The following is a 48,675-nucleotide window of genomic DNA, read 5'->3' on the forward strand; positions in this document are numbered from 1 at the left end:
CGACATCCCGCTCCTCCATCCCGCCAACGACCATAGCCATCAACAAGACAAACGACACTGTCACGCCCGAATCACGACTTTCCCAACGGAGTCCTTTAGGGCGGAGAGGATGTCAACGGATCAACAGGCGAGCCATCCCCTACACGGCGATGTGAACCGTTCCGGGTTCGATAGAGATCTCAGACGTTGTGTGTGACCTGGGGTTTCGTGGTTGTGAGGTAGTGGCGGGCTTCGTATTCGGCGGGTGGGATGTGGCCTATCTCTCCGTGGAGCCGGGTGTGGTTGTACCAGTCGGTCCACTCGGCGGTGGCCAGTTCGACCTGTGCCAGAGACCGCCAGGGTCGCTGCGGCTTGATCACCTCGGTCTTGAAGAGCCCGATGGCGGATTCCATCAGGGCATTGTCGTAGGCGTCGCCGACCGAGCCGATCGAGGCGGCGATGCCGGCCTGCTCCAGATGCTCGGCCAGCGCGAAGGACGTATATTGCGACCCGGCATCGGAGTGATGCACCAACTCGCCCGGAATGGGCGGGTATTGGTCGCGGTCGCGCTGCCACAGTCCCATGTCCAGGGCGTCCAGGACGAGCCGGGTCTGCTTGGTGGTCGAGGCGGACCAGCCGACGATCCGGCGGGAGAAGGTATCCACGACGAAGGCGACATAGACAACCCCGGAGAACGTCGCGACGTGCGTGAAGTCGGCGACCCAGCAGCGGTTCGGCGCGCCGGCGACGAAGTCACGGTCGACCAGGTCCGGCGCCCTGGGCGCGGACGGATCGCAGATGGTGGTGATCACCTTTTTTCCGCGGACGGCGCCGGTGATGCCGAGGTCGCGCATGAGTCGTTCGACGGTGCAGCGGGCCACATCATGGCCTTGGCGGTTCAGGTGCCGCCAGATCTTTCTGGCCCCGTAGACACGGTAGTTGGCGTCGTACGCCTCCTGGATAAGGATCTTCAGTTCGGTGTCCCGCAGGGTGCGGGCTGCAGGCGTGGCCTGGCGTTTGTGGTGGGCGTAGTAGGTGGACGGGGCGATCTTGCAGTCGTGGTCGGTCAGAACACGGCAGATCGGCTCGACGCCGCCGAAGCGGTCCCGGTGCTCGTCGATGAACGCTACGAGCGCGTGTGTGGCCGGTCGAGCTCGGCCGCGAAGAAACTCGCCGCGGCCTTGAGGATCTCATTTGCCCGCTTCAGCTCGGCGATCTCCTTCTTCATCGCCTTGACCTGCGCGGACTCCTCCGTTGTCGTCCCTGGCCGGGTGCCGGCATCGATCTCGTCCTGGCGGACCCACTTGCGCAGCGTCTCGGTCGTGCCGATGCCCAGCTTCTGGGCGACCGCTTTCATCGCGGCCCACTCGGTGTCGTAGTCGGGCCGCACCTCGGCGACCATCCGCACCGCACGACGGCGCAGCTCAAGCGGGTACTGGGAAGGACGTGCCATAACTCGATCCTCTCAAATGATCGAGTCCCTACCGAACCCGGAACGGTTCAATGAGCGACGCCCCGACCAGCCCGCTGATCGTCCCCGCCAAATCGCTGACGGACCTCGCCAAGTCCCTGCCCAGCACCGGACAGGTCACCCTCGCCCTGCCCTCGACGGGAGCGATCGGCATCACCAGCGACGGTGTGCACGCCACCAGTCGCTGTCTCGACGGCAAGCTGCCCCGTACGACGGGCTCATCCCCACCGACTTCGTCAGCAAGGTCGCCATCGACTCTGCGTCGTTCGGCGACGCCGTGCGCAGCGTGGCCCTTGTTGCGGAGGGCAAGTCCTCGCAGTTCAAGCTGGACGTCACCTCCGGGTCCATCACTGTCCGCGGTGGCACGCGCGACACCGGCCGGGGATCGGCCCGTATCGACGCCGAACTGACCGGCGACCCCATGACCATCGCCTTCAACTCGGACTACCTGCTCAGCGGACTCGACTGCATTGACGCCAACCAGGTCGAACTCCGGCTGACCACGCCGACCAAGCCCGCACTCATGGTCGCTGCCAAGGACTCCGAGCCGAGCACTTGGGCCCTGATCATGCCGATCCGGGTCACCGGCTAGCCCCCACAGGACACCCCGTGACGCCCGCCGGCAACAGCAGTACCGACCCGGGCACGCTCGCCCTGCGGCGCCATCTCGAGACCACCCGCTTCATCGGTCTGGTCGTCCTCATCGGCGCCTCCGGCTCCGGCAAGTCCCACCGGGCTGCCAAAGCCTTCGCCCCCACCCAGATCTCCAGCCTCGACCACTACCGGGCTCTCGCCTCCGACGACGCCGGCAACCAAGACGCCACCGCTGACGCGGTCACCATCCAGACCCTCATCCTGTCCACCCGGCTCCGCCGCGGGCTCTACACCGTCGTCGACAACACCTCCGTCGAAGCCGGCCACCGCGAGGACCTGATCGCCCTCGCCCGCGATCACGGCCGACCCGCGATCGCCGTCCCGATCGTGACCGACCTGGACACCTGCCTCGCCAGGAATGCCCTCCGGCCCCCCGCCCGGCGCGTGCCCGACGACACCGTCCGCTGGCAGCACCACCTGGCCACCGAATCCCTGCCCCACCTGATGAGCGAAGGCTTCACCGCCGTCTACCCCATCCACTCCCCCACCCCGGCCGACCCCGACCAGGAGAACGCATGACGCCCACCGCCCCGACCTCCGCCCTGACCGACACGCGCGCCGCGCTGCTCCGCGTCGCGTACACCACCCCCCACCCGGAATACGCCCGGATCTGCACCGCAGGCGACACCGCATTTGCCGCACTCGCCGCGAGCGACCCCGAAGCCGCCGAACAGGCCGCCGTAGCCGTCCGCCGCCACTCCCCCGGACTGGACCAGAGCCAGCGGGCCCTGGTCGAGGCCCAGACCTTGGGCGTCGACACCGGCAGCTGGGAGCAGCGCCGGACCCGCCTGCACGACCTCTACCTCGCCTCCTACCGTCCCGGCGACGGCCCCGTCGACCAGGCCCGCGGTCTGCTCGCCCACCTCACCCGGCACCAGCCCGCCGTCGCCGCCGCGCTCATCGAGGTGACGCGAGGCCTGGACGACACCTGGGTCCAGGACTTCTTCCAGGCCCGGACCAGCGACGAGGTTCTGACCCGGGCCGGCAGCGGCAGGCTCCCGAAAGTCGCTCCCTACGACCGCGACGCCGAGGAGTGCTGGGCCTGCGGCGAGGCTGAAGGCCTGTGCCGCTACCACTCCGGCCAGCTCGCAACCTGGGACTGGTTCCACCAGATCAAGAACCTCCTGGACACCGACCCGACGGCCCGCAGCATCGTCGAGAACGGCCTGCGGGAACTCGAGCTGGACCCGACCGACGGCTTCACCTGGTTCCGGGCCCTGACCGACGAGGACATCTACACGAGCCTCGAAGCACGCCTCGCCGAGCTCAGCGACGCCAACACCGACCAGCCCACGTGACACCGAGGCGCCGGCCGGGCCCGCGAGCAACACCGCAGCCTCGGCCGGCGCCACCCGCAACCCCTCCCCCACCCGGAGGCCCCGTGCACGCCGCCATCACCAAGTGGGCCACCACCCACCGGCTCACCGTCCACGAAGACGGGACCCTCGATCCGACCACCGCCGACCTCGCCGTTCAGGACTCCGCCGGCACCTACCGCTACGCCCTCACACGGAGCTGGGGGTCGGGCCCGACAGCCCTGTACGTGATGCTCAACCCGTCGACCGGGACCGCCACCGACGACGACGCGACCCTGCGCAACTGCCGTGCCATCGCACGACGCCACGGATTCGGCAGGATGGTCATCCTCAACCTCTTCGCGCTCCGCAGCCGCGACCCGCGCGCCTTGCACTCCCACCCCGATCCGATCGGGCCAGCCGCCGACAACGCCCTCACCGAACTGGTCCCGCTGGGCAACACCGTCATCGCCGCCTGGGGCCAACGCCACAGCGAGCTCCACGACCGGGCCGCGACCGTTACCCGGATGCTGCGCAAGCAGGGAGCCGCGATCCAGTGCCTCGGTACGAACCGCGATGGCACTCCCCGCCATCCGCTGTACCTTGCCGCAGGGACGCCCCTGACCTCGTACGAGCCCCAATGCGCAGCCGGCGCCGACGCTCACGAAACTCACCGATGACCCACGACTGCGCGGAACGCGGTCGTCGCCCGCAAGGAGTACACGACGATGACCGCAGTCCAATGGGCAGGCGAATGGGAGCACGCCGCCTGCGGCGCGAGCGGTGAAGACACCTGGGACGACGAATCCGCCCCGTACTCCCATCACGAATGCGCAGAAGAGGCGAGCCCCGTCACCTGGTCCGCCGAGTGGACGTGCGGAGACTGCAGCGACTCAGGCGGCGTCGACATCGTCGACGACGGCTCCGTCACTTACTCCGACCAGGAATGCGCAGAAGAGTGAGGACCATGCGGGCTGCGCAATCAGCGGGCGGCGGCCGCGGGGAAGGACCCTGGTGCATTGCGCATCGCAGGTCAGAGACGTTTCAGGCCGTTGGCAGCCTCCTGGCCTAGCCAACCCCGAGCGCTGTCGCGAGCCCTCACCCCAACGGGCGCGAGGTCGACAAAGCGGCTCATCGGTTTCTGGCAGAAACCCGTGCGCCAGAACCAGGCTTCCCGGCCGCGCCGGTGCCAGCGCCCCGCATAGGTGACCGGACACTTAGTGTGCAGCCGGTGCGCAGACTCTTCGCTTCAGCTGGCGCAGATTGCGCAAACGCGATTCCCCGCTCCCACAAGCATCTGAGACGTCATGATGGTCCTCCACGAGCCAGGGGGATCTCCCGTGACCGCACCTGCCGACGTCATCGCCAGAGCACTCGACTCCAATCACGGCCTTGCTCTCTTCACCATGGGGCAACTCCGCGACATCCATGCCCCGTCACGGTCCCGCGGAAGCGAGCCTCTTAGCGCCCAAATAAGCAGCGCGCTCAGCAGCCAAGGCATCCACCACCTGCCAGCTGACTTGCCCACGCACGAGGACAACAGCGTGGTGCTCTATCGCAGCGCCGGACTGATCGGCCACCTCATCGCGGCCGCGCACTTGTCCGGCCCCTACGAAGATCCGGCGAGCGCCTTCATGCCACTACTTGCCGCGGCGAGCATGCTGAACCATGGATGACGGGAGATTCGGATGGCGTGGCTGGGTTGGAGTTGCGGTGGGCATCCTGGTGGTGTCGACCGCTGTCGGAGGCATCCGTCTGCTCGGTGAGCTCATCCCGTCCTCATGGCGGACATCAACGCCCACCCCTTCGCCTACTGGCGCATGGTGGGAGTGCGCAGAGGATCCAGAGACTGGCGAAGTCGCCGATTGCTGGAAACGACGTCCGTGATGCGACGGGTTCCCTGGCGGTTGTCCTTGGCATCGAGGCCCGTGAACGAGGTCAAGTTCGTTGAGACGAACACGCATCTCTGCACGGTTTGGTGAGATCGATCGAACTCCGATGAGACGGGACACCGACTGGCTCACCGGTCTTCGTCAGTCGACAAAGCTTCTCATCGGTTTCTGCCAGAAACGAGGCAGAGCATCGGGACGGCGCTGATGACTGCAGTGGGCCATCCGGACGTCCGTCGGTGCACAGCTGGCCTCACCGGAACACCGCTGCGCAGCTCGGCAACCGAGCGCCATCGCTGCGCATCGCAACAGCCTCGGACCGCCAACTGCGCCACCACCGACGTCTCTCACGCAGCCAGCCCGATGAGTCCTCGAGGGGAGTCCGATCGCTGACGTGGCGCGGGTTGCTTGTGGCAAGATGCGCTGGTGCCAAGGGGGGGTCCTGACGCACGGGTAGGGCAGCAATCCGGGTGCCACTGCGCACCGAGTGACGCCCTGCGCTGGTCTGGCTGGGAGCTCACAACGTTCAGGACTTCCATCGTTGTGAGCACACTGCTATCTCCCCTGCCACCCAGCCAGACTGCGACCACTTCACGGAGCGCCTCTCATGTCCATGCCGCGGATACAACCAGCACAATCCGGCGACCCTTCCCGCATCGGTGTGTACCGGATCATCGGCCGCCTTGGATCGGGAGGCATGGGAACGGTCTACGCCGCGCTCACGAACAGTGGGGAGCGGCTCGCTCTGAAAGTCGTACACGCCGCCCAAGCCGGAGACCCGGAATTCCGAGCAAGGTTCCGCCGTGAGGTGGCACTATCCCGCCGCGTGCAGGGCCCCTGCCTAGTCTCACTGTTGGACGCCGATACGGAAGCTGGCAAGCCATGGCTGGCCACCGCCTACGTACCGGGACCGACGCTCAGTGAGTACGTCACCGCGCACGGACGGCTGACCGGCGCCCGCCTGTACGCCTTTGCAGCCGGCACAGCAGCTGCCCTCATGGCCGTTCACGGCTTCGGCGTCGTGCACCGGGACATCAAGCCCGGCAATGTCATCCTCGCCCCAGATGGACCGCGGGTACTGGACTTCGGAATCGCCCACACACTGGACGGCACGGCAGTCACCCGCACAGGAGTGATGACAGGCACCCCAGGGTGGATCAGCCCTGAGCACTACCGCACCGGCGTCGCAGGCCCGGAGGGTGATGTCTTCGCCTGGGGAGCTCTCATCGCCTACGCGGCCTCCGGTCGGCTTCCCTTCGGGTCAGGATCTCCCGACGTTGTGGCCTTCCGTGTCCTGTCCGAAGATCCGAATCTCGGCGACATCCCGGATGTCCTACGTCCCCTAGTTGGCAGGGCATTGGCCAAAGACCCCGCTGAGCGTCCGTCCGCTGCCACGCTGGTCGAGGAGTGCACAAAGCTCCTTAGCGCGGAGGCCACCCACGTGCTGGACCCTGCCGCTGCCGTCGCAGGGGCAGCACCCACGTTGGTGGCTGACCTGGTCGCCGCTCAGTGGGACATGCCGACGCTGGACGACTCGACCTGGATCGTGGAACAGCGCCGCAGCAGCCGGCGCCGGACTGTGCTTCTCGCCGCCGTGGGGCTGTGTGTGTTCGCCGCTGCCGCTGGCGGCAGCTACCGCATTCTCAATCCGGGAGACGACAGAAGCCACGGCCTGGCGCCCACGGCCGATTCCTCGAGCCAGCACACCACAGTCACAACCTCGACGCCGAGCCCCCTGGCCGCCGCCACAGTCAGCCCTGTTGACGCCTCACCAACACCAACCCTTTCGGCCAGGGCGCCACGGCCTGCCTTCACCCGCGCCGACATCGGGCAACCCACGATCGAGGAGTGGGTCGACGCTCATGACGGCATGACGACCGACGAGCACGACATAACAGCCGACATCAACCGCGACCTGCGCGACTACCTCACCACCGAATGGGGCCTCGCCGAGGGAGCTCACGTCACCTTTAACGAACCAGCGCAGACGATGTTCGTCACCGTCGGACCGTCCCTGACAGTCGCCGAGAACGGCGGGGACAACACCGAACTCATCCGTAGCGTGATGTTCGCTGGCTGCTCGTACGGGAATCAGGAGCTGACGACCAACCTCACCTGGCCATATGGCCGCGTGGTCGTTGTCTACCAGGAGTCGATGGCCAACCCGATGATCGCCGACTATCGAGTTGTCACCAACTCGATGCGCTGCCGCGTATGACCCCGGCCGCGAGGTCGGCAGAGCGACTCAGGGGTTCTGTTTCTGTCAGAAACGACGAGACCGGCACGAGCGCGTCCGTCTCAACGAAGTCGGTCACTCTTGTCCTGTCCCAGCGAAGATGCACCGGTCTCACCGAAGATTGACGACTGAGCTGTTCGTCTCATCGAAGTTTCACCTGACACAGCTGCTGGCTGCGGCTTCCAGGAGCGTGGGTGGCAGGTCTTGTCCGTGTCCGAAGTGGTAGTTGCGACGACGGGGCGCGGCCCCGCGAGTGCGGCACCCCGGTACGGCATAAGCTCGGCAGATGGCGAAGTACTTCGACGTGCACCCCGAGAATCCCCAGCCACGCAGCATCGCCCAGGTCGCCGACGCGCTGCGGTCGGGAGGACTCATCGCATACCCCACCGACTCCTGTTACGCGCTGGGCTGCCGGCTGGGCAGCAGGGACGGCATGGACCGAATCCGCGCGATCCGCCACCTCGACGACCGACACCACTTCACTCTGATGTGCCGGGACTTCGCGCAGCTGGGCCAGTTCGTGCAGGTGGACAACGACGTGTTCCGGGCCGTAAAGGCGTCCACGCCCGGCAGCTACACCTTCATCCTCCCGGCCACCCGTGAGGTGCCGCGCAAGCTGCTGCACCCGAAGAAGAAGACCGTGGGTGTGCGCATCCCGGACCATGTGGTCACCCAGGCGCTGCTGGCCGAAATGGGCGAGCCGCTGCTGTCCAGCACACTGCTGCTGCCTGACGAGGAGGAGCCGATGACTCAGGGCTGGGCGATCAAGGATCGGCTCGATCACGTGGTGGATGCCGTGGTCGACTCCGGGGACTGCGGCACCGAGCCGACGACGGTAGTCGACTTCTCCGGCGGCGTGGCAGAGATCGTACGGCGCGGCGCGGGAGACGCCGCGCGGTTCGAGTGAGGCCGCGAGGCCGGTCACGAAGGTATGGATCTTGCCTGCAGCATGAGACGTGCATGCCGCCCCGATGGCACCAGCCTCCCGCCGCTGATTCCTCGGGAGGCTTCTCGGCATGACCGCCGTACAGGGGACAGCCGTCGACATCACGACCGAGGACGGCACCCCCGACGCGTAGCAGTCACTGCAGGTCAGGCCCAGCTAGGGTACGCGGGGCCTCATCACCGGTTGCCCGCGCAGGTGTAGCCACCGTCGCCCCGCCCCTCGCAGCCTCAACAGCCGCGAACGCAGTGCACCGGTCAAGCTCCAGTGAGAACGGTCAAACTTCACTGAGACGGGACAACTCCAGCTGACCTGTCTCAATCGACCAGGCTAGGTAACAGTGAGACCCCAGCAGGGTCGGGATGACTCACCCGGTCCACTGGGGCCTCACGTCATTCGCCGTGCGACGGCGAGGTTTCTGACAGAAACGCGGCTACTTCCGAACAGGGAACCCGATGCGGTCGAGGATCTGCCCGTATGTCGTAAGCAGCGGCGAGGACGGTGCCCAGAACGGCAGGGGCTCCTGCGCGTCGTATGCCTCAGGGACAAGAACGGAACCCTTCACCATCGGCATGATCCGGTCGCCGAACATCTCAGCGGCCTCTTCCTGGATGGCCTTGTAGAACTTGCCCTGGCTGTCGTGTTCCTTGGCCTCGTTCATGATGAAGATCGAGGCCTCAGGCGTGCCGTCCCAGTCCTCCCACCGCTCGCGAACCTGGGCGATCTCGCCGGCGAGAGCACGCGCGCCGCGCAGTTCCTTGCGTGTGGGTTTCATGCACACCGTAACCTCGGTGGCGGCCACCAGCAGTGAAACGGAGAGTCGTCCCAGAGACGCTGGGCAGTCGAGCCCGACGAAATCGAACTCTCCCTCCTCGACCCCACGCTTCAATGCCTTCTGCAGCCACAGCGCGCCCTGGTCGTCCTGGACCAGCTCGCCGTCGGCCTGGGCCATGGCCTTGTCACCGCGCACCAGGAACAGTCCGGGGATCTCCTCGAAGGCATCGTCATCGTCGCCGGCGGCGACACGGGTCCGGGCGGGGACCATGGCGTCCGCGAGCTTGGCGCGACCGAGCATGACGTCGTGCACCGTCGCGACGCCGTCGGGTACCTGGTCCCCGTCGTAGCCGAACCAGTAGCTGGCGTCGGACTGGAGGTCAGCGTCGATGATGAGGCCGCGGTAGCCACGCTGGACTGCCAAAGTCCACATGGTGACCATGTGGGTGGTCTTCCCGACGGAACCGGCACGGTTCATGTTCGCAAAGACCGGCGGCAGGGACGGCGCGTACAGCGGTCGTCTCGGGGTGAAGACCGAATCGGTCATGGAAGTCTTCCTAGAGGTAGCAGGGCTTGTGATTTCTCAGCTCAGGAGAGCTGGCTCTTCTCCCAGTCGGTCGGCACGTAGGCGCCCGCATCGATGAGATGGCGCACGTGTGCCAGGTCGCGGTGGTCCCACCGTCGGCGACGGTCCGAAGCTCGGAGCTCGTCTTCGGCCAGGGCCACGGCGTAGGCAAGGTGAGCCGTGAGTACACCGTCGGAGTTGAGAAGCACGGCGTCCCGGTACGAAACAGCGCCCACCGCGGATGCGTTCGCTGCGCCAGCGGTCTGCATCCACGTGTGTGCGCGTGTGAGTGCGTTCTTGCTTGCACTGGACAGGACCGCAGCGGCGATCCGGACCGTTGCGGGGTCCGTCTGGGCTGAGTCGAAGCCGGCAACCAGCTTGGCGCACACCTCGTTTCGCTGTGCACTGGCCGTTGCACGCTCAGCGTCCTCTGACGGGGGAGTGGTCTCCGACTTCTGGCTCGCATCGGCCTGCGTTTGGGGAGTCGTCAACGGCTTCGCCGTGGACGACTCGGCTGACGCACTCGCCTTGACGGCAGGAGCCGTGCGGGCCCCGGGAATCCCCGCACCTGCAGCTTCCGGAGCCCCCTCACCGACAGCGGTCGTGGTTTCTGTCAGAACCACCCCACCCTGCGCGTCACCTGCGACGCTGCCGCCGATGGCCACCTGCGGCACAGCACGGCCCTTGGCTGTGCCACCCGCCAGGACCTGATTTGCAGCCCCCTTGGCATCCAGGCCACCAGCCGCCAACAACTCGCAGGCATCAGCAAAGAGCTTCTCGTCGCCCGACCCGAGGGCGATCAGCAGGTTGTACGCGTTGTCGATGCTGACGCGCTTGCTGCGAACGATCACACGAGCGCTCTCGGGCAGCTCCAGCAGCTTCACCCGCTTGGTGATGTGCGCCTTGCTTCGGCCAGTCGACGCTGCGATCTCCTGATAGCTGAGACCGTCCTCGGTGTTGGATCGACGGTAGCCCTCACCTTCCTGGAAGGTGTCGAGCCCCTTGCGCTTGAGGTTCTCCTCCAGCATGACCAGGTTCAGCCTGGCCACCAGATCGTCCTGAACATCGATCCGGATGGTCTCGAGACCCGCGGCAAGGGCCGCGCCCAGACGCCGGTGGCCAGCCATGACGACGTACCGCGCCGAGCCGATCGTCTCCCCATACTCGGGGAAGCGCTCCAGGAACGCCTCACGCGACGCAACGACCAGCGCCTGGATGAGACCGACCTCCGTGATGGAGGCGACCATCTCCGCTTTCTCCTCCGGCGTGTCCCAGAGGTCGTCCCCACGAAGGTTGCGAGGGTTCGGAGTGACCTTGTCGATAGGGACCTCGCGCCCACCGCCCCGTGCAACCAGGGGCTGCTCTTTGAGAGCAACGGGTGCGGAATCCTTCGGCGCGTTGCTCGAAGCACCCGGCCTGCCGCGTGGCATTGGACCTCCATCTGTCGTGGCTACTACCAAGGAACGATAGCGGGATTCTCCGAACCGATCGGGGATTGCTCCGCCAAGCGCACGTTGCCGCTACGGGTTTCTGACAGAAACGCCTCTCCACAGGAGCGCCAGCGATGGCAAAACGGGGCTATAGCGACGTCTTGATGATTTTTGGCGTTTCTCTGGCAAACCAGTCGGTCTGCCGGTAGAACCGTGCCACAGCCGTAGAACCGGGGGAGTGGCAGTGCCAGACAAAGTGAGCGTGCCAGCACCAGAAGACACCTACGAACTCGTACCGCTGGGCTCACCCGCAGGCACCTACAACCTCACGGACCTCCGGATCGCACGAGACCGGCAGCGCGCCAGCAAAGTCACCACGGCACCACTGTCCGACATGGCCGGCTCGCAGCTCCCCTGGAGGACCCGCAGCGGACCCCACTGAAGCTGACTCAGCAGCACGGCGCCTCCCAACACCACGTCACTCGCGATGCTGCGAGCCACAGCGAGAGCACTGACCCTTCCCGCGTCACCTGCCAGATGAGGCGCGGCATGGCGCGGGTCGAGGAATTGGCACTGCGCAACTGCCACCACCTGGCGAACCCGGACATGCCACAGCCTGTAGTGGGCACTGGCTGTCCCCTGAATGCGCATCGCAGGTCAGAGGCACAATGCACAGGTCTTGCGACCCTCACGTGAACAGTTCACCGAGGGCCGCAGTCATGGCGGCAGCCAGGGTGAGGACCGCAGTGAACGTGATCGCGGCGTGCTTGAGAGCGGTGGGGTACGTGGCGCCGTCGAGGCGCGCGAGTTTACCCGCAGCCCCGGCCGCCAGTGCAGCCACGACGAGCACGAAGGCGATGGTGAGCAGAACGACGGCGACCGACACGGCAGGCTCCCGGTGTGCAATGAATGGGACGTTGACGTGGTCGAAGGTCGCCGATTCGGTGTGCGTCAACGTTCACTGCCGGAATGATTGAACTTGATGAACACCGAAGAGTCCCGGGAGCGCGCCCAGATGCATGGCGAGCCACACGAGAACAACCCGGCACTCGCGGAGCTGCGCCAGCGGCTTCGCGACAGTCAGAGCCGAAAGGGCTTGGAGCTGTCGGTCCTCGCAGGGCTGGCTGGCCTCAGCCGCACAACGGTGTACAACGCGCTCAAGGACGGTGAGGCGACACCGTCCGAACACACGGTACGGAAGCTGGCCCGGGCTCTGAGTCTGGATGCCGACGCCATGGTGAGGTTGCGGGGGAAAACGGCGGCCTCGAAGACTGCTGTCCGGGCAGGGACAGACTCGGCCGGGCCGGGCCGGCCGATCCGTGATTGGGATCCACACGATCTGGAGGTCCACCCCGCTGGCATCATCGATGGGGGTCGCATAGCAGGGGTGGGGGAGCGCCGCGACCTCCCCGGTTACGTCACCCGTGACCACGACCAGGTCCTCGCCACCGCCGTAGAGAATGTCGCGGCGGGGCACAGTCGGATGGTTGTCCTGGTCGGGTCCTCATCGACAGGAAAGACGCGGGCATGCTGGGAAGCCGTACAACCACTCAGTGAAATGGGGTGGCGACTGTGGCACCCCTTCGACCCGACCAGAGCTCAGGCAGCGCTTGAGGAACTGCACCGCGTTCAGCCGCGTACCGTGGTGTGGCTGAACGAGACCCAGCACTATCTCGGCGAGCCAGGCGCAGGAGAACACGTCGCCGCTGCCCTTCATAGCTTGCTTACCGACCGCCAACGAGGTCCGGTCCTGGTCCTGGGCACGCTCTGGCCCGAGTACGCCAGTGCGTACACCGCCCGCCCGCCGTTTGATCAGCCCGACCATCACAGCCGCGTCCGAGAACTCCTCGCTGGCCGGACCCACAGCGTCCCGGACACCTTCAGCGCTCGAGCCCTCGAGGTGGCAGCCAAATTCGCAGAAGACGGCGACGACCTGCTGGCCGACGCCCTCACCCGTGCCCGCGAACACGGCCGCCTCGCCCAAGACCTCGCCGGAGCCCCGGAACTCCTGGCCAGCTACCATCGCGGGACTCCCGCGGCCAGAGCAATTCTGGAAGCGGCGATGGACGCCCGCCGCTTGGGGGTCGGCCTCAACCTGCCGCAGGCCTTCCTCACCGATGCGGCGATTGACTACCTCACTGACGCCGACTTTGATCAGCTCACCCAAGATTGGGCGGAAGCGGCATTCGCGGAGCTCGCGAGACCTGTCCACGGTAAACAAGCCCCCCTGCGTCGAACCCACCGCCGCCCTACGCACCGACCGCCAGGCCTGACTCCTGCGAGTTCAGGGGAGACCTTTTCAGGCCCAGCGTTCCGGCTGTCCGACTATCTAGAACAACAAGGCCGCAATACTCGCCACCGTTGCTGCCCGCCCGGATCCTTCTGGAACTCGGCCTACACTCACCTCACCCGTCCTGACGACCTCCGCAGCCTCGGTCAAGCAGCCGACGACAGGCACCGGCTGCAGTGGGCCCAAGCCCTGTTCCAACGCGCGGCTGCCACTGGCGACGCGAACGCCTTGCGGTGGTTGGCCGAGCTGCGGGAGGAGACGGGTGACCAAGCGGGCGCCGAAGTCCTGTTCCAGCAGGCCGCTGACGCAGGCGACGGCGTCGCCCTACGAAGGTTGGCTGGACGACGGAACGAAGCGGGTGACCGAGCTGGCGCTGAAGCCCTGCTGCGGCGGGCCGCTGACGCGGGCGAAGGCTTTGTGCTCGAACTGGTGGCCCAGTGGCGGAAGGAAGCGGGTGACCAAGCGGGCGCCGAATCCTTGCTACAGCAGGCTGCTGACGCGGGCGACAGCTACGCCCTCGGTCTGCGGGCCCTGTGGCGGAAGGAGACGGGTGACCAAGCGGGCGCCGAAGTCCTGTTCCAGCAGGCCGCCGAGCGGGCCGCTGCCGCAAGCGATGCGGATGCCCTGCGGTGGCTGGGCCAATGGCGGGAGGAGGCTGGTGACCAAGCGGGCGCCGAAGCCTTGTTCCAGCAAGCCGCAGACGCCGGCGACGACTACACCCTTCGGCGATTGGCCGTGATGCGGAAGGAGGCCGGTGACCTGGAGGGCGCCGAAGCCCTCGTCCAGCGAGCTGCCAACGCTGGCCTGACCTTCGCCTTCCGGTGGCTGGCGGCGGCACGGGAGGAGGCCGGTGACCGTGAGGGCGCCGAAGCTCTCTTCCAGCAAGCCGCCGACGCCGGCGACTACATCGCCCTGCGGCGATTGGCGGCGGCACGGGAGGAGGCCGGTGACCGTGAGGGCGCCGAAGCTCTCTTCCAGCGAGCTGCCGACGCTGGCTACACCTTCGCCCTTTGTCTTTTGGCTCAGCGCCGGGAGCAGGCTGGTGACCTGGCGGGCGCCGAGGCCGTGCTCCAGCGGGCCGCCGACGCGGGATGCACGCCCTTGATGACACCCCTGCCAGGGGGGATCTCACTCAAGAGCCTTTGGCCCTACGGGCTGAATCCGGATGGCACTCCAACCGAACCCTGGCAATGATGCTGGTGCGAGCACCCGAGTGTGCGGACGGCGCCTGTGCGCTGCCCTCCATCGGCTCGTTGCCAGCCTGTTCCAAATTTTGTCCAAGGCGGCTCGACCAGCGACCAGTTTGTACTCAGTAAGCGCTGGGGGAGTGGTCGGCAGGAGCGGGCGAGGGTCCCAGCCGCGGGCCTGTTCCTGGGCGAGTACGGTGGCATCGCCGAGGATGCTCCGTACGCGCTCGGGGGCCGCGGCCGCAAGCTGGGCTGCAGTGGGGATGCCGCACCTGCGAAGCTGTTGGGCGCGGTCCCGTCCGACTACAGGTAGCGCCTCGGTCGCCAGCACGTTGAGGAAGTCGCCGACCTCATCTCTGGTGAGGTGTCGGATACCGCCCAAGGGACGCGCAGTCGTGGCAGCGAGACGGGCCAGCAGCGGGTTACGTGCTCGACCATAGGAGACATAGAGTCCGAGCTTGTCGCGCGCGTACATATGCAGAATGCCGGTGACGAGCTGTGGAGGTTCGCCACGAGCGGCCAGAGCCCCGAGATGAAGGTAGAGGCCAGCCGGCGGCCGGGCTTCAACGGTGTCGGTTAGCTGGAAGGCCAGGCTGACCAGCTGGTCATGAAGTCCGGGCGCGGTGGCCAGGTTGGGGTGGAGCCGCGCGTACACGACCAGGTCCTGGTCCCCGTCGTCGCTCATGGCATCAGCGTTCGGCGGGGGAGTGACCGCCGGGTGACCCGGGCACAGAGGCCTGCGCGTCTTCGGGGGCACTGGCTTGGTTCGGGACGCGGAACGGGTCCAGGGCTGGGGCGGGGCCCAGCGCCCGTGCCGGGGTCTCCTGCTCAGGGCTCGAGAACAGCGAGTCGTTCATAAGAAGCTCTTTCTCCTGGGACCGCCTGCCAGGGGAGTGGCCGGCAAGGCTCGTGTCGGTGAGGACGGTGTGGCCAGGTTGGGCGTTGCCGCACCGGATCAGGTCGTCGAAGGCTCCGTCTTCCCTGCGCGCTTGAGAGCCATTCGTGCTTCCACGAGGTCCTCCCGGGCGTACGTCGACCAATGTTCGTGGCTCTGGATCTTCTCGGCCAGGGTGCGCTGTAGCTCCTGGAGTTCCGCGACGCGGGCCGTGTCCTGCTCGCTCCACTCATCGGTGTATCGGGGCAGCTTGGCGTATGTGGCTGCCAGGTCCTTACGGGCTTGGACCAGCTGCCGCTCAGCGTCGATCAGTTCAGGTGTGACTGGTCGAGGTGGATGGCACTGGCGGAGCCTGCCGGACAGGCACGATGCGCCGTGGCGGTCGCGATAGATGGCACCGTTTGGTCATTATTGTTGGCACTCGCTCGCGTTGGTCGGCCCATCTGTCACCGGGACCAGGGTGTCTGCCGGTCAACGGCCTCGCGCATCCCGAGGCCGTGCCGACGAGGCGCCGGTGTCATCCACCTCGACCAGTCACGAACGGCCGAGCGCGGCATATTCGCGCTCCCGTGTCAGTCCCCGCTGTCACACTGCAACCATCCCCATCGCAGGGGTGGCTGACCTAATCGCCGACGAGAGGACCGATGCGTGGCGGCCGACTGGGACGCACTGGACTGGACATGCCCCACGTGCGCGGCTTCGCGCATGAAGACGTGCACCACGAAGGACGGCCGCCCCCGGCCCACGCACCTCGCCCGCCGCCTCACCTCGATCCTGCTGCAGTTCGCCGTATGCCGCGGTCGCGGCCAGCCGCCCGCCGAACGCGCCCAGATCGTACGATCCCTAACCACGGCCCAGGAGTCGGACACGTCCGCCCGCGAGGGCTACCTGTGGCACCAGGCCGCCGACGAGCTGTACCTGTGGGACCAGGTGGTGGCCGCGGCCGGCCAGCATGCGGCGGCCGCCGTCGAGGACCACCTCGACGGCGACGAACTTCGCGACGCAGCCCAGCAGGCCGCACACCGCATCACCCAGGCACGAGACCTCCTGCACGAATGGCACAGCGAGCGCGCAGAGTATCCGCTCGACGAAGAACTCCTGGCGTGTGTGCTGCGCCCCGCGCCGAGCCTGCTCGCCCGTGCCCGGCGCCGCGGCGACCTTCAGCGACTTGAAGCCGACCTCGCGCGCCGGCCCGTGCACCTCGACCGGCAGGGCGGCACCTGGGCAGCAACGTGGCACAGCGACGGCACCCTGACCGCGCACCGCGACGACGGTCTTTGTGTACGCGGCTGGAGCGCCACCCCCGACGCCACCGAGCAAGCCCTGCAGTCGTTCGAGGCCACCAGCCGCCACCGCCCACAGATCACCCTGACCTTGCATGGCGAACGGCCAGAAGCCCCCGCCGCGGGCAGTGACCCACCCGGCATCGATCGGGTGGATGTCCTGCGCGCCTTCGATACCGACCGCGCCGCGCTCGACGCCACCGTCGCCGCCATCACCCAACTCCAGCGGGCCTGGCCCGAGCACGAGATCAGCGATCGGGTGCGCGCGGCCACCACCCAGCTCCAGGCCAGTGCGCCGCAGTCGCCGCATTTCAACCTCTACAACCGCCAGCGGGAGCATGACTGGGCAGCCAGCGAGAGCGCCGCCTGGGTGCGTACCGACGCCATCGTGCACGCCATCGACGAGGTCTGGGGCGACTTCGACCGGTCCGAGGCGTCTCGCGGCCCCAGCTGGATACCCCGCGCCACCCGCGAACTGCTCACCACCAACCCCGAGCGGCTCGCCACGTTCCTCCGCTACCACCTTGCTGAGGAACCAGCAATCTCCCTCAGCGTCATCAACGGACCGGCCGGACCGCTCTACAACGTCTCCACGGGCGGCGCCCATCGCACACACCTTTTTCGGATCTTGGGCCTGCCCTGGATGATCGCGAAGCTCTATGCCCGCATCCCACCCCGCCGGTTCGACGTCGCTTCCGTCATCGACACCGCCAAGGGCATGACCGAGGTCGAGCGCGTCGGGCGTGGCTGGCACACCCTGCTCGAGCGCGGCTTCCTCCACGGCCGCATCCGCTACGAAGGCGCCTTCGCCGTGCTCGACCTCGACCACGCCCTCGCGCCGTGGCTACTCGGCGACGCCGCCCTCGCCAGCGCCTACAACACGGCCTACGAGCGCGTGTACCCCGGCGTACTGACCGAACTAGGCATCCCCGCCACCGCCTTGACCGGCCGCAAAGCCTGGGAGCAGTGGCTGTACGGCTGACGACCACCAAAGACGCGGCATGGGCCATCGGCGTACGCCTGTGACTGGTCGCGGTAGATGGCACCGTTTGGTCATCGTTGTTGGCACTTGCTCGCGTTGGTCGGCCCATCTGTCACCGGTACCAAGGTGTCTGCCGGTCAACGGCCCCGCGCATCCCGAGGCCGTGCCGACGAGGCGCCGGTGTCATCCACCTCGACCAGGTGTCATCTATCGCGACCAGTCACATCAGGAGGGAAGTCGTACTTGGTGCTCACGGGCGCACTGTACGTCTGTTCGATTTTCAGTTGCCACATGCCGCGCCGCTTGGCACCGCTAACCCGTGTTCCTGATGGGTACACTCAGCGTCTCTAATGGGGCCACTGAGTGCGCCAAGCGGGTACACTAGTAGGCATGGGGCAACTCCTCTGCCCCGTGGACGTTGACCTTGGGGGTTGTCATCGAGCAGGCATCGCTGGACTGGATCGACGTCGCCAGAGAAGAAGCGGCGCTTCAAAAGGACCTGATCGCGCAGCTCACTGCATCGCGTCAGCGTCGCGCAGCCGCGCTCCAGGCCGGGATCGCAGCCCTGGGGAACGCCGCAGCGGTCGGCAGGGTGCTGGGGACTCCCGGACCTGCCGTCCGGAAGTACATCAGCCAGCACGCGACGGACGCGGAAGGCCCGGGGGAGTCCGCGAACGCGGGGGAGGGGCCAGAGTGAGCGGAAAGATGGATGCCGAGGCCTACAAGAAGGGCCTCACCGAGCTGCGTGCGACCCGTGACGAGATCCGCGAGGTGGAGCGGGAACTCGCGCCGCTCCTGCGTGAGCTGGAGAAGCTACAGAAGCAGCGGGACGCGCAGATTGTCGCGCTGGGCGGTCACGACAAGGCCAAGGCCGACCGGATCGCCCCGGCAGCCGGGCTGACGATCAGCGACGTCGTGTTCCTGGTGCCCGCTCTCGCTCCGGACACCTCACCGGCCGCACCCACCGAGCAGGCCGCACCGGCACAGCCCGCCGTGCAGTCGCCTGGCGCTATCGCCCCGGTCCTGCACCCTGCTGGCGAAGACGTTGCCCTCGCGGATTCCGCACCCGTAGCGGAAGAGGATGCCGCGGCGCCGTCGGCACCCACGCCGGATGCCGGACCCGCCGAGCAAGCCGCGCTCCCGGCGGCTCAGACGCCGGGAGCGGACCGGGAACTGCCATCCATCCCGGCAGGCGAGCGAGGTTACGCCTGGGCAGCCGTCCAGCCGCGGGTGGTCTCGCAGCGCCCTCGGTTCACCCAGAACAGCTGGGACACCGCTTTCCTCGACGCCGAGAGCGGCGTACTGGTCCACAAGAGCAACTCCACCCGGATCGACCTTGGTTCGCGGAGCGCCGCTGACCTCCTCACCGCGCTGTCCGCGGTGCTGCCGGAGTCGGTAGAGCGGGTCTACATCACCGCGGGTGACCCGTGGCACCGGGACGCGGACCGCTACCCGCACCTGACGGACGCGGTCGTGGCCTGGCTGACGGCGCCCACGCCCGGATGGAGCGAGGCGTCCGGTGGGGGACAGGCGAAGGCGAAAGACAAGCTCGCCGGGCACTATGTGCACGAGCGGCTGCCGGTCGGCCGGTGGCAGCAGGGCGGGCGGCATCTGGAGATCTGCCCGATCGGGACCTGGTTCGATGTCGAGGGCGCCGATCCCGCCGTCGTCCGTGACGCGTTCGTGCAGCTGTGGAAGGCGCTGAAGGAGCAGTGGCCGGACGTGGTCCTGCTCGGCAATCCCGCCAGGACCGGCCGTGACCTGTGGTCGCGGACCATTCCCACCAAGACGGGTGCCAGGTGGGCCGACGGCTACCCGGTGATGTCGACCGAGATCCGTGCGCTGCTGCACGCCACCGCCGGGCAGGGCCGCACCGAGCTCATCACCCCGCCCCGCGTCCCGGAGCAGCTGCCCCGCCTGGTGGAGCTGGACCGCACCTTCGCCTACGCAAAGCACACCTGGACCGGGGGAGTGGGCGCCCCACAGCGGGTCAGCGCCGCCACCTTCCGAGCCTGGTCGGAGAAGGAGCAGATCAGCGCCCTGTACAAGCCCTCGCACTGGCAGATCAGGGTGACAGTGCCCGAAGGCTGGCGCCACGTCGGCCTGCTGCCGGCACCCGTCACCGGCGACGCCGCCTGGGCCTACCCGAACGAACCTGGCAGGAGTTTCGTGACCTGGGCCGGGGGAGCGGAGGTCAACCTCGCACTGCGCAACCACCTCTCGCCGTGGCGGATCGAGATCCTCGACGGCCTGGTGTGGGAATCGGGGTCCCCGCTGCGGGACTGGGCGAACAAACTCAAAACCGCCTGGACCCGGCTGCGCGCGATCGCTTCGCTTCACGGAGACGAGCACCAGCGCCTGGCCTGCCACCTCGCCTCGCGCGGCGTGCGGGCGATCCTGCTCTACGGCGTCGGCGCGTTCGCTCAGCGCCCCCGCACCACCACCGGCACCGTCTCGGTCAACGAACCGCAGAAGGTCCCGACCGGCGCGGAGATCATCGCTACCGACGGCGAGACCATCACCTGGCGACGTGCGACGTACTCCTCCGACCCCTACGCCCACCCGGAGTGGGCGGCCGGGGTGTGGTCCGGTGCCCGCGCGGCGCTGCTGTCCACGAAGATGCGTGAGGACAACGTCTCGGTTGGTGCCCTGCACCTGCCGCCCGGCTCGATCGTGGCCTTCCGGACCGACGCCATCTACACCACCGCCGGGGTCGACTGGCCGTATCACGAGCAGCCCGGCGACTACCTCCTCAAGGGCCACCTGCCCGGCCCGCTGTCCGCGCCAGCCAACCTCACCGAGCTGATGGCGCTGCGGGACACCGGCCGCGAGCACCTGGCCAAGGCGCAGGCTGAGGGGACCCGGTGACCCCTCGCAGGCGACGGGGAACCGGCGGCCGTGGTGGCGGCCGCCGGGGCACCCCCCAGCAGAACGAGGCTGCACGCCTCACCCAGGAGCTGATGGACGCCGGCCTCACCAAGAAGGACGTCGCCGACATCATCGGCCGGGATAGCTCGCTGGTCTCGCAGTTCTTCACCAAGGGCAAAGGCGCCTCCTTCGAGACCGCCCTGCGGCACGTCGTCCAATCCGTGCAGGCCGACGGCATCACGGACGTCCAGCAGCTCAAGGCGATCGCCGGCCGCGACATCACCCGCCGTACCGCCCGCCCGCTGCCCGGCGAACGCGTCGGCGGCAAAGCGCGCGTGCGAACCAAGGACATCACCGAGACCCCGGGACACTCCGCCATGGCCCGGGCCGGAAAGCAGCACCTGGCGTCCGGCGGCTCCCGCCTGGCCAAGGTGATCGCCCACACCGCAGCCGTCGGAGGGAACCTCGCCTTCACCGTCCGGGCCCGCAAGGGCGCCTTCACCATGGACGCTGGCCGCCGCGACGACTCACCCGGCCTGCGCCGCAACGTCGTCCAACGCCGCGACGGCAGCGAGGAACGCGCCTACGGCAAAAGCCTGGGCGCCGGCCAGGGCCCGGGCGGATTCGACGCCCAGGAGTTCAAGAACCGAGTCGACCGCGCCGGCGGTGATGTCACGGCCGCCATCGTCGGTTGGCTGGTGGAGACCGGTCGCCTCAAGCCCGGCTCCCAGCTGACTCACCTGGAGATCCGGGGCTGGAAGACCCAGGACTGACCGCAACAGCATGGAGGGGTGTGACTGAGCGCTTCAGTTGGCGAGTGAGTGTGTGATTTGGCGAGTGGAGGGGTGCTGTTGGTTGGGCGGCGTACGAATCGACGGCTCCGTCACGACCTTCGGTGTCATGTGCCGGGTCCGTGGTACCCCCCCTACTTGGCCAGGCCAATAAGGTCGTCGATGCTCGTGACGCCCACGAGTGCGAGTGCAGCGACGGAGATCCCTACCATCGTTGTCCAATATGTAGCATTAGTACTTTTCCCGGCCTTTACGTCATCCCATAGATGCTCTGAGATAATCATGATTGCGGCGAAAGGGCCAAGAAAGAGGACCACGCAGATCAGGCCCTCCACTATTGAGAGTGGCTTGCCCCATACGCCCATTGCGGACAGCACCTTGAAGGCCAGAACGCCACCGACCACAAACCCGATAATGGCCCAGAGCAGTGGTAATCCTTCACTGGAACTCACTCGGCTCTGATCGCCGTTGTCATCCGCCACGCCTGCACCCGCCCCCGGTCACGTATGATCCAGGCCCGAGTATCCAGGCCAACTGCTGCACACTCAAGCCAACCTGCTCTACGCACTGCCTCACGGAACACGCGGACGCCTCGCCAACTGAAGTGCTCAGTCACAAGGGGGCTGACCGGCAGATGCCGGTCAGCCCCCTCCGTCTTCCCCTTGCTCCACGACCGCGATCAGATCAGGGCGCAGGTCTCAAGCGCGTCGTGGTCTCACCCCGAGCGCTTCGAAAAGATCGGGACCGCCACCACGCTGACGTTCGATTTGCCCTCCGCCTCCAGAGCCGTTTTTCGGTCCTCGGCGGCGTTGGCCCCGTACGGCACCACCGACGTGACGCGAGTGCCGCCCGGCCCGTCCCACTGCACCTTGAAGTTCTCCACCCGCACACTCTCGCACCCGGGTACGACAAGGCCCCGCCGCGCTCCGACGGCCCATGGCCATGAGGTCGGGCTTCGATCCTGCGGCTGCCACCCTGCGGCTGCCACCTCGAATGATGCACTTCTGGGCTACTTACTGCAGGGCCACGATCAGTGCACGCTCCGGTCGGCAGACCGGGCACTGCCCGGCGTCGGGACGCTGCAGCACGTGCCAGGCCTGCTCGGCCGTGGCGTCCTCCCGGCCACCGCGGATGCTGCCGCAGTCCCCCCGGTGCACCACCAGAAGGGGTCCTTCCTGGCCCGGGACTTGGGTGCGACGCTCGACAATCCACTGCGCTACGTGCCCGGCCCGGGTGGTACGGACCTGTGTGTAGTCCTCCCCTTCGACCGGAGTGCACGCCTCAGCCGGCGCCCAGAACTCGATCGGGGAGGGCAGCGGCTTCATGACGCCATGGACGTCGCTCTTCTCGATCAATGTCGCCGCGACTCGGTACCACCAGGAACCGTCGTGCTCCTGCAGTCGCTCCATGACCATCGCGCGCAGGTCCTGACCATCGGGTAGCCGCACCGTCACCCACGGCCCGACGCCGTCACTGTCATCTGCGCTGGTCATCGCACCACGCTAGCCGCGAGCCCGGCTGTGAGCGGAACACGCCCGCGGCCCTCGCCTGATTCCGTGTATTCGGCCCACCCGTTTCCCTCTCCCACCGTTGCAGACACACGGACCTCGCACGTCGGACCGCGACTTTTCCCTCTCTTGAGCGATTGTCGCGGAATGTCCAAGATCGCGATGATCGGTGCACGCACCAGTCAGTCTGTCCAGCGAAGGAGTGCGCCAGTATGCCCACCAGGCAGTTCCTCCGGATTGGCCTCGCCGCGGCAGCCGCCATGGTCCTCATTCCCGTATCAGCCACGCACAGTGCCGCAGCCACGTGCACTCCCGATCACCTCTGCCTGTACCAAGACGGCGTCCGGGGACCCATGGGGTCGTTCGTCACCGGCACTGACGACACGGGCCGGGTCGGTCTTCCCGGCGGCGGCTACCAAGCTGATAACCGGACCACGCAGGATTGGTGTCTGTGGTCCAAGACCGATTACGAGGGCAAGAAGACAGTCGTCAAGCCCGGAGACTCGGTCCGGCTTCCCTTCGCCGCGCACTCCCTGCTGCCCGAGAACACATGGCGCTGCATGACCTGAGCAGCGGATCGGGACCACAGAGTCGGCACGCGCCTGATACCGCTCTTCTTTCTTGATCTTGCTGCGGCATCCACCGCAGCGGGGGCTCAGGCTCCTGCGGGCGACACGACACGCCTGGCCGTTACGCCTGCAGTAGCGCGAGGCGCAGACCATCGGGTAAGCAAGGCCGGGCCCAGCAACGAGGCCTGTCGGCGCACCGCGGAGTGCGCAGGCACCAGCAGCAGGTGAGGGACGAACACAGTGGCATCTGGCGTCGTGAAGTGGTTCAACTCCGAGAAGGGCTTCGGCTTCATCGCACAGGACGGGGGCGGACCGGACGTCTTCGCCCACTACTCCAACATCGCCGGCAACGGCTACCGCGAGCTGCAGGAAGGCGAGCACGTCACCTTCGACGTGACCCAGGGACAGAAGGGCCCCCAGGCGGAGAACATCGTCCGCGGCTGATCCGCCGGGCAGCAGGTGCTTGCACCGTCTCAAGTGGGGTCGACCTCCAGGTGGAGGCCGGCCCCACTTCGCGTTTCCGGCCCTGGCGCTACGGCCGTCGGCCCCCATGTGGGTCTACTCGGAATGCAGGGCAGTGTCACGGCGGGTGCGATGAATCCATGCCGTCCATCGCCAGGCTCGCGATCACCTTCGGCCTCGTGTCGATCAGCGTCATCGTCCACTCCTCGGTAGAGGAGCAAGGTGTGACGCTGCACCAGGTCCACGCCGCGGATTCTGGGCGCATTCGCCTACGGCGCACCTGCGAAGTCTGCGGCCAGGAGGTTCCCTACCAGCAGATCGCCCGCGGCTACACCGATGCCCGTGGCCGGACCGTCGTGCTGACCGAAGACGACCTCGCACAGCTCCCCCTTCCATCGATCAAGCAGATCGACGTCGTGGGGTTCATCGACGCGGCCACCGTGGATCCACTGCGCCTCGGGAAGGGCTATTGGCTCAGTCCCGATCCCGCCACTGCCAAGCCATACATCCTGTTGCGCGACGCCATGCGCGAAGCCGGCCAGGCCGCCGTCACAAAGATCACGCTGCGCAGCGGCAACCACGAACATCTGGCCCTGCTGCGGGCACGCGAGGACATGCTGGCGATCCAGGTCCTCAGATGGCCGGACGAGGTGCGGCCCGCCGAGGGCGTCGCGCCGCCGGCCGATGTCACCGTGCGACCACAAGAGGTCCAGATGGCCGTGGCCCTGATGGACGCAATCTCACAGGACTTCGACTTGGCGGCCCTACGAGATCGGTACCGGGACGCCATGACCAAGCTGGTCACTGCGAAGCTGGAGGGCGAACCTGTACCGGAGGGCGCCGCAGTTACCCCGGCGCCCGAAGACGTCGTCGACCTGATGGCCGCGCTTCAAGCCAGCATCGACGCGCATCAGCACGACCATTCCACCGGCGAGAACGAGCACCCTGAACGCTAGCCGAGATGCAAGCGGGAGCGCCCGGTCCGGACACGGCAGCCGCGCGAGCGGCAGGTCGGCGCGCTGCTTTGGGCGTAGCCCGTGTGCCCGGCCGACCAGGCACACGGGCTCGATCAGTGCCAGTGCCGCAGCCACACATTCAGGAATCGCACCAGGTGGGCACCCACCTCACGCGCTACTCCGAAGGTGAAGCCTTGTGTCGCGGCGCGGCAATGGTCCTCGTGCGCACACGGGTCTGGACGAGCCTGCGTCCGTGGTGGGGCGTCCGACCGCCTGCGGCGACGCGTCCTAGACTGGTTTCTTGGCATGCGTGAGCACGACCTTTCGGCCTGATAGGTGGGTTGCTTCGCTGCGCAGGGGAGCCCGTACAGCCCGAGGGGTCACAGCCCGCGGACTGGTCGACCGGGCTCCTTCTGCGTCTATGAACGGGGTAACGCCTTGTCTCAGCCTCTGGGTTGAGGCGGTGACAGAGGTAACTATACGTGGCTGAAGTGCATGAAGTTCGCTACTTTGAGTGATACTCCGACTCTCTGAAGTACCAGCTCCGCGACGCGGTGCAGCTCAGAGGGGGTTTACGCGGGCACGCGCGTCTCCCACCTCAGGATTGACCAGTCATTGACGTCCAAACTGCCATTGATTGACAGGTGCTCACATGAGACCATGTCAGTGTTGGTTCAATCAATGGTCAATCACTGACCATTTCTTGGAGGGCTTGCGAGTGGATCTCACGATCACCATGAAGGGAGCCTCGGAAGCCTTCGCGCGCGAGGTCATCGCGCTGTTCGCGTCGGCTGAGGGCGTCACGGTCTCCAGTGAACCGCCGGACAACAAGTGGACAGCAGAGCGCGCCTACCGTCTGCTCCGCATGAGCAACGCGCGCGCCATCAACCTCCTTCTCGCCGCCGTCGACGGCAACGGGTGGGTGGACGGCTCCGACTTCCGCGCCACGCACGGTGAGAACGCTCTTCACGGCCCAACGGCAGCCATCAGCAAGACCATCACCCGCGGGGCCAGGGAAGGGCACTGGTCGGCGAGCATTCCGCATCCGCTCAGCCCCACGCCGCCCCACCCGACCAAGGGGTGGTCGAAGACGGGTGGCTACTTCCTCGAAGAGCCGCACTTGCCCGCGTTCCGGGCGGCTGTCGAGCGGTTCCGTGCCGAGGACATGGGCACGGCAGTCGCCGGAGCGCCCGCGCTGCAGACCGACCCTGCTGGCCTGCCCAGCCCTTAACGCCCACCCGAAGAACAGCCGGCGGCCGCCATCCCTCCAAGAACCGCGGCGCCAGCCCACGTCCCGCCTGACGAAAACAGGAGTCCAGCCCATGACCGAGCGCCGCGATCCCGAGGCGTTACCGAGCAAGAGTCACCAACAGGCCGTCATCGCCCGCGCCGTGCAGCACCTGACCACCGCCCATCCCGTTGTTCTGGCCCCGCAGATCCTGACGCCGCAGCTGCCCGACTACGTGAACGACCCGCACGCACTCGCTGAGTCCCTGCGTGACAGCACGCAGGCCGGGCCGGACCGGGTGCGTACCGCGTTCACCGCGGCGCAGCGCTTCCTCGCGGCCGCCGGCATCCCCGCACCGGGGAACACCGACCGGGAGCCGATCGAGGTCGACTGGGGGAGCGACAGCAACAAGGACATCGCGTGGGCGGTGACGCAGGCCGCGGAGCGGGGCGCGCCGCTGATCGTCACCCTCGCCGACGGCCGGGTCGTGCGCATGGTGCCTGAGCGCACCGCCGCGGGGGAGTGACGGCATGGTGGTGGTGAACATGGCGGTGCTGCCATGGCGGCACCGGCGGCTCCGGGCCGAACTCCCTGCCCGGGCCTCCGCCTGCGCGGCCACCGTCACCCGATACTTGGGCGAGGACCTGCCGCCCACGACGGTCACCCTCACCACCCGGTCCGGCCTCGCCTGGCTGCACGTCGCCGCCAACAGCGCGGGCGCCACGCTCCGGGCCCGAGCCTGGTACCACTGGACGACCTACCGTGAGGCCCGCGATGCGGCGGCTGTGACCGTCGCTGCGCCGGACGGCACTGTCCGCATCCTCCTCGACAGCGCGGTCCTGGCCACTCGAACAGACCGCGAGGTCGACGGCTATCTCACGCACGAGCTGGTCCATGCCGTGCAGTACGCACGCCGCGGCCAGCACGCACGGCTGGTCGCCGGCGAGCGCCACAACCTCGGACTGCAGCAGCTGCCCGACACCGCTGTAGCTCAAGGACGCGCGGCTGCCGCCGCCTTCGAGGCCGAGGCGTACCGGGTGCAGCACGAGCTGGTGCCCATCCCCTGATGAACAGGTGAGGGCGGCCGCCATCCCTCCAAGAACCGCGGCCGCCCTCGTCTCCAATCCCGCCTGAACGAGATCCGGAGGACACCCATGATCCCGCACAGCGATCCCGACCGGAACAGCAACCCCCACGCCATACCCGTCGAGTTCACGCCCACCGACCCCGACCGCTTCGGGGACAGCCCCGTCCAGCCGGGCACCGGCTACCTGCTCCCCGACGGCCTGGTCCTCCACACCGGCTGGTCCGTGCCGCTCAAGGCGAAACCCGGTGAACGCTACGAGCAGCACCAGGCGTTCGAGGGGTGCTAGGCCTGGCACATCGCCAGCCCGGACGGCCACCCGGTCGCGCACTTCGACTACTCCCGATTCGGCGAGGCCGCGGCCGCCGCCGAGCAGATCGCGGCCGCACTGCCCAACGGCAGGTGGCCGGCCGGCGTCGCAGCAACGGACGCCCTGCTGCAGGTGGCGCTCGAAGCGTCCGCGGCGCCGGACCTGCTGCCGCTGAACTGGGAGGGAAAGCGCCAGTGGGGGTGGAGGGCGTCGCCCACCTACTTCACGATGCCGAGGTCGCGTGCGGCGTACGAGGTTCTGATCGCCGCGCACGGCAAGGAGCCGAAGAACTGTCGGTACTGCAGCGACGTCCGGAAAGCCCGCAGGAAGTCCGGGTGGGACATCCCGCCGCGGCACTGGCCGGCCTGGGGAACGCAGCACCCGGAGGGCACCGCGAAGCAGCCGCACTGCTGGTGCGCCCGTTGTCTTTTCCCCACGACCATCGGCGCGATCATCCGGAGCACCAGCGAAGACGGCACCCCGGAACCGCTGAGCGCCGCCGTCGGCCTCTACACCCCGTTCGTCAATGACGACGACACCAGCCCCGTGGTGCCGCGTGAGCAGCGGCCCTTCGCCTGGGCCGCGCGGTTCCTCACCGAGGCTGGCTGCCTGATCCTGGACAACCGTGAATGCTCCGGGCTGTGGCCGGTCGGGATCCGTCACGACGACGCTCTCTTCTGCGAGACGGGCCTGGGCGGCGTCGACGACCTGGAAAACGACTTGGAAGAGGACGGCTTCGACGAAATCGCCCCTGACCTGGCGTCCCCCGTTGGGGGTCCGCCTGCGCGGCCGCCGATCGTGCCGATACGGTCATTGCGGGCGGGATCGCGGGCCGCCCGGGACAGGAGGTGGGTCGATGACCGCGCAGGACGTGATCACGGTCCCGCCGCGGCCGCACCAGACTGCGGCCACCGGCAGTGCCGCCCAGGCACTCACCATCCACCCAGGCCAAGCCGTGCCGCCCCAGGGCCTGCGCACGCAGGCCCGCCTGGCCACCGGCTCTGGCAAGACCCTGATCGGGCAGATGACCGCTTACCAGGTCGGCGCCCGAAGGGTGATCATCCTCGTTCCCTCCCTGGACCTGCTGGAACAGACCGCCGACGCCTGGCGCCGCTCCGGCCACCGCGGCCGCATGTTCGGCTTGTGCTCCCTGACCTCCACCCCCGGCTTGCGCTGCACCACCGACCCGACCGAACTGGTCGCCTGGACTGCCACCCAGCTTGACGCCGCGGTGTTCGCGACCTACGCCTCAGTCGGCCTGGGCACCCTGCAGGAAGCCCACACGCTCGGCCTGCCCGCCTGGGACCTGGCGATCCTGGACGAAGCCCATCGGGTGTCCGGAGCGATCGGCAAGCCGTGGGCCGCGGTCCTGGACAACACCAAGGTCCCGGCTACCCGGCGGCTGAGCCTGACCGCCACACCTCGCATGTGGGAGCTGGGAGGAGCCGGTGACCGCGATGCCCTCGACGACGGCGATGCGCCGTCCATCGGTGGTTCCGGCCGGTCCGCAGTGAAGCTGATCGCGTCCATGGATGACCCTGAGCAGTTCGGTGAGGTCGCCTACGAGCTCCCGCTGAGGACCGCGATCGACGAAGGGATCATCGCCCCCTATCGCGTGGTGTGCGTGGAGATCGCCGACGCCGCCTACCAGGAGGCGGTCGCTGCGGGGGAGAGCCGTGACCGGGTGCGAAGCCTGCGGCTGGCCGCCATGCAGGCTGCCATGCTCAAGACCGCGGGTGACTACAAGCTGGAACGCGTCCTCACCTTCCACAGCCGGGTCGCCGAAGCGAAAGCCTTCGCCGAAGGCCTGCCCCATGCACACAAGGACCTCGCGGCCGCCGACCCGTCACTGCCCCTGCCGCAATCCCTGGTCGCCCGCTGGCTGTACGGGGAGCACCCCCCGGAAGTCCGCCGCGAAGGGCTGGCCAACTTCCACGCCGGCGTCACCGAAGCCGGCACCCCCGTCGCCCTGTCGGCGATGTCCTCAGCGAAAGTCCTCGGCGTCGGCGTCGACACCTGGGCCGATGCCGTGATCATGTGCGACGTGTTCGGGGCCATGCCCGACATCGTCCAGGTCCTCGGACGCGCCCTACGAATGCAGCCCGGCGACGGCAAGGTCGCCACCATCGTCGTGCCAGTCATGCTCGGCCCGGGCGAGAGCCCAGACCAGATGCTCACCTCACCGGCGTACGACCCGCTGGCCCGCTTCCTGGAAGCCCTGCGCTCCCACGACACCCAGGCCGTCGAAGCCCTGTCCGCCTCCGCGCTGGAACCCGCTGATTCCTCGAACAGCACCAGCGACGACCACGGCGACGCGACCGCCTCCGACACCATCGACCCCGACGCCGAAGGCCCCGAGCCGGCGGACGAGGTCACCGACTCGGTCGAAGCCCCCGGCATCCTGCAGTTCGCCACACCCCGCGACCCCGGCATGCTGGCCCGGTTCATCTCCCTGCGCGTGCTGCAGGCCGCACAGATGTCCTGGCGGCGCGGCCTCGAGTCCGCCATCGCGTACCAGGCCGCCGGCGGAGACCTGCGCGTCCCCTACACCTACCGCGACGCCGTCGACCAGGACGACCCAGACGAGGGCTTCCACCTCGGCATCTGGATCGCCGAACAGCGACGCGCCTACCGTGCTGGCCGCCTGGCCGCCGACCGCATCGCCGAGCTCACCTCACTCGACATGGTGTGGTCAGAGTTCGACGCCGGATTCGAGGACGGCCTGACCGCCGCCCGGGAATGGTTCGCCGCTCACGGGCACCTCCTGCCGGCCAACGACGCCATCACCGCTGATGGCTACCCGATCGGCCGGTGGCTGCACAACCAGCGCAGCGCCGCCCGTCTCGCCGCGAGCGTGCCCGACGGCACCGACCGCCCGCCCGGCGCGCTCACCCAGCACCGACGGGAAGCCCTCGAAGCGATCGACCCGTCCTGGTGCCCGGCCTGGACCGTCGACTGGCAGCGACGCTTCACCCTGGCCCGCGTCCATGTTGCGGCCGGCTGCAGCGTCACCGGCCACGAGACCGGCCAACTGGTCATCGCGGGCGAGGACATCGGCAGGTGGGCCACCGTCCAGCAGAACGCGACCACCTTCGAGAAACTGTCCGTCCCACAGCAGTGGATGCTCCGCAGCGTCCTCGGCATCGAGCCAGCCGCTTCCTCGGCACCGAGGACGGCGAGGCTGAGCAATGACGAGAAGTGGCAGTTGAACATTGCCGCCGCCCGGCAGTACCACGGGCGGGAGGGGCACCTGAATGTGCCGCGCCGTCACAAGGAACCGGTCGACGGGAACACCGTCAGCCTGGGGATCTTCGTGAACAACGCCCGGGCCCGACGCGAGACCTTGCCTGAGCAGCGGGCCGCAGCCCTCGATGAACTCGGCATGCGCTGGACGTGGCCACTGGTCGACCTCGGACTGGGACCGGCTGCCGAGCAGTAGCGAAGCAGAGAACACTCAGATGGCCTGCCGGTCCCTCTGACCCTCCGATCGTTGGTGAGCGAAGCAGCAATGCCTCAGCCTCACGATTCGCTCAAGCCCGGAACTGTGCGGTGTGGTCGGCTGATCTCAGTCAGCATGAGCTTTTACGAGGTGACATCAGTACTCGTGCGCATGTTCTGGGAGACCGTGGTCTCAAAGGCACGGCAGCGACGCGCTGTACTGATCAGGCTGGCCGCAGTCCTTGTCGCCGTGGCGCTCTTCCTAGCTCTATGGATGTGGGCGCGGCCGCTCTGGCAAACGATCGTGCCCATGGCCAGGCCAGGATGGGATGCCCTCCCAGCAGAAGCCCGTGCACAAACCGAAAACCAGTTCCGGCTCTTCACCGTTCAGGGAGTAGGCCCTTGGGGAGGATCGGAACGGTCAGTAGCGGCAGCGGTCAGTCGGCGATGAGCTGCTTCGGGACGCGTCCGGAGGCGCGGAGTTCCTGCAGGTCAGGGATGTGGTTGTAGAGGGTGCCGGGACTGACACCGAGGAGCTTGGCGATCGAGGTGATCGAGTGCTCGGGGTTGGGCAGCATGTCGCGGGCGGCGCGGATGATGTCCGCGTCGACCACGGTGGGTCGGCCGCCGACCTTTCCGCGGGCGCGGGCGGCGGCCAGGCCCTCTCGGGTGCCGGAGACGATCAGCTCTCGGATGAACTCTGCCAGTGCGGCGAAGACATGGAACACCAGCCGCCCGCCGGGCGTGGTGGTGTCGAGCCGCTCGTGCAGCGAGGTGAAGCCGATTTCGCGCTTGCGTAGTTCGCCGACCATGGTGATCAGGTCCTGCAGGGAGCGGCCGTAGCGGTCGAGGGCGGGCACCACCAAGGTGTCGCCGGCGGCGAGGAAGGCATGGCACGCCTTCAGCTCAGGCCGGGCGTCGTTCTTCCCCGACTTCTTGTCGGCGAAGATCCGGCGGCAGCCGACCGCGTTGAGGGCGTCGAGCTGGCGGTCGAGCTTCTGCCCGCCGGTGGACACCCGGGCGTAGCCGATGCGGATCTCGGTGCGGACGGCGGGCTCGGCGACCAGGAGTTCGAACTGGACGTCTTCAAGTGGCGTGCTCACGCCCGGAATCCTGTCAGAAAACGGCTGTCACGGGTTGTTGAACCACCTGGGTTTCTGAAGGGGTTTTTGAAGGCCTTGAGGTCCTTCTGGCCGCCTGCTCGGCGATCTTCAATAAACGTTGGTTTTTTGAAGAATTTGGGCACAGGAGAGGAGAGGAGAGGAGATACACGCGCAGAGGCTGCCCACGGTAGCCACGCCAGGGACCTGCAACCCGCGCATGGGATGCTGATTCGATGACCTACATAGCAGACCCCAGTGCACTCGAACACGCTCGGGCGTTACTCGCGGAGCATCCCGTCATCGATGGGCACAATGACCTTCCTCTTGCGCTGCGCGAGCAGGCCGGATACGACCTGGATCGCCGTGACATTGCCGCGGACCAGACGGTCCACCTGCACACCGACCTGGGGCGGCTACGCGCTGGCGGTGTCGGAGCGCAGTTTTGGTCCGTCTTCGTTCCCTCCGAGTTGCAGGGCGATCAAGCGGTCAGCGCAACGCTGGAGCAGATTGACTGCGTAGGCGCACTGGCCGAGCGCTACCCCGACTACCTGAGCCTGGCGTTCACCGCTGACGACATTGAGGAGGCACGTGCGCGCGGCCGGATTGCCTCGCTGATGGGTGCTGAAGGTGGCCACTCCATCGCCTGCTCGATGGCCACCCTGCGCGCCCTGTACACGCTGGGTGTCCGCTACATGACGCTCACGCACAACGACAACGTGCCCTGGGCCGACTCTGCCACCGACAAGCCGGCCGCGAACGGCCTGACCCGCTTCGGCAAGGAGGTCGTCGCCGAGATGAATCGCCTGGGCATGCTGGTCGACCTCTCGCACGTGTCCGCCGACACGATGCGCGACGCCCTTCGGGTCACGCAGGCCCCGGTGATCTTTTCGCACTCCTCCGCGCGCGCGATCTGCGATCACCCGCGCAACATCCCTGACGACGTGCTCGCCGCCCTGCCCGCCAACGGGGGCATCGCGATGGTGACGTTCGTCCTGGAGTTCATACACCCCGAGGCCGCCCAGTGGGTCGAAGGTGCCGAGGTCGCTCTCGTCGCGGCCGGCCTGCACCACCTCGACTCGGGCCCCGCGGCGAAGAAGGTCCTGGCCGCTTACGAGGAGAGCACGCCTCGGCCGATCGCGACACCGGCGACGGTCGCCGACCACCTGGACCGCATGAGAGAGGTCGCCGGAATCGACCACATCGGCATCGGCGGCGACTTCGACGGCACCCCCTTCATGCCCACCGGGCTCGACGATGTCTCCGGCTACCCCAACCTGATCGCAGAGCTACTCACGCGCGGCTGGAGCGACGCGGACATCGCCAAGCTGACCTGGCACAATGCCACTCGCGTGCTACGTGATGCTGAATCGGTGGCGGTCGAGCTCCGGCGCACCCGTAAGCCGTCGATCGCCACAATCGACCAGCTCGACGGCTGATCACCCCACGCTGAATCGGTAGGAGCCTCAGGGCCGGACAGCGCATTCCGACCAGTTCCCCTGACGGGACCCGGTCAAGCCGCACGCCACCCTCGGCTGGATCTGGGCCGACCCTGTCGCCGCTTTGATCATCGCCGCCATCGCGCCATCGTCGTCAAGGAAGGCCGCGACGCCTGGAGCGGCAAGGGCTGCTGCGCGCCCTGGACTGTCTGCCCCGGCGCCCGTCGGCGAGCCGGATGCCTGTGGCTGCCACCCGGGCAGCGACTGCTGCTGAACCCGCCGACGTTGCTGCCCCGGCCCCAGCTGGGTCCGGGCAGCAACGCGTCACAGTGTCTGGTCGTCGTCCTCGGCCTGGCCCGGCGCGCGCAGCGGCCGGCGCCCGGCGTCCTGTGGGCGGAAGAACGCGTACCGACCGAGGAAGTTGATGTGGTCGAACTGGAGCGGCGAGAGACGCGCGATGAGGTCGTCGGTGACGGGGAAGCCGTCGGCGGCCAGCTGCTTGACCGCTCGGTCGAGGTAGAGGCTGTTCCACAGCACCACGGCGTTCAGCGCGAGCCCGAGGGCGCCGAGTTGGTCCTCCATGCCTTCGCGATAGTTCTGCCTCAGCTCGCCGCGCTGACCGAAGAAGATCCGGCGGGCGAGCCGGTGGCGGGCCTCGGTGATGTTCAGCTGCCTGCCGATCATGCGGCGGTAGCCGTCGTCAGAGATGAACTGCAGCAGGTGCAGGGTCTTGAAGATCCGCCCGTAGTGGGCGAAGGCGTCGCCCAGGCCGGTCGGACGCCCGTCCCGCGACAGCATACGGATCAGGTCGTGGCCGCGGACCTCGCCCAATGTGAGGGAGCCAGCTACCCGGAGCATGTCGCCCCAGTGCGCGCGGATGCGGTCCAGGCGAACCGTGTGCCGGGAGACGTCCTGCAGCGGCCCGTAGTCGGCGGTGGCGTGGGTGCGCCACAACCTCGCGTCGGAGATGTCGGCGATGCGCGGGGAGAACTGGTAACCGAGAATCGCAAACAGGCCGAAGACGATGTCGCTGTAGGAGGCGGTGTCGGTGATCACGGTCTCCGGCTTCGGCCCACCGTCCCGGCCCAGCAGAGCGTCCAGAATGAACAGCGAGTCCCGCAGCGTGCCGGGCACCACCACCCCGCCCAGGCCCATGACCTGGTCATTGACGACGTTGAGCCAGGTCGCGCCCTTCTTACGCAGGCCGAAGTAGCGGGGGCTGTAGCCGGCATGAAGAGTCTGCACCGGCACGGTGAAGCGCACCCCATCGGCGGAGGCAACAAGCCCGCCGCCCCACGCCCGCACGACGTCGACCTTCCGCTGGGCGTCGATCAGCAGGCCGTTGGCCGCCGAGATCGTTTCGGCGCGCACGTAGCCCTGGTCGACCTGGACCAGGCGGCCCCGCGTCAGCGCTGCCACGTCTCGCTTGACCACCGGGGTGAGCCCGACGTTGCACGCCTCCGCCAGCAGCACCGCGCACACGCTGACCTCGAAGTCCTCCATGCCGGAGTCGGCGCCGGAGATGTGGGTGAACGCAGTGGGCATGCCGGTCAGCTCGGCGACCTCCAGCAGCAGTTCGGGGAAGTCGACCCTGGGCAGCATGCTGTTGGCCAGCTGCCGGAAGGCGGGCATCAGCTGGGGCTCCGGCGCTGGCCCGAGCCGGTCCAGGCGCACCTTGCCGTCCTTCACGGTGACCGCGCTGTTGGCCGGCAGCCCGGTCACCACCTGGTGGAAGGCGCCGTGCAGCGCGGAGGCGAGCTCCGCGAGGTGCGCGGCCGGCTCCGCCTCCAGGCTGAGCGCGGTCAGCACGGTCGGCTCGGCACTCTCCCACCGATCTCCGGCCAGCAGTTTCGCCCGCGGATCACCCCACCGGTCCCCGTCGCGGGCGAACACGTCACGGCGCCGCAGCGAGCGGTGCAGGTGCTCCAGCACGCAGAAGCTGTACGCGGCCCGATCCACACACCCCGGCTCGACGTCCGGATTGGCGAACACCAGCCGCCGCCACGAGCCGCTCACCAACTCGTCCGACACCTCCGAGGCGGCGACCTTCTTGCGCCCGATCAGGTGCGGCAGTCCCCTCAGCGCCCGCACCACCGGGACGCCAGCCCCGACCGCGCCGAAGTCGACCACGTCCACCAACAACCGGAGGAAGCCGCGAACCGTCCCGTACCGAGCAGTCAGCGCGGCCCGCCACTCCGCGTCCTCGTCGCCGTCCCCGTCCGGCACGCACTCGGCAATCACTGCCAGCGCATCGGCGAGCTTCTCCCGCGGCACCACCTTCTCGATCGCCGACCAGGCGTCCAGCACCGACACCATCTCGCCCTCGACCGTCGCGGGCGCGGTGTCCAGCAGAACCTCCACTGCCTTGGCCACCCGCCCGGCCGCCCGCTTCAGCTTCGGCAGCGCCTTGAGCTTTTCCTCCTTGCCGAGCCGGTCTGCCCGCGACAGCAGCCGCGAGGCCATCAGCACGTCCAGCAGGTCCAGGGCATCGTCCACCGACGCTGACTCCAGGTGCCGCACCGTGGCCAGTAGCGTCGCTGCCTTCCGGCTCTCCTCCAGGTCCCGCAGCGTCGGCGCCTTCGAGCCCATCCCGTACCGGGCCAGCCCCGTCATTCGGGCCGCTGGCACCCCGCCAGTGTCCACCGCATAGGCGCCCAGACTCCGGATCTCCTTCACCCGCTCCAGCGCGGCCGCCATCGCCACGCCCGACACCTTCACCGGCGGCGTCCGCAGCCGCTCCAGCTCAGAGACCCGCCGCCCGTCCGGAACCTTCAACAACTCCCGCATCGCCTGCCGGAGATCCCGCGGCACCGCCGCCTCCAGCGTCCGGTACAGCGCCGCGTTTTCCTCCGCCCGCACCTCCGCCACCAACCGGGTCAGCGTTGTGATCCCTGGCAGCAGCACCCGGTTCTCCACCAGCCACACCACCGCCCGGTCGAACAAAGCCCGAGGTCCCTCCGGCGACGCCCACACCCGCGCCCCCAGGAACCGGCGCACCTCGCCCTCGGCGTCGGCGAACTCCCGGTACCCGTACGCATCACGGATCTCCCACGCCTGCTCATACCGGCTCTGTCGACGCGCGCCGTACGCCGCGAACTCATCCGCGTCCACCTGCAGCTGCTCGGCCGCAAAGCGCACCACCGAGCCGGGCACCACCATCAGGTCCTCGGTCGGGAACACCCCCAGCATCCGTACCACGCCCCACTGCACCGCCCACCCCAGCCGATTCGCCGGGGTTCTCTTCGAGCAGGCTAGGCCCAGCGCCCGCTCGTCCAAGCGGAAGAACTGCTCCAGCTCACCGGGTGTCGGATCGGCAGCGAACCGGCCGTAGCGGGAGACCTGATCGTCAGACAGAAACTCAACTGGCATGAACGGAACGTAGAGGGCCTGAACGGCCCGAGTGAGGCAAGTCACCGAACCGGAACCAAGATCGACTCTCTGTCGCTACTGGCAGTTCCGATCCTCCTCAGGGGCCCACCAGCAGCACGGCCCCGGCCTGCGAGACCACCCCACGACCGCCGCCCTCAGCGCGGACACGCGGGTACGACCCGATACGCTTCTTCACCTGGAAAGTGCCTCCGACAGGGGCGAGAACAAGGGCCTAGACAATCCTCATTCTCGCTGGTTAGAGGCACTTTCTGCTGTCCTGATCACCCACTGGACAACCCACTTCGTGAAAGCGTGAGGTTAAGGGGAGGGCGCCGGTGGTCCCAGCCCCTGCCCTCACATCACCAGCACGGTGTCTCGGCAACCTGACAAAGGTGGGGGGTCTCCAAAACGGCCCGCGCCAGTGACCGTTGTCGTAGCGTCAGGACATGTCGCCCTTCAAACCGAGCCCTGCGGATCAACGGCTCATTGACGACGCCGCGCGATACGGCTTGACGGTCACGGCGAAGCAGCTGGCTGTGTGGCGGCGAGCGGGGCTTCTTCCCCCGAACGTCACCATGTCGCTGGGGCGTGGCCGGGGCAGTGCCTCACGCCCTTTGGAGGAGGCCTTCGTGCTGACTCGCTGGCTGGCCCGCAATGCCAAGCGGGGGGCGCGCCCCGCTCACCTGGGCCTGCTCGCATTCAGCGACGGGCTGCCGGTGCCGGAGGACACGGTGCGGGGCGCCTTCCGTCGGGAGCTGAACGGCTTCACGCTCTTCGCTGAGACGGTTACCCCTCCGGGGGAAGCCGTCATCGGACCGGAGGATGCCGAGGCGCGGGCCGGGCGGATCGCCGACCGGCAGGTCGACTCCGGACGGCTCATGCGTTTGGTGCCGACTGCGATCCGGCGTGTCGATGAGCGCATCGCCAAAGCCGTGCGGACACGCGGGTTGGAGTGGCCGCCGCGGGAACTTGTGGAGTTGGACCGCAATCCGGACCCGTCGCTCCTGTCTGCCGGGGAGGCCACCTCTTTTGCCGTCAACGCGGTACTGCTCGGCGGCCCTGCTGTCACGCTGCAGGGGATCGGTGACGTCGTCCGGGCTGTCCAGGCGCCCGGGCCGAACCCTTTCGCTTCGCTCGCCGAGTTCACCTTCGATGACGTGCCCGACACTGCTCCCGCCGTGTTCGGCTCAGACGGCGGCTTTGCGCTGCTCCCCGAAGGCGACGTGCGCGACCTGATGGCACAGATCGTGGACGCGTCGTCCCTCGAGGACCTTCGGTTGTCGTGGCGTGGAGCGGCCGATCTCCGCGAGTGGGCAGTGGACTTGTATGACCGCGTGCAATCCGAACTGGCCCACGACGATGTCGGTGAGGCTGTGGCGGAATGGGTGCGCGCCCGGGGCATGCTGGCCGGCATGTTTCTGACCGTGGGCTTGGGCGACCGCCGCTGGGGCACATCGGCGCAGGCGGGGACGACCCTGAGTTTGCTCTTCATGCGGACCATGCTGCAGGCCGTGGATGCCGCCGTGCCCGGGTGCCAGTGGGAGCTGCTGACCGAGGAAGGGATGCTCCCGCCGGCCCTGCGTTCGTTCCTCAACCCACAAGCGGCATGACGACCCCGCCAGGCCAGCAGGTGACGACCGCTGCTGCTCACCTGTCGGTCGTCCTCCACCAGGTGGCCCGGGTCCGGTCGTCGACCAGAGCCTCCCATTCGGCGAGCGTTGTGCAGTCCTGTGGGCCGGGGGCCGGGCAGCAGCCTCGGCCTGCGCGAGGGACGCCAGAATGCGGGAGCGGATCAGGTCGGCGGGTTCGTCCGGCACCGACAGGCCGTCGGCGCCGGTGGTGCGGGGGAGCGGCCAGTCGTCGTGAAGCTGGGCGCGCGCCTGCCGGAACGCCGCGTTCGGCGGCACGCCCTGGACCGGCGCGGGCGCTTCCTCCGGCGGGGAGAGCCGTGCCGTGAGCGCGGCAGTGCGCAATCGGGTGGTGATGTAGGCGGCGGGGGAGTTCGGTCGCCAGGTCAGCCACCAGGAGTGCAGCTCAGCGACGATGGCCTCGCGTGGCATCCCGGCCACGATCAGTGGACGGAGCGCGAAAGCGAGGCGGCGCAGTTGCTCGCCCTGCGTCCATGAGACGCGGGGGCGGACCCACGCGGCCACGTCGACGCCGTGGGCGGCTTGGTGAGGCGGGCAAGAGGTGGAGCGCGCAGCGCGTCGCTGCCGCGTAGTGGTGTTGTTCTTCTTCCCTCCTACCTTGGCTTTCTGTCTCCTGGGGTTCTGCCTACAGGAAGGGGTGTCACGCCGGCGGCGGCCAGCTGCAGCGAGGCGGGCCTCGGCGATGGCACGCTCGCGGCCTTCGCAGGTGTAGCCGACGACGCGGGCGGAGTAGCCGCGGCCGCGGATGCGGTGGCCCATGGCGTGGTCCCAGGCCGGGGGAGCGGTGGCCGCGTAGATGGTGGCGGTGCCGGCCCAGCCCGGCAGGCCCGCGGCGCGACGGGTGTTGGTGCGACTGCCGTGGACGGACCAAGCGAGCAGGCCGAGCTCGCGCAGGCACGCGATGTGCCGGTCGACGGTGCGGCGGCTGATCCCGAGCCGCTTGGCCATGCGGGCGCGGCCGTAGGCGACGTGTCCGTCGGCGTTCATCCGGTCCGCGAGCTCCTCGGCGACGCGCAGCGTGGTTGCCGAGGCCTTGGGGTGGTGGCCGGCGCCGATGGCCCAGCGGGCGGCGCGCAGAAAGTCGTACCTGCGTACCCGGCGGGACGCCGTGGTGGCGACTTCCTGGTCGGCGTGGGCGCGAACGAGCTCTATGGCGGGGGAGTCAACTGGCGCTGCCGACACGGCCAGTTGAACGGATGTGGTTTTGGCTGGCGGAACTGCTTGGTTCCGCGCGTGGGCATGCTGCATCATGGACGGGCACGCCCCCCTCGGGCGTGCAAGAACCCCGTGTGGCAGCGGGATCGTGTTGAGAACACTGGATCCGCCCTTGGGCAAGGGCGGTGACTGCCGGCCGCTGAACGGCCGGGTGAACGCCTGTCGAGGTCGGCACTCGGCAGGCGTTTGTTACGTGCGGCTCCAGGCGCGGGGCTTGCGCGAAGCCGCGGGCCGACCGGTGGTCGGCCCGCGAATCCTTGCGGGCAGAGGTCGCCGTGGGCGGCTCATGTCAGATGTCCTCCCCCTTGTCCGGCTTGGCGGGTCAGCTGGCTTGCCGGGTCTCCAGGCGGAACAGGTGGCGGCTGACGACGCCGGCACTGTCCATCAGCGCGTGCACGTATCGGGCGCAGGTCGCCTGGCGCTGCACCATGCGGCTGGGGGCCAGGACGGCGATCGATCCGACGACGGCGGGGCCGCACCACAGCGGCGCGGCCAGGGCGTGCCAGCCGTCGAGCGGTGAGGGCCCGACGGCGTATCCCTGGTCGCGGACGATCCGCATGCGCGGTGAGGGCTGGTCCTCCAGGCAGGCCCGGATGACCAGCCCGGACGCGTCGGCGTTGAGCGGGGCCTGCCACAGGGCCTGCTGCTGCGGCGGGGGAGCGGCGAACAATGCCGCGACGTGAGGGCCCGGGACGCGGTCGGTGCACATCCGAACCATGGACACCCCGACCAGGGAGTACAGCAGCGCCATCTGTCCGGTCGTGGCCTGCAGGGAGACCAGTTCGGCGCGGATCGCCTGCGAGGTCCGGCCGGGGATTCGCAGGGGCAGCTCCTCGAGGGGCTGCACCGTGCCGGTACGCACCGGGTCGGTCAGGCGCGCGTAGTAACCGCGGGGATAGTCGCACTGCCGGACCTGTCCCTCGCGAATGAGAGCCTGCAGGTACCGGTGGGTAGTGGGCGCGGGCAGCCCCGCGCGGGCAGCGATCTCGGCGAGCGGGTGCGGGCCGGGTTCACTGAGGGCGTCGAGGACGGCCAGGGTGCGCTGCACGGTGCTGTTGCCACGCTCCGGCGCTGCCGTCAGGGTCAGTGAGGGTGCCACCGGAAGGTTCCTACTTTCGTCGGTGATGGTGTGGTCGGACCGTTCCAGAAAGGTTTCGTGCCGGGCGCCAGGCATGACCAGGACCTCAGGCCGAAGCCCGCTCGAAGCGACCGCCGCGCCCGGGCACCGCGGTGTGCATCGGTTCCGCCGAGGCGACAGGAGCCAGGCCGGCAGACCGCGTGCTGCGGTGGCTCAGCGCCGCTGCGGCCTTGGTGAGGACGTCGAGGTAGCGCTTGCGGCAGTACGCGTACCGCATCTGTGTGTCAGGGACGATCAGCGCCAGCGCACCGGTGACGGTCTCGCGGCGCCAGATCGGGAGGGCCACCGTGACCCAGCCTGTCAGGGGCGAAGGACCGATGGCCATGCCGCGGTCCCGCACGCCCCGAAGTAACGGCGGCAATGCCGCCGGCCGGTTGTCCAGGTGGGCCAGGATGGCCAGCGCCACCGGGTCCTGTTCGGACTGTTCCAGCAGGGCCATGTCAATCGCGGACTGCACGGAAGCCGGAGCGGTCTCGATCACGGCTCTGTTGGTGCCCAGGGCCTGCCCACGGCGTACCCGCAGCGGGTGCCCGACCAGCTCGGCGGCGTACAGGATCACGATCTGCCCGGTGGCTTGCTGTACCCGCGTCAGCACCGTGTCGGTCACCGGCGGCAGCGGGGGCAGCTGGGCAAGGCGTCCGCCGTTCCAGGCCATCAGCGCGTACCGGCCGCGCTCGGTGCGCAAAACCAGGCCTTCATCGGCGGCTTCGTTCAGCTTGCGGTGCGCCGTGGCATCGGGAATTCCGGCCGCAACGGCAATTTCGGTCAAAGAGTAACTGCCGTCAGCCGAGGGTCTCGAGGCTTCCAGCTGCCCGAGAACGCGCAGCACAGCGAAGCCTCGCTGTGCTGCACTCCGGGTCTGACCTGTGGCGGTCTGAGCTTCTGGCATCGTCACCAACCCCCTGTGGCGGCCTACCGCCCCATACGGCATGGCCAGTTGTGGGCTTGTCATCCCAGCGAAGCGGTGTGTGACTGTAGGCGGAATTCAACTCGCGAGTCAACGAGAAACACATGCCCCGCACGTAACAGAACGGCGTTTCTCACCGGGCGAGAAACCGGCTCCCGTCTTTTCTCACTGGGCGAGAAAGGGGGCCCTATTTCTCGCCCAGTGAGAAAAGAGGGGTGCCTCGGGCCCTGATGCCGAAGGCCCCCTATGCCCTAGCCTGGTCGCCGGAACCGGTCCCCGTGCCCAACCAGTTGAGGAGACAAGCACAGTGCGCGCCATCGTCATGCGTGAACGCGGCGGCCATGACGTCCTGAAACTGGAGGACGTTCAGGAGCCCGCCCTGTCGGTGGGTCATGTCCGCGTCCGCGTGTCTCTGGCAGGCGTTACCGCCGATGACGTCCTTGCGCGCACCGGCGTCATCGATGACGCACCCTTGCCCTGCACGCTCGGCACCGAGGTGGTGGGCGTGACCGACGACGGCCGACGAGTTGTCGGCCTCCTCGAGCATGGGGGCTATGCCGAAAGGGCCGTCATACCCCTGGACGCGTGCTGGGACATCCCCGCCGGCATCGATGACCACCAGGCGCTCACCCTCGTCCGGGACGGCAACGCCGCCTGGCACGCACTGGTCACCGCGGCGCAAATCCAGGCGAAGGAAACCGTCGTCGTCACGGCGGCAGGCTCGGGCGTCGGCGTGTTGGCGGTCCAGCTGGCACGGAGGCTCGGCACCAGGGTCGTCGCACTGGCCGAACACCAGGCAGACCGGGACTACGCACTGGAGCTCGGCGCGGACACCGTCGTGGACAGCAGGACCGGAAACCTCGACCGACAGGTCATCGCCGCTGCCGGCGGACCCGTCGACGCAGTCATCGACCTGAGCGGGGGGCTGGACGTGCCTGCGCTGGCCACCGCTGTGGCCCCTGGGGGCAGGATCGCGCTGTACGGGCGCCCACCAGCAAGCGCAGCGCCAATCAGCATGGACCTACTCCTTGGGCAGTCGCTGACCATGTCGGCGTTCCGGCTAACGCACCTGCGCCGCGATCAGATCGGCCTCGCCATGGGCATGCGCGCCCTGTTCACCACCATCCTCGACGGCACACTCATCCTGCCGCCCGGCCAGACCTACCCCCTGGGTTCTGCGGCCCAAGCGCACCTCGACCTGGAAACACATCCGGGACCACAGAAGCTCGCCCTGGACGCCACTACCTGACCAGAAGGCTCCGGACAGGGCGGACAGTGTCCGCCCTGTCCGGTGCATGTCAGTCCTGAAGTAAGCGCTCATCCGACCTTCCGTACCAGAACATCAGTGCGGGAAGCGTGGGTATGTCGAGACGCGCCTTGAGCACGTTGAGACGGCTGATCAGCGTTCGCTCGCTAATGCCGTGTTCCTTGGCCACCTGCTTCTGCGACTTACCCTGAGCCAAGCCGTGAAGGATTGACCGGGTCTCGGGAGTGGTGAAGGGAGTCCTGCCACGCTCCGCCTGGTCGCCGCCCGGATCCAAGCTCGGTTCCACGCCCGGAACCCAGGGCTCGGCCCGCTCCCAGTGCAACTCAAATACGGCGCGCACGAACCCCACAATCTGTGCATGCCGGATATGCAGGGCACCCGGCATCAGCTCACCGTTCTCGTAGACACCGACAAAGGCTTCGCGGTCATCGAAGATGATCAACTTTGGCAGCGGGGTGGGAAGGGTTCGTACCTGCGCTCCGCGCTCCGTCACAAAGCGCACCCACCTACCGGTCCAGTGGTCGGGCCGATTGCTCTGGTGGTACAGAGTCCGCAGCTTGATGCCACGCGCGAGCAGTTTGTCGTCGCGCTCTTCCACGTTCTCCAGCACCACTCGATCACGTCGACCCGGATGGCAGGTCATGGCGTCGGACTGGAGGGCGTCTGAAGCCCGAGCCAGCCGGCCATTGATGTCGTCGTGCTCGGTGATGACCTCCACTGCTGCCGTCTCCGTGCGCTGAGCGCGGCGGAACTCGTCAGTCATGGCATCCACGAACCCCGGCAGCTGCGCGAGATACCCGGTCACTGCCGAGAGAGCCTGGACCGCCCCTCCACGCAACGTCTTGGCCACACGGTCAGGCTCTGCCGGGATGTAGAAGCCGGGCCGCGTCGGATCGGGCACGACTACCCCAAGCCGAGCGAGTTCCTCAACTTCCTTGCGATCAGGGCTAATTACCTGTTCTTGCAACGCTTGCCGGTACAGCTCCCATGCCTCGGGTGACAGCTGCGGCAACCCCAACTCATGCATGCATACGCCCCGTTCGCCCTGTTTTAGCACTTCATTTTTGCGCAATGCAGGTTTCTGCGACCGGCAACCCGTTGCTCCGGCGTTGTACGTCGGGTCACCCTAAGGGTCGGCATCACAAATGCGCGATGCATGTTTCTGCAATATCGCGCTCGGGGTGAGGCCGACTGCCTGTGCCGTCGACAGCACAGGCTCGCTCAAAGAGGGGAAAACACCACATGAACCACGCGATCAAACTCTCGTCTGCCGCGCTGGCCGCCGCTCTGCTTGTGGCGCTTGGCGCTGCTGGAGTGGCGGTGACACACCAGGGCAGCGCGGTCCGGGCGGGAGACATCAACTGGAACCAGATCAATGCCACGCCCGGAGACATCAACTGGAGCGTGGAAGCGGGCGCGGCCGACACCAGCGTCGCAGCGAACGACATCAACTGGTGAGGTCCGAGGGTGCCGTGCAGCTCAGCGGCCGCCCGGCGCCCTCGCCCCAAGCACGACCGCACGCGCACCAAACCCCGGAGCCTCACGCCCCTGGGAACCGAACGAGATGGCACCGTCAGCGGCACAGGTCCACGACGTAGGACCGTGAGTGCAGGACAGAAAGGGCTCGGGGCACATGGGGATCCAGCAGGCCGGCAGCGGGCGCGGCGGTACCCGGTCGGGCCGCGTCTTTGCTGTACAGGCTGCCTTCACCACGATCGGCCGCCCCACCGCCCGCCTTGCCGAGCTGGCCAAAGCCTCCGGTCTGGATGACTCCACCGTCAGCAGAATCCTGCAGGCCGGAGTCTATGACGGGTACTTCATCCGTCCCGAACGTGGCGTCTACGCCCTCGGGCCAGGCACCGCGCGGCTCGGATTTCAGGCCTCAGCGGCATACGGGCACGACGGAGACGCAGTCACCACTCAGCTGCAGGAACTGCACCGCGTGACCGACAAGGGCCTGGTCCTGCTCTACATGGCCAGCTTCGGGCTGACCCGGCAATGCGTTGACATGGCCGTGGGCGACAGCGACCTGGTAGAGCTCGGCTGGACGCCCCGCGACATGCTCTCCATCACTCGCTCATTGCGCGTCGGCGCACCCGGCCGGGCGATCCTGGCCTATCTCCCCCAGCCCATGCAGAAACAGGTCCTCGCCACCCCGATCCCAGCCCGCGCAGGCCCGGGAGCCTTCCGGGACGACGACGACCTGTGTGCCTCTCTCAGCGCCATCCGGGACACCGGCTACGCCGTTGGCTATCAAGAGTGCCTACCCGGCTGGAACTCCGTGGCCGCTCCCATTTTCTGGGACGACTCGGTGATGGGCAGTCTGCTGCTCCTCAAGCCGTCTGAGGTGATGCCGGAGCCGCCCGGGGACTACATCACAGCTGTCAAAGCAGCGGCCGCCGCACTCAGCCGGTCCGCTGGCGCCTGGCCAGCATCATGAACCAGACCTCATGGGGGCGTAGCGGCCACGCGGGACCTGCTGTCACCACGGTCTTCCTTCCCCTTCCGTCCGCCTGCCGGCGTGCGCGCGCTGGAAGAGTGAAATCCGATGGCGGGCTTTTTTCACACGATGGAAAAAGGCTGGGGCGAGGGCTCTCGTCCCATGGCCACCTGACGCCGCGTACGTAACAGTGGTCTCACTCGGCGCCCGCCTCCCTCTTGGCGGGCGCCGGTCCCGAACTCCCCGGGCTCACGCCCGGGTGCACGACTTCCGGCCGGGGACCGCAGACCCTTCGGCCGGGGGAAGAAGGACGGTCCGATCCTCATGGAGGTGTGGTCGGACCATCCTGGACTGGCCCGCTTTGGGAGCGTGGTCGGTCCACATCGCCGACACCCCAAGTCGGCGGGCGAAGGACCTTCCAGCGGGCGTGAGCTCCCGCCGGGAGTGGTCCGGCCGGTGCCTGGGGGCTCTTCGGAGCAAAACGCACCGGCCGGGCCACCTTCGCGTTCCGGTCCGCCCCTCGCTCCGGTCCCGGCCACCAGGCCCCTACGCGCTGCAGGCTGCGATCGCCGCCGTTCACGCGGACGCGCCCAGCAGCGACACCACCGACTGGCCGCAGATCACCGCGCTCTACAGCCTGCTCGCCCGCACCGCTCCCTCGCCGATGGTGGAGCTAAATCGGGCGATCGCTGTCGCCATGGCGGATGGGCCTGCTGCGGGCCTGCGGCTCCTCGACCAGTTGCAGGACACCGGCCGGCTTGCACACTCCCACCTGCTGCCAGCCGCCCGCGCTGACCTGCTGCGGCGCTTGGGCAGCACCACCGAAGCCATCGCCGCCTACGAACAGGCTCTCGCCCTGGTCGGCAACGACGCCGAACGCGACTACCTGGCCCGCCGCCGCGACCAACTCACCCCGCCACCAGCACAAGGACCCAAACCGTGACCCCCGACATCCTTCTCGACGAGATCGCCGCCGACCTCGCCCCGCGCGGCGCCACCGCTGGCACGATGTTCGGCAAACGCGCCCTCAAAGCCCACGGCAAGGCCTTCGCTTGCCTCAAAGGCGACCTGCTGGCTTTCCGCCTCGGCGACGGCGCCCCCGCCCACACCGAAGCCTTGGCCCTGACCGGAGCCGAACTCTTCGACCCCTCCGGCAAACACCGCCCCTTCAAGGACTGGGTGGCCATTCCCTCCGCTCACGCCGAGGTCTGGCCCCACTACGCCGAGAGACTGCACTCGACAGCCTCACCGGCTGAGCCGCAGCCCCGCGGTCGCAAAAATCGTCGCCAGAACCTGGACGGCGGTTGACTTCAGCGACGCAACAGTTAATCATTAACCATATGGTTAATGATATTGATGCGACGCTGACGGCCCTGGCCGACCCCACCCGGCGCCGCATCGTCGAGCTGCTTCAGGAACGGCCACGCCGGGCCGGCGAACTCGTCGACTCCTTCGATATGAGCGCACCTGCCATCAGCCGACACCTGCGGATCCTCCGCCGCAACGGACTCGTGCAGGAACACGGCGTGGACGAGGACACCCGCATCCGCGTCTACCGGCTCCGACATGAGCCCTTCATCGCCCTGCAAGCCTGGCTGGACCAGGTCCAGGCGTTCTGGAACGACCAGCTCGGTGCCTTCAAGGAACATGCCGAGCGCATGAGCAAAGGAACACTTGAGTGAGCACCAGCGCAACCGCCACCGCCTCCATCGAGGTGGCCGTGGACCCCGACACCGCCTTCACCGTCTTCACCGCCGACATCGGCGCCTGGTGGAAGCGCGGCACCCCCTACTGGAATGACGCCGAACACGGCCAGGAACTGCGCTTCGAACCGCAGGTCGGCGGCCGTCTGATCGAGGTCCATGACCAGGAAAGCGGCGAGGGCTTCGAGATCGGCTGCGTACTGGTCTGGGAGCCCGGCCGACGGCTCGTGTTCACCTGGCGCCAGGGCGACTGGGGCGCCTCCGAGACCACCGAGGTCGAGGTCCGCTTCGAGGCGGCGGGTCAGGGTACCCGGGTGATCGTCGAGCACGGCGGCTGGGACCGTGTCCCCTCCGCCGGCCCGAGCATGCACACCGGCTACAGCCACGGCTGGGCCGAGCTCCTCGGCTACTACGCCGAGAAGGCAGGGGCACGCTGATGTTCGTCCACCTCGCCGTCCACCACCCCAAGCCCGAGCACACCGACGACCTGCTCGCCTCCATGCACCGCGTCGACGACGCCGCCCAGGGCACCCCCGGACTCATCCAGATCGGAGCCTGGCGCGACCAGAACAGCGACCGTCTCGTCGGCCTCGCCCTCTGGGGAAGCCGGGAGGCCTTCGAGGCATCCGCCAGCCGCATCTTCCAGGCCGTCGCCAACGACCCCTTTGACCAGTGGTGCCAGCAGCCCCCGGACGTCTTTCACCTCACCAAGCCGTAGGTAGAGCCAAGTCCCGATTCGCAGGTCGCCGAGAACGCCTCCTCAGCGACCTGCCGGACTGCCATCAACCCCTGCTTTTCCTATAGGCCACCCCCGGTGTCAGGCGCGAGCCGAGGTCTAGCCTCACCTCGCCGTACGGACGCACGCTCCAGAACAGCAACTCTGCTTCCAGGTTTTGGCCGCGACAAGATCGGCCCCACGCGGCAGACCTTTCAGTTGGATGGCCGCCTTCTTGACAGGCAAGCGAGAGCCGTAGTGCTGGTCATGGGCCGACATCGCCTACGAACTCAGCACCCCACTCGCCAACCTGCATGGTTACCGGTAGTTCGTTAAATCCCGAGGTAAAGGTCGATGCCGTGTCCGGTGGTCACCGCGTCGATCAGGGCCTGGAGCTCATGGGGTGGGTCGGTGTCGGTCCATGCTTGCCACCATCGGGTGAGGGTGATGGCTGGGGTGAGCCAGGACCGGATAGCGCGTAAGGCCTTGGGCCAGCAAGGCTGCTGGGCCTGGTGGGGTATGTCTGGTCCCCCCCCTCTGGCCCCTCCTCTGGACAGGGGTCCGGCGCGGTGGCATCCAGCGGTCCGGGTGGGTCGAACCATTGATCCCAGCAGAAGGAGAAAGCGCAGTTGACCAGGGTTTGGTG

45 protein-coding genes and 3 pseudogenes are annotated in these 48,675 nt (G+C 67.9%); 34 read left to right on the forward strand and 14 right to left on the reverse strand.

Translation table 11 applies throughout. The features are described 5' to 3' along the window. Positions 1-179 precede the first annotated feature (179 nt). Positions 180-1,432, reverse strand: a protein-coding gene (locus tag ACFV3E_RS41785) for an IS3 family transposase (protein WP_500541049.1) whose coding sequence is annotated in 2 segments (ribosomal slippage) — positions 180-1,150 and positions 1,150-1,432 — 1,254 coding nt in all. Because the reading frame shifts where the segments join, the coding sequence is not laid out codon by codon here. Between the two features lie 50 nt (positions 1,433-1,482). On the opposite strand from ACFV3E_RS41785, the pseudogene ACFV3E_RS41790 reads away from it, so the two are divergent. The 9 genes and pseudogenes from ACFV3E_RS41790 to ACFV3E_RS41830 form a co-directional block, all read left to right on the forward strand. Beyond that, positions 1,483-1,644: pseudogene (locus ACFV3E_RS41790) on the forward strand (DNA polymerase III subunit beta); the annotation flags it as partial. 26 nt (positions 1,645-1,670) lie between these two features. Further along, positions 1,671-2,042 (forward strand): hypothetical protein, encoded by a 372-nt coding sequence (locus ACFV3E_RS41795; protein WP_500541134.1) that lies wholly within the window; start codon positions 1,671-1,673, stop codon positions 2,040-2,042. Positions 2,043-2,059: 17 nt separating this feature from the next. After that, positions 2,060-2,623, forward strand: coding sequence for an AAA family ATPase (locus tag ACFV3E_RS41800; protein ID WP_500541051.1), 564 nt, complete (start codon positions 2,060-2,062; stop codon positions 2,621-2,623). Continuing rightward, a complete protein-coding gene (locus ACFV3E_RS41805) occupies positions 2,620-3,402 on the forward strand; it encodes a hypothetical protein (RefSeq protein ID WP_500541053.1) in 783 nt (260 codons plus the stop codon). The genes ACFV3E_RS41800 and ACFV3E_RS41805 overlap by 4 nt, the downstream gene beginning before the upstream one ends. An 83-nt stretch (positions 3,403-3,485) precedes the next feature. Further along, positions 3,486-4,079: a DUF1643 domain-containing protein gene (locus ACFV3E_RS41810; RefSeq protein ID WP_500541055.1), complete on the forward strand. Its 594-nt coding sequence runs from the start codon at positions 3,486-3,488 to the stop codon at positions 4,077-4,079. Between the two features lie 48 nt (positions 4,080-4,127). Further along, on the forward strand, positions 4,128-4,361 hold the full coding sequence (locus tag ACFV3E_RS41815; RefSeq protein ID WP_500541057.1) for a hypothetical protein: 234 nt from the start codon (positions 4,128-4,130) through the stop codon (positions 4,359-4,361). Positions 4,362-4,739: 378 nt separating this feature from the next. Continuing rightward, a complete protein-coding gene (locus tag ACFV3E_RS41820) occupies positions 4,740-5,075 on the forward strand; it encodes a hypothetical protein (protein ID WP_500541058.1) in 336 nt (111 codons plus the stop codon). A gap of 820 nt (positions 5,076-5,895) precedes the next feature. Next, positions 5,896-7,506 carry a serine/threonine-protein kinase gene (locus tag ACFV3E_RS41825; protein ID WP_500541060.1) on the forward strand — a complete coding sequence of 537 codons (1,611 nt, stop codon included), beginning with the start codon at positions 5,896-5,898 and terminating at the stop codon, positions 7,504-7,506. 304 nt (positions 7,507-7,810) lie between these two features. Further along, positions 7,811-8,431, forward strand: a complete 621-nt coding sequence (locus ACFV3E_RS41830; protein ID WP_500541062.1) for an L-threonylcarbamoyladenylate synthase — start codon at positions 7,811-7,813, stop codon at positions 8,429-8,431. A gap of 469 nt (positions 8,432-8,900) precedes the next feature. On the opposite strand, the gene ACFV3E_RS41835 is transcribed toward ACFV3E_RS41830, so the two are convergent. Beyond that, on the reverse strand, positions 8,901-9,788 hold the full coding sequence (locus ACFV3E_RS41835) for a ParA family protein (RefSeq protein WP_500541064.1): 888 nt from the start codon (positions 9,786-9,788) through the stop codon (positions 8,901-8,903). A 41-nt stretch (positions 9,789-9,829) separates the two neighbouring features. Further along, positions 9,830-11,236 carry a ParB/RepB/Spo0J family partition protein gene (locus ACFV3E_RS41840; protein WP_500541066.1) on the reverse strand — a complete coding sequence of 469 codons (1,407 nt, stop codon included), beginning with the start codon at positions 11,234-11,236 and terminating at the stop codon, positions 9,830-9,832. Between the two features lie 262 nt (positions 11,237-11,498). On the opposite strand from ACFV3E_RS41840, the gene ACFV3E_RS41845 reads away from it, so the two are divergent. After that, a complete protein-coding gene (locus ACFV3E_RS41845; protein WP_500541068.1) occupies positions 11,499-11,678 on the forward strand; it encodes a hypothetical protein in 180 nt (59 codons plus the stop codon). A gap of 246 nt (positions 11,679-11,924) precedes the next feature. On the opposite strand, the gene ACFV3E_RS41850 is transcribed toward ACFV3E_RS41845, so the two are convergent. After that, positions 11,925-12,191, reverse strand: a complete 267-nt coding sequence (locus tag ACFV3E_RS41850; RefSeq protein ID WP_500541070.1) for a hypothetical protein — start codon at positions 12,189-12,191, stop codon at positions 11,925-11,927. Positions 12,192-12,218: 27 nt separating this feature from the next. Here ACFV3E_RS41850 and ACFV3E_RS41855 point away from each other — a divergent pair, with 27 nt between their 5' ends. After that, positions 12,219-14,720, forward strand: coding sequence for a helix-turn-helix domain-containing protein (locus tag ACFV3E_RS41855; protein ID WP_500541072.1), 2,502 nt, complete (start codon positions 12,219-12,221; stop codon positions 14,718-14,720). 948 nt (positions 14,721-15,668) lie between these two features. Here the strand turns inward: ACFV3E_RS41855 and ACFV3E_RS41860 are convergent. Next, positions 15,669-16,001 (reverse strand): DUF8825 domain-containing protein, encoded by a 333-nt coding sequence (locus tag ACFV3E_RS41860; protein WP_500541135.1) that lies wholly within the window; start codon positions 15,999-16,001, stop codon positions 15,669-15,671. A 255-nt stretch (positions 16,002-16,256) separates the two neighbouring features. Here ACFV3E_RS41860 and ACFV3E_RS41865 point away from each other — a divergent pair, with 255 nt between their 5' ends. The 4 genes from ACFV3E_RS41865 (at position 16,257) to ACFV3E_RS41880 (ending at position 21,514) form a co-directional block, all read left to right on the forward strand. Beyond that, positions 16,257-17,873, forward strand: a complete 1,617-nt coding sequence (locus ACFV3E_RS41865) for a hypothetical protein (RefSeq protein ID WP_500541074.1) — start codon at positions 16,257-16,259, stop codon at positions 17,871-17,873. Between the two features lie 424 nt (positions 17,874-18,297). Further along, the gene (locus tag ACFV3E_RS41870; protein ID WP_500541076.1) at positions 18,298-18,570 is read left to right on the forward strand and encodes a hypothetical protein; all 273 of its coding nucleotides are present in this window, start codon (positions 18,298-18,300) and stop codon (positions 18,568-18,570) included. Beyond that, a complete protein-coding gene (locus ACFV3E_RS41875; RefSeq protein ID WP_500541078.1) occupies positions 18,567-20,741 on the forward strand; it encodes a hypothetical protein in 2,175 nt (724 codons plus the stop codon). Before ACFV3E_RS41870 ends, ACFV3E_RS41875 begins: the two co-directional genes overlap by 4 nt. Further along, positions 20,738-21,514 carry a hypothetical protein gene (locus ACFV3E_RS41880; RefSeq protein ID WP_500541080.1) on the forward strand — a complete coding sequence of 259 codons (777 nt, stop codon included), beginning with the start codon at positions 20,738-20,740 and terminating at the stop codon, positions 21,512-21,514. The genes ACFV3E_RS41875 and ACFV3E_RS41880 overlap by 4 nt, the downstream gene beginning before the upstream one ends. 152 nt (positions 21,515-21,666) lie before the next feature. Here ACFV3E_RS41880 and ACFV3E_RS41885 read toward each other — a convergent pair whose 3' ends face one another. From ACFV3E_RS41885 to ACFV3E_RS41895, 3 genes are all read right to left on the reverse strand, one after another. Continuing rightward, entirely contained in the window at positions 21,667-22,014 is a 348-nt protein-coding gene (locus ACFV3E_RS41885) for a hypothetical protein (protein WP_500541082.1), read from the reverse strand. Between the two features lie 233 nt (positions 22,015-22,247). Next, complete coding sequence (locus ACFV3E_RS41890) at positions 22,248-22,415, reverse strand: DUF8636 domain-containing protein (protein ID WP_500541084.1); 168 nt, start codon at positions 22,413-22,415, stop codon at positions 22,248-22,250. A 130-nt stretch (positions 22,416-22,545) separates the two neighbouring features. Then, positions 22,546-23,025 carry a DUF6233 domain-containing protein gene (locus ACFV3E_RS41895; RefSeq protein WP_500541086.1) on the reverse strand — a complete coding sequence of 160 codons (480 nt, stop codon included), beginning with the start codon at positions 23,023-23,025 and terminating at the stop codon, positions 22,546-22,548. 227 nt (positions 23,026-23,252) lie between these two features. Between ACFV3E_RS41895 and ACFV3E_RS41900 the strand changes: the two genes are divergently transcribed. The 8 genes from ACFV3E_RS41900 to ACFV3E_RS41935 all read left to right on the forward strand — a co-directional run bounded on the left by ACFV3E_RS41900 (position 23,253) and on the right by ACFV3E_RS41935 (position 31,088). After that, on the forward strand, positions 23,253-23,609 hold the full coding sequence (locus ACFV3E_RS41900) for a peptidase inhibitor family I36 protein (RefSeq protein WP_500541088.1): 357 nt from the start codon (positions 23,253-23,255) through the stop codon (positions 23,607-23,609). A gap of 240 nt (positions 23,610-23,849) precedes the next feature. Then, a complete protein-coding gene (locus ACFV3E_RS41905; RefSeq protein ID WP_500541090.1) occupies positions 23,850-24,053 on the forward strand; it encodes a cold-shock protein in 204 nt (67 codons plus the stop codon). Between the two features lie 158 nt (positions 24,054-24,211). Next, positions 24,212-25,027, forward strand: a complete 816-nt coding sequence (gene ku / locus ACFV3E_RS41910; protein WP_500541092.1) for a non-homologous end joining protein Ku — start codon at positions 24,212-24,214, stop codon at positions 25,025-25,027. Between the two features lie 718 nt (positions 25,028-25,745). Beyond that, entirely contained in the window at positions 25,746-26,258 is a 513-nt protein-coding gene (locus ACFV3E_RS41915) for a hypothetical protein (RefSeq protein WP_500541094.1), read from the forward strand. Between the two features lie 91 nt (positions 26,259-26,349). Beyond that, positions 26,350-26,781 carry a hypothetical protein gene (locus tag ACFV3E_RS41920; protein WP_500541096.1) on the forward strand — a complete coding sequence of 144 codons (432 nt, stop codon included), beginning with the start codon at positions 26,350-26,352 and terminating at the stop codon, positions 26,779-26,781. A 4-nt stretch (positions 26,782-26,785) separates the two neighbouring features. Continuing rightward, positions 26,786-27,322, forward strand: coding sequence for a hypothetical protein (locus tag ACFV3E_RS41925; RefSeq protein WP_500541098.1), 537 nt, complete (start codon positions 26,786-26,788; stop codon positions 27,320-27,322). Positions 27,323-27,409: 87 nt separating this feature from the next. Beyond that, the gene (locus ACFV3E_RS41930; protein ID WP_500541100.1) at positions 27,410-27,628 is read left to right on the forward strand and encodes a hypothetical protein; all 219 of its coding nucleotides are present in this window, start codon (positions 27,410-27,412) and stop codon (positions 27,626-27,628) included. Between the two features lie 877 nt (positions 27,629-28,505). After that, the gene (locus tag ACFV3E_RS41935; RefSeq protein ID WP_500541102.1) at positions 28,506-31,088 is read left to right on the forward strand and encodes a helicase associated domain-containing protein; all 2,583 of its coding nucleotides are present in this window, start codon (positions 28,506-28,508) and stop codon (positions 31,086-31,088) included. Between the two features lie 436 nt (positions 31,089-31,524). Here ACFV3E_RS41935 and ACFV3E_RS41940 read toward each other — a convergent pair whose 3' ends face one another. After that, positions 31,525-32,190: a recombinase family protein gene (locus tag ACFV3E_RS41940; protein ID WP_500541104.1), complete on the reverse strand. Its 666-nt coding sequence runs from the start codon at positions 32,188-32,190 to the stop codon at positions 31,525-31,527. A 233-nt stretch (positions 32,191-32,423) separates the two neighbouring features. Between ACFV3E_RS41940 and ACFV3E_RS41945 the strand changes: the two genes are divergently transcribed. Beyond that, complete coding sequence (locus ACFV3E_RS41945; protein ID WP_500541106.1) at positions 32,424-33,626, forward strand: dipeptidase; 1,203 nt, start codon at positions 32,424-32,426, stop codon at positions 33,624-33,626. 82 nt (positions 33,627-33,708) lie between these two features. Further along, a pseudogene (locus ACFV3E_RS41950) lies at positions 33,709-33,900 on the forward strand (cation transporter); the annotation flags it as partial. 50 nt (positions 33,901-33,950) lie between these two features. Here the strand turns inward: ACFV3E_RS41950 and ACFV3E_RS41955 are convergent. Further along, positions 33,951-36,995, reverse strand: a complete 3,045-nt coding sequence (locus ACFV3E_RS41955; RefSeq protein ID WP_500541108.1) for a Tn3 family transposase — start codon at positions 36,993-36,995, stop codon at positions 33,951-33,953. A gap of 446 nt (positions 36,996-37,441) precedes the next feature. Between ACFV3E_RS41955 and ACFV3E_RS41960 the strand changes: the two genes are divergently transcribed. Further along, positions 37,442-38,605: a hypothetical protein gene (locus tag ACFV3E_RS41960; protein ID WP_500541110.1), complete on the forward strand. Its 1,164-nt coding sequence runs from the start codon at positions 37,442-37,444 to the stop codon at positions 38,603-38,605. Between the two features lie 1,576 nt (positions 38,606-40,181). On the opposite strand, the gene ACFV3E_RS41965 is transcribed toward ACFV3E_RS41960, so the two are convergent. Continuing rightward, a complete protein-coding gene (locus ACFV3E_RS41965; protein ID WP_500541112.1) occupies positions 40,182-40,958 on the reverse strand; it encodes a helix-turn-helix domain-containing protein in 777 nt (258 codons plus the stop codon). A gap of 85 nt (positions 40,959-41,043) precedes the next feature. Further along, on the reverse strand, positions 41,044-41,949 hold the full coding sequence (locus ACFV3E_RS41970) for a helix-turn-helix domain-containing protein (protein ID WP_500541114.1): 906 nt from the start codon (positions 41,947-41,949) through the stop codon (positions 41,044-41,046). Positions 41,950-42,211: 262 nt separating this feature from the next. On the opposite strand from ACFV3E_RS41970, the gene ACFV3E_RS41975 reads away from it, so the two are divergent. Then, on the forward strand, positions 42,212-43,153 hold the full coding sequence (locus ACFV3E_RS41975; RefSeq protein ID WP_500541116.1) for a quinone oxidoreductase family protein: 942 nt from the start codon (positions 42,212-42,214) through the stop codon (positions 43,151-43,153). Between the two features lie 49 nt (positions 43,154-43,202). Here the strand turns inward: ACFV3E_RS41975 and ACFV3E_RS41980 are convergent, their stop codons facing one another. Next, positions 43,203-44,198, reverse strand: a complete 996-nt coding sequence (locus ACFV3E_RS41980; protein ID WP_500541118.1) for a hypothetical protein — start codon at positions 44,196-44,198, stop codon at positions 43,203-43,205. Positions 44,199-44,413: 215 nt separating this feature from the next. On the opposite strand from ACFV3E_RS41980, the gene ACFV3E_RS41985 reads away from it, so the two are divergent. The 7 genes from ACFV3E_RS41985 (at position 44,414) to ACFV3E_RS42015 (ending at position 48,032) form a co-directional block, all read left to right on the forward strand. Beyond that, positions 44,414-44,629 carry a hypothetical protein gene (locus ACFV3E_RS41985; protein ID WP_500541120.1) on the forward strand — a complete coding sequence of 72 codons (216 nt, stop codon included), beginning with the start codon at positions 44,414-44,416 and terminating at the stop codon, positions 44,627-44,629. A 175-nt stretch (positions 44,630-44,804) separates the two neighbouring features. Next, positions 44,805-45,611: an IclR family transcriptional regulator domain-containing protein gene (locus ACFV3E_RS41990; RefSeq protein WP_500541122.1), complete on the forward strand. Its 807-nt coding sequence runs from the start codon at positions 44,805-44,807 to the stop codon at positions 45,609-45,611. A 697-nt stretch (positions 45,612-46,308) separates the two neighbouring features. Beyond that, on the forward strand, positions 46,309-46,554 hold the full coding sequence (locus ACFV3E_RS41995) for a hypothetical protein (protein WP_500541124.1): 246 nt from the start codon (positions 46,309-46,311) through the stop codon (positions 46,552-46,554). Then, positions 46,551-46,919, forward strand: a complete 369-nt coding sequence (locus tag ACFV3E_RS42000; RefSeq protein ID WP_500541126.1) for a hypothetical protein — start codon at positions 46,551-46,553, stop codon at positions 46,917-46,919. The genes ACFV3E_RS41995 and ACFV3E_RS42000 overlap by 4 nt, the downstream gene beginning before the upstream one ends. Continuing rightward, complete coding sequence (locus tag ACFV3E_RS42005) at positions 46,916-47,293, forward strand: ArsR/SmtB family transcription factor (RefSeq protein ID WP_500541129.1); 378 nt, start codon at positions 46,916-46,918, stop codon at positions 47,291-47,293. The genes ACFV3E_RS42000 and ACFV3E_RS42005 overlap by 4 nt, the downstream gene beginning before the upstream one ends. Further along, positions 47,290-47,751, forward strand: coding sequence for an SRPBCC domain-containing protein (locus tag ACFV3E_RS42010; protein WP_500541131.1), 462 nt, complete (start codon positions 47,290-47,292; stop codon positions 47,749-47,751). Before ACFV3E_RS42005 ends, ACFV3E_RS42010 begins: the two co-directional genes overlap by 4 nt. After that, entirely contained in the window at positions 47,751-48,032 is a 282-nt protein-coding gene (locus tag ACFV3E_RS42015; RefSeq protein ID WP_500541133.1) for a putative quinol monooxygenase, read from the forward strand. Before ACFV3E_RS42010 ends, ACFV3E_RS42015 begins: the two co-directional genes overlap by 1 nt. Before the next feature lie 393 nt (positions 48,033-48,425). Here ACFV3E_RS42015 and ACFV3E_RS42020 read toward each other — a convergent pair. Beyond that, a pseudogene (locus ACFV3E_RS42020) lies at positions 48,426-48,675 on the reverse strand (IS701 family transposase); the annotation flags it as partial.

It is taken from the genome of Streptomyces sp. NPDC059718, from assembly GCF_042733315.1.
Lineage (GTDB): Bacteria > Actinomycetota > Actinomycetes > Streptomycetales > Streptomycetaceae > Actinacidiphila.

Coding starts and splice junctions, on each gene's coding strand:
- ACFV3E_RS41835 (WP_500541064.1), bottom strand. CDS start 9,788: ATGACCGATTCGGTCTTCACCCCGAGACGACCGCTGTACGCGCCGTCC.
- ACFV3E_RS41900 (WP_500541088.1), top strand. CDS start 23,253: ATGCCCACCAGGCAGTTCCTCCGGATTGGCCTCGCCGCGGCAGCCGCC.
- ACFV3E_RS41840 (WP_500541066.1), bottom strand. CDS start 11,236: ATGCCACGCGGCAGGCCGGGTGCTTCGAGCAACGCGCCGAAGGATTCC.
- ACFV3E_RS41980 (WP_500541118.1), bottom strand. CDS start 44,198: ATGCATGAGTTGGGGTTGCCGCAGCTGTCACCCGAGGCATGGGAGCTG.
- ACFV3E_RS41855 (WP_500541072.1), top strand. CDS start 12,219: ATGAACACCGAAGAGTCCCGGGAGCGCGCCCAGATGCATGGCGAGCCA.
- ACFV3E_RS41935 (WP_500541102.1), top strand. CDS start 28,506: ATGACCGCGCAGGACGTGATCACGGTCCCGCCGCGGCCGCACCAGACT.
- ACFV3E_RS41945 (WP_500541106.1), top strand. CDS start 32,424: ATGACCTACATAGCAGACCCCAGTGCACTCGAACACGCTCGGGCGTTA.
- ACFV3E_RS41955 (WP_500541108.1), bottom strand. CDS start 36,995: ATGCCAGTTGAGTTTCTGTCTGACGATCAGGTCTCCCGCTACGGCCGG.
- ACFV3E_RS41895 (WP_500541086.1), bottom strand. CDS start 23,025: ATGACCAGCGCAGATGACAGTGACGGCGTCGGGCCGTGGGTGACGGTG.
- ACFV3E_RS41825 (WP_500541060.1), top strand. CDS start 5,896: ATGTCCATGCCGCGGATACAACCAGCACAATCCGGCGACCCTTCCCGC.
- ACFV3E_RS41960 (WP_500541110.1), top strand. CDS start 37,442: ATGTCGCCCTTCAAACCGAGCCCTGCGGATCAACGGCTCATTGACGAC.
- ACFV3E_RS41970 (WP_500541114.1), bottom strand. CDS start 41,949: ATGACAAGCCCACAACTGGCCATGCCGTATGGGGCGGTAGGCCGCCAC.
- ACFV3E_RS41920 (WP_500541096.1), top strand. CDS start 26,350: ATGACCGAGCGCCGCGATCCCGAGGCGTTACCGAGCAAGAGTCACCAA.
- ACFV3E_RS41930 (WP_500541100.1), top strand. CDS start 27,410: ATGATCCCGCACAGCGATCCCGACCGGAACAGCAACCCCCACGCCATA.
- ACFV3E_RS41815 (WP_500541057.1), top strand. CDS start 4,128: ATGACCGCAGTCCAATGGGCAGGCGAATGGGAGCACGCCGCCTGCGGC.
- ACFV3E_RS41830 (WP_500541062.1), top strand. CDS start 7,811: ATGGCGAAGTACTTCGACGTGCACCCCGAGAATCCCCAGCCACGCAGC.
- ACFV3E_RS42015 (WP_500541133.1), top strand. CDS start 47,751: ATGTTCGTCCACCTCGCCGTCCACCACCCCAAGCCCGAGCACACCGAC.
- ku (WP_500541092.1), top strand. CDS start 24,212: ATGCCGTCCATCGCCAGGCTCGCGATCACCTTCGGCCTCGTGTCGATC.
- ACFV3E_RS41985 (WP_500541120.1), top strand. CDS start 44,414: ATGAACCACGCGATCAAACTCTCGTCTGCCGCGCTGGCCGCCGCTCTG.
- ACFV3E_RS41925 (WP_500541098.1), top strand. CDS start 26,786: ATGGTGGTGGTGAACATGGCGGTGCTGCCATGGCGGCACCGGCGGCTC.
- ACFV3E_RS41805 (WP_500541053.1), top strand. CDS start 2,620: ATGACGCCCACCGCCCCGACCTCCGCCCTGACCGACACGCGCGCCGCG.
- ACFV3E_RS41990 (WP_500541122.1), top strand. CDS start 44,805: ATGGGGATCCAGCAGGCCGGCAGCGGGCGCGGCGGTACCCGGTCGGGC.
- ACFV3E_RS41995 (WP_500541124.1), top strand. CDS start 46,309: ATGGCGGATGGGCCTGCTGCGGGCCTGCGGCTCCTCGACCAGTTGCAG.